This is a genomic window from Paraburkholderia sp. EG304, from assembly GCF_046543485.1.
GTDB classification, from domain to species: Bacteria; Pseudomonadota; Gammaproteobacteria; order Burkholderiales; family Burkholderiaceae; genus Paraburkholderia; species Paraburkholderia youngii.
Window position 1 is genome coordinate 112406 of record NZ_JBKGUA010000019.1, and the last position, 54731, is coordinate 167136.

At 64.1% G+C, this 54731-nt stretch carries 47 protein-coding genes (1 of these 47 cut by a window edge); 21 read left to right on the top strand and 26 right to left on the bottom strand.

From position 1 onward, the window contains the following. Positions 1–2865: the 5' portion of a DNA polymerase III subunit alpha gene (gene dnaE / locus ACLFKU_RS22775; protein WP_410850559.1), read on the bottom strand. The gene continues 705 nt to the left of window position 1, outside the view; the window shows 2865 of its 3570 coding nt (coding positions 1–2865); it begins with the start codon at positions 2863–2865; its stop codon lies off the left edge, out of view. Between the two features lie 304 nt (positions 2866–3169). Between dnaE and ACLFKU_RS22780 the strand changes: the two genes are divergently transcribed. Continuing rightward, positions 3170–4033: a sulfurtransferase gene (locus tag ACLFKU_RS22780; RefSeq protein ID WP_410850560.1), complete on the top strand. Its 864-nt coding sequence runs from the start codon at positions 3170–3172 to the stop codon at positions 4031–4033. Positions 4034–4085: 52 nt separating this feature from the next. Then, complete coding sequence (gene gluQRS, locus ACLFKU_RS22785; RefSeq protein WP_410850561.1) at positions 4086–4976, top strand: tRNA glutamyl-Q(34) synthetase GluQRS; 891 nt, start codon at positions 4086–4088, stop codon at positions 4974–4976. Between the two features lie 107 nt (positions 4977–5083). Here the strand turns inward: gluQRS and ACLFKU_RS22790 are convergent, their stop codons facing one another. From ACLFKU_RS22790 to purT, 6 genes are all read right to left on the bottom strand, one after another. Further along, positions 5084–6538, bottom strand: coding sequence for a DEAD/DEAH box helicase (locus tag ACLFKU_RS22790; protein ID WP_410850562.1), 1455 nt, complete (start codon positions 6536–6538; stop codon positions 5084–5086). Positions 6539–6877: 339 nt separating this feature from the next. Further along, a complete protein-coding gene (locus ACLFKU_RS22795; protein WP_410850563.1) occupies positions 6878–8314 on the bottom strand; it encodes an aldehyde dehydrogenase family protein in 1437 nt (478 codons plus the stop codon). Between the two features lie 45 nt (positions 8315–8359). Further along, positions 8360–10012 carry an acetolactate synthase large subunit gene (locus ACLFKU_RS22800; RefSeq protein WP_368586229.1) on the bottom strand — a complete coding sequence of 551 codons (1653 nt, stop codon included), beginning with the start codon at positions 10010–10012 and terminating at the stop codon, positions 8360–8362. A 239-nt stretch (positions 10013–10251) separates the two neighbouring features. Next, positions 10252–10635 carry an MliC family protein gene (locus ACLFKU_RS22805; RefSeq protein ID WP_410850564.1) on the bottom strand — a complete coding sequence of 128 codons (384 nt, stop codon included), beginning with the start codon at positions 10633–10635 and terminating at the stop codon, positions 10252–10254. Between the two features lie 104 nt (positions 10636–10739). Continuing rightward, positions 10740–10952: a DUF6726 family protein gene (locus tag ACLFKU_RS22810; protein ID WP_410850565.1), complete on the bottom strand. Its 213-nt coding sequence runs from the start codon at positions 10950–10952 to the stop codon at positions 10740–10742. A 78-nt stretch (positions 10953–11030) separates the two neighbouring features. Further along, positions 11031–12245 carry a formate-dependent phosphoribosylglycinamide formyltransferase gene (gene purT, locus ACLFKU_RS22815; protein ID WP_410850566.1) on the bottom strand — a complete coding sequence of 405 codons (1215 nt, stop codon included), beginning with the start codon at positions 12243–12245 and terminating at the stop codon, positions 11031–11033. Between the two features lie 260 nt (positions 12246–12505). Here purT and ACLFKU_RS22820 point away from each other — a divergent pair, with 260 nt between their 5' ends. Together ACLFKU_RS22820 and ACLFKU_RS22825 are read left to right on the top strand one after the other, a co-directional pair. After that, complete coding sequence (locus ACLFKU_RS22820) at positions 12506–13042, top strand: META domain-containing protein (RefSeq protein WP_410850567.1); 537 nt, start codon at positions 12506–12508, stop codon at positions 13040–13042. 113 nt (positions 13043–13155) lie between these two features. Next, the gene (locus ACLFKU_RS22825; RefSeq protein WP_410850568.1) at positions 13156–17187 is read left to right on the top strand and encodes a DNA translocase FtsK; all 4032 of its coding nucleotides are present in this window, start codon (positions 13156–13158) and stop codon (positions 17185–17187) included. Positions 17188–17269: 82 nt separating this feature from the next. On the opposite strand, the gene ACLFKU_RS22830 is transcribed toward ACLFKU_RS22825, so the two are convergent. After that, positions 17270–18589 (bottom strand): lactonase family protein, encoded by a 1320-nt coding sequence (locus tag ACLFKU_RS22830; RefSeq protein ID WP_410850569.1) that lies wholly within the window; start codon positions 18587–18589, stop codon positions 17270–17272. Between the two features lie 265 nt (positions 18590–18854). Here ACLFKU_RS22830 and ACLFKU_RS22835 point away from each other — a divergent pair, with 265 nt between their 5' ends. Then, on the top strand, positions 18855–19007 hold the full coding sequence (locus ACLFKU_RS22835; RefSeq protein WP_075296265.1) for a DUF3096 domain-containing protein: 153 nt from the start codon (positions 18855–18857) through the stop codon (positions 19005–19007). A 233-nt stretch (positions 19008–19240) separates the two neighbouring features. On the opposite strand, the gene ACLFKU_RS22840 is transcribed toward ACLFKU_RS22835, so the two are convergent. Beyond that, entirely contained in the window at positions 19241–19486 is a 246-nt protein-coding gene (locus ACLFKU_RS22840) for a hypothetical protein (RefSeq protein ID WP_013088852.1), read from the bottom strand. A gap of 35 nt (positions 19487–19521) precedes the next feature. On the opposite strand from ACLFKU_RS22840, the gene ACLFKU_RS22845 reads away from it, so the two are divergent. The 3 genes from ACLFKU_RS22845 (at position 19522) to ACLFKU_RS22855 (ending at position 23078) form a co-directional block, all read left to right on the top strand. Then, a complete protein-coding gene (locus ACLFKU_RS22845) occupies positions 19522–19662 on the top strand; it encodes a hypothetical protein (RefSeq protein ID WP_018431577.1) in 141 nt (46 codons plus the stop codon). A gap of 69 nt (positions 19663–19731) precedes the next feature. After that, positions 19732–21621, top strand: coding sequence for a glycoside hydrolase family 15 protein (locus ACLFKU_RS22850; RefSeq protein WP_368587382.1), 1890 nt, complete (start codon positions 19732–19734; stop codon positions 21619–21621). A gap of 179 nt (positions 21622–21800) precedes the next feature. Then, positions 21801–23078, top strand: a complete 1278-nt coding sequence (locus ACLFKU_RS22855; RefSeq protein ID WP_184227669.1) for a polyhydroxyalkanoate depolymerase — start codon at positions 21801–21803, stop codon at positions 23076–23078. A gap of 123 nt (positions 23079–23201) precedes the next feature. Here the strand turns inward: ACLFKU_RS22855 and ACLFKU_RS22860 are convergent, their stop codons facing one another. Further along, complete coding sequence (locus ACLFKU_RS22860; protein ID WP_042327581.1) at positions 23202–23834, bottom strand: TetR/AcrR family transcriptional regulator; 633 nt, start codon at positions 23832–23834, stop codon at positions 23202–23204. A gap of 241 nt (positions 23835–24075) precedes the next feature. On the opposite strand from ACLFKU_RS22860, the gene rsxB reads away from it, so the two are divergent. The 3 genes from rsxB to ACLFKU_RS22875 all read left to right on the top strand — a co-directional run bounded on the left by rsxB (position 24076) and on the right by ACLFKU_RS22875 (position 26250). Then, complete coding sequence (gene rsxB / locus ACLFKU_RS22865) at positions 24076–24981, top strand: electron transport complex subunit RsxB (protein ID WP_410850570.1); 906 nt, start codon at positions 24076–24078, stop codon at positions 24979–24981. Positions 24982–25024: 43 nt separating this feature from the next. Then, a complete protein-coding gene (gene nth / locus ACLFKU_RS22870; protein ID WP_368587380.1) occupies positions 25025–25669 on the top strand; it encodes an endonuclease III in 645 nt (214 codons plus the stop codon). A gap of 146 nt (positions 25670–25815) precedes the next feature. Then, positions 25816–26250 (top strand): DUF1841 family protein, encoded by a 435-nt coding sequence (locus tag ACLFKU_RS22875; protein ID WP_013088846.1) that lies wholly within the window; start codon positions 25816–25818, stop codon positions 26248–26250. A 100-nt stretch (positions 26251–26350) separates the two neighbouring features. Here ACLFKU_RS22875 and ACLFKU_RS22880 read toward each other — a convergent pair whose 3' ends face one another. Together ACLFKU_RS22880 and ACLFKU_RS22885 are read right to left on the bottom strand one after the other, a co-directional pair. Then, positions 26351–26731, bottom strand: a complete 381-nt coding sequence (locus tag ACLFKU_RS22880) for a c-type cytochrome (protein ID WP_368587379.1) — start codon at positions 26729–26731, stop codon at positions 26351–26353. A gap of 45 nt (positions 26732–26776) precedes the next feature. Further along, positions 26777–27145, bottom strand: coding sequence for a c-type cytochrome (locus ACLFKU_RS22885; RefSeq protein ID WP_013088844.1), 369 nt, complete (start codon positions 27143–27145; stop codon positions 26777–26779). A 315-nt stretch (positions 27146–27460) separates the two neighbouring features. Between ACLFKU_RS22885 and ACLFKU_RS22890 the strand changes: the two genes are divergently transcribed. From ACLFKU_RS22890 to ACLFKU_RS22910, 5 genes are all read left to right on the top strand, one after another. Continuing rightward, positions 27461–28303, top strand: coding sequence for an AAA family ATPase (locus ACLFKU_RS22890; RefSeq protein WP_176109203.1), 843 nt, complete (start codon positions 27461–27463; stop codon positions 28301–28303). A gap of 35 nt (positions 28304–28338) precedes the next feature. Further along, on the top strand, positions 28339–29514 hold the full coding sequence (locus ACLFKU_RS22895; RefSeq protein WP_410850571.1) for a vWA domain-containing protein: 1176 nt from the start codon (positions 28339–28341) through the stop codon (positions 29512–29514). A gap of 61 nt (positions 29515–29575) precedes the next feature. Continuing rightward, entirely contained in the window at positions 29576–30796 is a 1221-nt protein-coding gene (locus tag ACLFKU_RS22900) for a benzoate/H(+) symporter BenE family transporter (RefSeq protein WP_410850572.1), read from the top strand. Positions 30797–31020: 224 nt separating this feature from the next. After that, the gene (gene tal, locus ACLFKU_RS22905; RefSeq protein ID WP_410850573.1) at positions 31021–31974 is read left to right on the top strand and encodes a transaldolase; all 954 of its coding nucleotides are present in this window, start codon (positions 31021–31023) and stop codon (positions 31972–31974) included. Between the two features lie 223 nt (positions 31975–32197). Continuing rightward, entirely contained in the window at positions 32198–32617 is a 420-nt protein-coding gene (locus ACLFKU_RS22910; RefSeq protein ID WP_368587375.1) for a VOC family protein, read from the top strand. Between the two features lie 40 nt (positions 32618–32657). On the opposite strand, the gene ACLFKU_RS22915 is transcribed toward ACLFKU_RS22910, so the two are convergent. From ACLFKU_RS22915 to ACLFKU_RS22935, 5 genes are all read right to left on the bottom strand, one after another. Next, positions 32658–33782, bottom strand: coding sequence for an FUSC family protein (locus ACLFKU_RS22915; RefSeq protein WP_410850574.1), 1125 nt, complete (start codon positions 33780–33782; stop codon positions 32658–32660). A gap of 129 nt (positions 33783–33911) precedes the next feature. Beyond that, a complete protein-coding gene (gene mctP, locus ACLFKU_RS22920; RefSeq protein WP_410850575.1) occupies positions 33912–35462 on the bottom strand; it encodes a monocarboxylate uptake permease MctP in 1551 nt (516 codons plus the stop codon). Further along, the gene (locus ACLFKU_RS22925; RefSeq protein ID WP_176366947.1) at positions 35459–35701 is read right to left on the bottom strand and encodes a DUF3311 domain-containing protein; all 243 of its coding nucleotides are present in this window, start codon (positions 35699–35701) and stop codon (positions 35459–35461) included. Before ACLFKU_RS22925 ends, mctP begins: the two co-directional genes overlap by 4 nt. 296 nt (positions 35702–35997) lie before the next feature. After that, on the bottom strand, positions 35998–36933 hold the full coding sequence (locus ACLFKU_RS22930; protein ID WP_368587372.1) for a spermidine synthase: 936 nt from the start codon (positions 36931–36933) through the stop codon (positions 35998–36000). A 137-nt stretch (positions 36934–37070) separates the two neighbouring features. After that, positions 37071–39311 carry an NADP-dependent isocitrate dehydrogenase gene (locus ACLFKU_RS22935; RefSeq protein WP_410850576.1) on the bottom strand — a complete coding sequence of 747 codons (2241 nt, stop codon included), beginning with the start codon at positions 39309–39311 and terminating at the stop codon, positions 37071–37073. Positions 39312–39639: 328 nt separating this feature from the next. On the opposite strand from ACLFKU_RS22935, the gene ACLFKU_RS22940 reads away from it, so the two are divergent. The 4 genes from ACLFKU_RS22940 to ACLFKU_RS22955 all read left to right on the top strand — a co-directional run bounded on the left by ACLFKU_RS22940 (position 39640) and on the right by ACLFKU_RS22955 (position 42957). Beyond that, a complete protein-coding gene (locus tag ACLFKU_RS22940) occupies positions 39640–40467 on the top strand; it encodes an AraC family transcriptional regulator (RefSeq protein ID WP_368587370.1) in 828 nt (275 codons plus the stop codon). 81 nt (positions 40468–40548) lie between these two features. After that, a complete protein-coding gene (locus tag ACLFKU_RS22945; protein ID WP_018431592.1) occupies positions 40549–40950 on the top strand; it encodes a cupin domain-containing protein in 402 nt (133 codons plus the stop codon). Between the two features lie 8 nt (positions 40951–40958). Continuing rightward, positions 40959–41435, top strand: coding sequence for a GNAT family N-acetyltransferase (locus tag ACLFKU_RS22950; RefSeq protein WP_410850577.1), 477 nt, complete (start codon positions 40959–40961; stop codon positions 41433–41435). 406 nt (positions 41436–41841) lie between these two features. Next, positions 41842–42957 (top strand): succinylglutamate desuccinylase/aspartoacylase family protein, encoded by a 1116-nt coding sequence (locus tag ACLFKU_RS22955; RefSeq protein ID WP_410850578.1) that lies wholly within the window; start codon positions 41842–41844, stop codon positions 42955–42957. Positions 42958–43020: 63 nt separating this feature from the next. Here ACLFKU_RS22955 and ACLFKU_RS22960 read toward each other — a convergent pair whose 3' ends face one another. The 7 genes from ACLFKU_RS22960 to ACLFKU_RS22990 form a co-directional block, all read right to left on the bottom strand. Continuing rightward, entirely contained in the window at positions 43021–43497 is a 477-nt protein-coding gene (locus ACLFKU_RS22960) for a DNA-deoxyinosine glycosylase (RefSeq protein WP_410850579.1), read from the bottom strand. Further along, positions 43497–44216 (bottom strand): chorismate--pyruvate lyase family protein, encoded by a 720-nt coding sequence (locus tag ACLFKU_RS22965; protein WP_410850580.1) that lies wholly within the window; start codon positions 44214–44216, stop codon positions 43497–43499. Before ACLFKU_RS22965 ends, ACLFKU_RS22960 begins: the two co-directional genes overlap by 1 nt. 270 nt (positions 44217–44486) lie before the next feature. Then, positions 44487–45146, bottom strand: coding sequence for a gamma-mobile-trio protein GmtX (gene gmtX / locus ACLFKU_RS22970; protein ID WP_410850581.1), 660 nt, complete (start codon positions 45144–45146; stop codon positions 44487–44489). Continuing rightward, complete coding sequence (locus tag ACLFKU_RS22975) at positions 45143–47722, bottom strand: VPA1269 family protein (RefSeq protein WP_410850582.1); 2580 nt, start codon at positions 47720–47722, stop codon at positions 45143–45145. The genes gmtX and ACLFKU_RS22975 overlap by 4 nt, the downstream gene beginning before the upstream one ends. Before the next feature lie 30 nt (positions 47723–47752). Beyond that, positions 47753–49150 (bottom strand): gamma-mobile-trio recombinase GmtY, encoded by a 1398-nt coding sequence (gmtY, locus tag ACLFKU_RS22980; protein ID WP_410850583.1) that lies wholly within the window; start codon positions 49148–49150, stop codon positions 47753–47755. 424 nt (positions 49151–49574) lie between these two features. Next, positions 49575–49808, bottom strand: a complete 234-nt coding sequence (locus ACLFKU_RS22985; RefSeq protein WP_410850584.1) for a hypothetical protein — start codon at positions 49806–49808, stop codon at positions 49575–49577. Then, positions 49809–51593 (bottom strand): ATP-binding protein, encoded by a 1785-nt coding sequence (locus ACLFKU_RS22990; protein ID WP_410850585.1) that lies wholly within the window; start codon positions 51591–51593, stop codon positions 49809–49811. Between the two features lie 378 nt (positions 51594–51971). Here ACLFKU_RS22990 and ACLFKU_RS22995 point away from each other — a divergent pair, with 378 nt between their 5' ends. After that, the gene (locus ACLFKU_RS22995; protein ID WP_410850586.1) at positions 51972–52223 is read left to right on the top strand and encodes a hypothetical protein; all 252 of its coding nucleotides are present in this window, start codon (positions 51972–51974) and stop codon (positions 52221–52223) included. 200 nt (positions 52224–52423) lie between these two features. Here ACLFKU_RS22995 and ACLFKU_RS23000 read toward each other — a convergent pair whose 3' ends face one another. Both ACLFKU_RS23000 and ACLFKU_RS23005 read right to left on the bottom strand, forming a co-directional pair. Next, positions 52424–53050, bottom strand: a complete 627-nt coding sequence (locus ACLFKU_RS23000) for a tyrosine-type recombinase/integrase (RefSeq protein WP_410850587.1) — start codon at positions 53048–53050, stop codon at positions 52424–52426. A 397-nt stretch (positions 53051–53447) separates the two neighbouring features. Then, positions 53448–54683, bottom strand: a complete 1236-nt coding sequence (locus ACLFKU_RS23005) for an IS91 family transposase (RefSeq protein ID WP_410850590.1) — start codon at positions 54681–54683, stop codon at positions 53448–53450. Positions 54684–54731 lie beyond the last annotated feature (48 nt).

Here is a 54731-nt window from a genome sequence, read left to right on the forward strand (position 1 = left end):
CGCGGCCTTTTCTTCCTGCAGCTTGCGCTTTTCCGGCCACTCGGGTTCGTCGACGAGTTCGTGGCCTTGCGACGGCGCGTCGCCCATGTCGAACAGACCCGCCTGCAGCGCATTGGCCGCTGCCTGCTCGGCCGCTTCCATCGCCAGCGACACCGAGGCGATCAGCTGCGCGCGGTTCGGATGCAATGTGTCGAACGCGCCGGCGCGAATCAGCGCTTCGATAGTGCGTCGATTGACGATGCGCCGGTCGACGCGATTGCAGAAATCGAAGATGTCGATGAAGCGGCCGTCCTCGCGCGCGCGCAGGATTTCTTCGATCGCGTTCTGGCCGCTCCCCTTGATCGCGCCCAGACCATAGCGGATCGTGCGCGAGCGCTTGCCGTCGGCTTCGGCGACCGGCTCGAAGCGATACGCGGACAGGTTCACGTCCGGCGGCAGCACGGCCATCTTGTTCGCGAGACAGTCTTCGAACAGGATCTTGACCTTGTCCGTGTCGTCCATCGCGAGCGACATGTTGGCCGCCATGAATTCGGCCGGATGGTGCGCCTTCAGCCACGCGGTGTAGTAGGCGAGCAGCGCGTAGGCGGCCGCGTGCGACTTGTTGAAGCCGTAGCCCGCGAACTTCTCCATCAGGTCGAAGATTTCGTCGGACTTCTCGCGCGTGAGGCCGTTCCTGGCCGCGCCTTCCGCGAAAATCTCGCGGTGCTGGGCCATCTCCTCGGGCTTTTTCTTACCCATCGCGCGACGCAGCAGGTCGGCGCCGCCGAGCGAGTAGCCGCCAATGATCTGCGCCATCTGCATCACCTGCTCCTGGTAGACCATGATGCCGTAGGTCTCTTTCAGAACAGGTTCGACGCGCGGGTCGGGATATTCCACCACCTCGCGGCCGTGCTTACGCGCGCAGAAGCTCGGGATCAGGTCCATCGGACCCGGGCGGTACAACGCGACGAGCGCGATGATGTCTTCGAAGCGGTCGGGCTGCGCGTCCTTCAGCATGCCCTGCATGCCGCGGCTTTCCAGCTGGAACACGGCGACCGTGTTCGCTTTCTTCAGGATCGAGAACGACGCGGGGTCGTCGAGCGGCACCTGGCCTAGCGACCAGTCCTGCTTCGACGGATCGAGGCGGCGGATATAGCGCTCGGCCCAATCCAGAATGGTCAGCGTGGTCAGGCCCAGAAAGTCGAACTTCACGAGGCCGACCGCCTCGACGTCGTCCTTGTCGTACTGGCTGACGACGCCGCTGTCGTCGCCTTGGGTATAAAGCGGGCAGAAATCGGTCAGCTTGCCGGGCGCGATCAGCACGCCGCCCGCGTGCATACCGACGTTACGCGTCAAGCCCTCTACGCGCTGCGCGAGTTCGAGCAGCTGGTGCACTTCGTCTTCGTTGTCGAAGCGCTCCTGCAATAGCGGCTCTTCCTTCATCGCGTCGGCGATGGTCACGTGCTTGCCCGGCTTGAACGGGATCAGTTTCGCGACGCCGTCCGTGAACATGTAGCCGAGATCGAGCACGCGGCCGATGTCGCGCACGGCCGCCTTGGCCGCCATCGTGCCGAACGTCGCGATCTGCGACACCGCGTTCGCACCGTACTTTTCCTTCACGTACTGAATCACGCGATCGCGGCCGTGCTGGCAGAAGTCGATATCGAAGTCGGGCATCGACACCCGCTCCGGATTCAGGAAACGTTCGAACAGCAGGTTGTAGCGCAGCGGATCGAGATCGGTCACGCCGAGCGCATAGGCGACCAGCGAACCCGCGCCCGAACCGCGGCCAGGACCGACCGGCACGCCGTTGTTCTTCGCCCAGTTGATGAAGTCTGCAACGATCAGGAAGTAGCCCGGAAAGCCCATCTTGATGATCGTGCCGCACTCGAATTCGAGGCGCTGGTAGTACGTCGCGCGCTGCGCGTCGCGCTCGGCCTCGTCCGGATACAGCTGTTCGAGCCGCTTTTCGAGGCCTTCTTTCGACAGATGCACCAGGTAGTCGTCGAGCGACATGCCGTCGGGCGTCGGAAAGAGCGGCAGCTTCGGCTTGCCGAGTTCGAGCGTCAGATTGCAGCGCCTCGCGATCTGCACCGTGTTCGCGAGCGCCGAAGGAATGTCCGCGAACAGCGTGGCCATTTCCTGTTGCGTGCGGAAGTACTGCTCGGCCGTGAAGCGCTTCTGGCGACGCGGATTCGCAAGAATATCGCCTTCGGAAATACACACGCGCGCTTCGTGCGCGGTGAAGTCGTCCGGCGTCATGAACTGCATCGGGTGCGTCGCGACGACCGGCAGTTTCAGCGATGCCGCGAGCGCGACCGCCTGCTGCACGTACTGCTCGCCGCCAGGCTGACCGTAGCGCTGCAGCTCGATATAAAAGCCGCCCGGGAACACCTTCGCCCAATGCCGTGCATTGCGCTTCGCCGCCTCTTCGTTGCCCGCCGCGAGCGCAAGACCGATGTCGCCCTGCTGTGCGCCCGACAGCGCGAGCAACCCTTCGCCCAACCCGGTTTCGAGCCAGCCGGCTTCGATTTCCGCACGGCCGCGATACTGGTTTGTCAGCGAGGCCTTGCTGAGCAATTCGCAAAGGTTCAGGTAACCGCGGCGGTCTTTGACCAGCAGCAGCAGACGGGAAGGCTTGTCGCGGTCGTCCGGATTGGTGATCCAGACGTCGCAGCCGGCAATGGGTTTGACCCCTTTGCCACGTGCTTCCTTGTAGAAACGGACGAGGCCGAACGCGTTGCCGAGGTCGGTGAGCGCGAGCGCGCCCTGACCGTCTTTGGCCGCCGCCGCGACGATGTCGTCGAGACGCACGATGCCGTCGGCAATCGAGAATTCGGAGTGAACGCGGAGATGGACGAAGCGGGGATCTGACATGGGCGACATTGTAACCCCACCCTTCCGCAGATTTCAGGTCAAAACGGCGCGTTGGCCATCCGGCCAGGACGAGGTCGGCGAGAGCATTGTTTGCGCTAGCGCAACCCATTAGCCATTCGGCCAGGCCGGGGAAAATCCCCGGTTGAGGGATAATAGAGATTTCGCCTGTTTCGGCCTCGCCATTCAACTGGCAAATACGCGGCAAACGCACGCGAAACCGCGCGCCAAACCCCTGGTCTTATACGGGGGCGCAACAGCGGCGGCACGGCCCGCCGCCCTTTGCCACGCTGGCCATCTTTACCGCAGAACACACATGAGTATCGTCAACCTCGCCGCGTATCAATTCGCGACCATCGAAGACACCGCCGCCTGGCGCCCATTCGTCACCGAACGCTGCAATGCGCTCGGCCTGCGCGGCACAATCCTGCTCGCGCCGGAAGGCATCAACCTGTTCATCGCCGGCACGCGCGAGAACACCGACGCGTTCATCAACTACATCCGCCACGACGCGCTGTTCGAAGGCAAGTTCGCGAACCTGCAGTTCAAGGAAAGCCTGTCGGACAAGCAGCCGTTTACGCGCATGCTGGTCAAGCTCAAGCGCGAAATCATCACGATGAAAAAGCCGGCGATCCGCCCCGAGCTCGGCCGCGCGCCGTTCGTCGACGCGCCCACGCTGAAGACCTGGCTCGACCGCGGTCTCGACGACGAAGGCCGTCCGGTCGTGATACTCGACACGCGCAACGCGTTCGAAGTCGACGTCGGCACGTTCGACAACGCGCTCGACTATCGGATCACGAAGTTCAGCGAATTCCCCGAGGTGATCGAGAATAACCGCGCCGACCTCGAAGGCAAGACGGTCGTGTCGTTCTGCACGGGCGGCATCCGCTGCGAGAAGGCCGCGATCCATATGAAGGACGTCGGCATCGAGAACGTGTACCAACTCGAAGGCGGCATCCTCAAATACTTCGAGGAAGTGGGCGGCGCGCATTATCACGGCGACTGCTTCGTGTTCGACTATCGCACCGCGCTGAATCCGCAACTCGAACCGACCGCGACCGCGCAATGCTTCGGCTGCCGCGCGGTAGTCACGCCCGAGCAACAGCAATCGCCGATGTACGTCGCGGGCAAGACCTGCCCGGCGTGCCATCCGGACAGCAAGGCCGCGTGCGCCGCGTAATGACAGCCGGGGTGCCTCGCGGCGCGGGCGCCCCGCCTGACGTCCCCACGCCATGACCTATCGCGGACGCTTCGCACCCTCGCCGACCGGCCCGCTGCATTTCGGCTCGCTGGTGAGCGCGCTCGCGAGCTGGCTCGACGCGCGCGCGCAGCGCGGCGCGTGGCTGGTGCGTGTCGAAGATATCGACGGACCGCGCACGGTGCCCGGGGCCGCCGAGGACATCCTCGCGACCCTCGAACGCTTCGGCATGCGCGCCGACGAAACGCCGGTCTGGCAAAGCCAGCGTATCGCGCGCTATCAGCAGGCGCTTGAGCGGTTGAAATCGACCGGTCTCGTCTATCCGTGCGGCTGCACGCGCAAGGAAATCGCCGATTCGCTATTGCACGCGCACGCGCGCAACACCACGCTCGCCTACCCCGGCACCTGCCGCACCGGTCTGCACGGCAAGCCGGCGCGCGCGTGGCGCCTGCGCGTGCCCGACGGCGACGCGGCCGTGATCACGTTCGACGACCGCTGGCAGGGTCCGCAGACGCAAAACCTCGCGACCGAGGTCGGCGATTTCGTGCTGCGCCGCGCGGACGATCAATGGGCGTATCAGCTGGCGGTGGTGGTGGACGATGCCGACGCGGGCATCACGCACATCGTGCGCGGCGCGGATCTGATGGATTCGACGGCGCGGCAGATTTATCTGCAGCGTTGTCTGGGCGTGGCGACGCCCGAATATCTGCATGTGCCGGTCGTCACGAACGAGCACGGCGAGAAGCTGAGCAAACAGAACGGCGCGACCGCGCTCGATAGCGACAAGCCGCTCGAAGCATTAGGCGCGGCGGCACGGCATCTGGGACTGGAGCTGGGAAGCGAGCCGCGTGCGACGCTGGAGCAGTTCTACAGCGCCGCGACCGCGGCCTGGGCAAAACGGATGAACATTAGCGCATCGAGATGATGCCTATGCGTGGAGCCTGCTGCGTTCTCCGAAACATCAAAACGCGCGGCCCCACCGATTTTGCGCTCGGGGCGTTGCACCCCGAGCTCTGAATCCGACAGCCCGCCTTACGACGACGAGGGCGTCTTCCTCGGCATTCCGAAGCCACCGAGCAACGCGGCCAGTTGCCGCTTCGGCGCTGCCTTTTGCGGCGCGGCCGTCTCCTCGACCTTGTGCGCCGATGCCGGCGACGGCTCGTACGGCTTCAGGAAGAAATCGTCGATCGGTTGCGCGCGATGATGATGCGGACGGTCATACGAACCCGACGCCCCGCCCGTGCGGCGGCGGCTGCGCTCGTCGCGCGATTCGCTGCGCTCGCGGCGCAGCGAACGATCATCGTGATGATGGCGCACCGGCGCCTCGACGGTCAGGCGCTGCAGGTCGAGCGGGCGCTTGATCAGCTTCTCGATGTCGGCCAGTTGCTTGCGCTCGTTCGGGCTGCACAGCGACAGCGCGTCGCCCGATGCGCCCGCGCGGCCCGTCCGGCCGATCCGGTGCACGTAGTCTTCGGCGTTGAACGGCAGGTCGAAGTTGATCACCGCCGGCAGTTCGGCGATGTCGAGACCGCGCGCGGCGACATCGGTCGCGACCAGCGCCTCGACTTCGCCGCGCTTGAATGCGTCGAGCGCCTGCATGCGCTCGCTTTGCGAGCGGTCTCCGTGAATCGCCGTCGCGACCACTCCATCCCGTTCGAGGCTGCGCGCTAGCCGGCTCGCGCCGATCTTGCTGTTGCAGAACACGATCACCTGCTTCAGGCCGCGCTCGCGGATCAGTTGCACGACCGCGCCGGTCTTGTCGCCCTCGGCGACTTCGTAGACGATCTGCGTGACATTGGTCGCGGTCGAGTTGCTGCGCGCGACTTCGATGGTCTGCGGGTTGCGCAGATAGGTTGCGGCGAGCTTCTTGATTTCGCCCGAGAACGTCGCGGAGAAGAGCAGCGTCTGGCGCTCTTTCGGCAGCAGGTTCAGGATGCGCTGCAGGTCGGGCAGGAAGCCCATGTCGAGCATGCGGTCGGCTTCGTCGAGCACGAGCATCTGCACCTGGCCCAGATTCGCGGTTTTCTGTTGCACGTGATCGAGCAGACGGCCCGGCGTCGCGATCAGGATTTCGACGCCGCGGCGCAGCTGCTCCGACTGCGGATTCATATCGACGCCGCCGAACACGACCGCGCTACGCAGTGCCGTGTGCTTCGCATAGGCCTGCACGTTCGCGGCCACCTGGTCGGCGAGTTCGCGGGTCGGCGTGAGGATCAGCGCACGCACCGGATGGCGTGCCGGCGACGCGCTCGTATTGGCTTGCGGCAGCAGACGCTGGATGATCGGCAGCGAGAAGCTCGCGGTCTTGCCGGTGCCGGTCTGCGCGGCGCCCATCACGTCACGACCCGCCAGCACGACCGGGATCGCCTTCGCCTGGATCGGCGTTGGCGACGTGTAGCCCGATTCCTTGATGGCCTTCAGGATGTCGGGCGCGAGGCCGAATTGATCAAAAGTCTCGGTACTGGGCGTGACGGCTGTGTCGGACATGGTGGCTTTCGCTAAAAAGGCGCGTGGCGCGGATGCGCGCGGCAGCGGTCGGGGCCGCGGAGGGCATCAGGATGAAGGCGGAGCCACGTCGTTCCGCGCGAGACCCGTCTGAGTTCGGTTAATGCGGCCGGCTCCGGTTGGCGGAAACACCCGCCGAAAGCCCAGTATTGTAGCACTTCAGCAAAAACGCTCGCGAAGGCCGGCCGGCCGCTCGCGGCCGTTGCTCCGGTCGCAGCGTAGTGCGCACAGACGACAGTGGCATGACAGCCGCGCGCCTGGGCGGGCGGCGCGCGGCGTTCGTCAGCCGTCCCCCCGCCCTGCCCGCGTCAGATCGACCGCTCACCACGTCTCGCGCATCACCATCAGCCGCAGCTCGGTCATATCCTCGATCGCGTAGCGCACGCCTTCGCGCCCAAGACCCGAATCCTTGACGCCGCCATACGGCATGTTGTCGACGCGAAACGACGGCACGTCGTTGATCACGACGCCGCCCACTTCGAGCGCATCCCAGGCGCGATGCGCATGCGCGAGCGAATCGGTGAACACGCCGGCCTGCAGGCCGAAGTCGCTGTCGTTCACCTGCGCGAGCGCCGCTTCGAAATCGTTGAAGCGCTCGAGGATAGCGACCGGCCCGAACGCCTCCTTGCGATACAGATCGGTGTCGCGCTTCACGCCTTCGAGCAGCGTCGCCTCAAACATCGCGCCGTCCACCTTGCCGCCCGCGACGATCTGCGCGCCCGCCTGCACCGCCCCCTCCATCCAGCCGGCGAGCCGCTTCGCCTCCGATTCGGAGATCATCGGCCCGACGAAGGTCTTCTCGTTCTTCGGATCGCCCATCACCAGCGACTTCGTCTTCGCGATCAGCTTGTCGCGCAGCGCGTCGTAGACACTCGCATGCGCGAGAATGCGCTGCACGCCGATGCAGCTCTGCCCCGACTGATAGAACGCGCCGAACGCGAGCCGCTCGACCACGTAGTCGAGCTTGCCGCCCTGATCGCCGTCGACGATCGCCGCCGCGTTGCCGCCCAGCTCCAGAATCACCTTCTTCTTGCCGGCTTTGCGCTTCAGCTCCCAGCCGACCGCCGGCGACCCGGTGAACGACAGCAGCTTGAAGCGTTCGTCGGTCGTAAACAGGTCGGCGCCGTCGCGGTGCGCGGGCAAAATCGAGAACGCACCCTTCGGCAGATCGGTTTCCGCGAGAATTTCGCCCATGATCAGCGCGCCGACCGGCGTGCGGCTGGCCGGCTTCAGCACGAATGGCACGCCCGCCGCGATCGCCGGCGCGACCTTGTGCGCGGTCAGGTTCAACGGAAAATTGAACGGCGAGATAAACGAGCACGGCCCGATCGGCACGCGCTTCACGTACGCGTGGTAACCGTTCGCGCGCGGCGAAATCTGCAGATTGATGATCTCGCCGTCGATGCGCACGCTCTCCTCGGCGGCGACCTTGAACGTATCGATCAGGCGCGTGACTTCGCCCTTCGAATCGTTGATCGGTTTGCCCGCCTCGATGCACAGCGCGAGCGCCAGTTCGTCGTAGCGCTCCCGAAAGCGCTTCACGCAGTGTTCGAGCACTGCCTGGCGCTTGAACGGCGGGTACGTGCGCATTGCGGGCATCGCATCGACCGCGAGGCCGATCGCCTTGTCGATCGCGGCCGCGTCGGCCATCGCGACGCGGGTGGCGACTTCGCCGCTGAATTTGTCGGTGACTTCGAGGTCGGTGTTCGCGGCCACCGGCTCATTCGCGAGGTAGTACGGATAGGTCTTTTGCAACATGTCGCGTTCTCCTTGAATCGAATCAAAGCGTCGATGCACAGAGCCTCAAAGCCGCGCGGACAGCCGCTTGATCTCGCGATTGAGCACGCGTTCGTTGTCCGAATAGTCGATCGGCACGTCGATCACGTGCACGCCGGGCGTCACGAAGCACTCGCGCAACAGCGGCGCGAACTGTTCGGCGGCCTCGACCCGATGCCCCTGAGCACCATAGCTCTGCGCGTAGGCGACGAAATCCGGGTTCGCAAGCGTCATGCCGTAGTCCGGGAAGTTCATGTTCTCCTGCTTCCAGCGGATCATGCCGAACGCGTCGTCGCGCAGGATCAGGATCACCAGGTCGAGCTTCATGCGTACCGCCGTTTCGAGCTCCTGCGAGTTCATCATGAAGCCGCCGTCGCCGCACACGGCGATCACCTTGCGCTCCGGATGTACGATCTTGCTCGCGATCGCCGACGGCAGCCCCGCGCCCATCGACGCCAGCGCGTTGTCGAGCAGCAGCGAATTCGGTTCGTGCGCGCGGTAGTAGCGCGCGAACCAGATCTTGTACATGCCGTTATCCAGACACACGATGCCGTCGACCGGCGTGGTCTCGTACACGTCGTTGACGATCCGCACCGGGTACATCGGGAAGCGGTCGTCGTGCTGGCCCTTCACCAGATGGGCCTCGAAGTGCTCCTTGATCTCCTTGAAGCGCGTGAAGTCCCAATGCTCCTGACGCGTCTTCAGGCTCTCCTTGAGCTGCCACACCGCATTCGCGATATCGCCGACCACTTCGATCTGCGGGAAATACACCGGATCGACTTCGGCGCCGAGGAAGTTCACGTGGATCACGGTCTTCTCGCCCGCCTCGCCGCTGCGCATGAAAAACGGCGGCTTTTCGATCACGTCGTGACCGACGTTGATGATGCAATCCGCGTGCTCGATCGCGCGATGCACGAAGTCACCGTCGGAGAGCGTCGCGTTGCCGAGCCACATCGGATGCGATTCGTCGATCACACCCTTGCCCATCTGCGTCGTGAAAAACGGAATGCCGATCTGGTCGACGAACTCGCGCAGCATCTTCGTCGTGGTCTTACGGTTGCCGCCCGCGCCGATCATCAGGAGCGGATGTTTCGCGGCGGTGATCGCCTCGACCGCGCGCGCGACCGCCTTCTCCTCGGCGACCGGACGGCGGCTGTAGCTCTTCGGAATCGGCTTGCCGTCGCCCTCCTCGTGCGCGACGTCCTCGGGCAATTCGAGGTGCGCGGCGCCCGGACGCTCCTCCTCGGCGCGGCGCACCGCCTCGCGCACCGCCGCCGGAATATTGCCGATCGACACGATCTGCCGCGTGTACTTGGTGAGCGGCTCCATCATCCGCACCACGTCGACGATCTGGAAGTGCCCCTGCTTGCTCGACTTGATCGGCTTCTGGCCGGTGACCATCAGCATCGGCATGCCGCCCAGCTGCGCGTACGCGGCCGCGGTCACGAAGTTGGTCGCGCCGGGGCCGAGCGTCGCCAGACAAACTCCGGTGCGACCGGTGAGCCGCCCGTAGGTGGCGGCCATGAAGCCGGCCGCCTGCTCGTGACGCGTGAGGATCAGACGGATTTTCGAGCGGCGCAGCGACTCGAGCAGATCGAGATTTTCTTCACCGGGGATGCCGAACACATACTCGACACCTTCGGCTTCCAGCGATTTGACGAACAGGTCCGATGCTTTCATTGATGGTCTCGCTTGATGACTCGGGGGACGGACAATCGAAGACGACGACGACGGCTGCGCGCGAAACACCGTATCGCGCGCGCGGCATGGCAAACGGCATGGCGAACGCCATGCTGGACAGCTTACTACTCGAACGGAAACGATGCGCGCGAGGGACAGGAGGCCGGACGCGGGAAGAAGCAGGCGGAGGCAGAGATCGAAGCCGCCACACGACGTGCAGGTATGCGCCGATCAATGAATCAGCGAATCACCGTGACGCAGTCGGAGAGAATCGGCGGCGCGTTCTCGCCGCTCGTCAGGTCGTATAGATTGGCGCGCGGACCCTTGGTCCACCACGTATAGCTGCCGGCCTGATACTTCACGCCGGACGCCGAGACCGTGCTGACGAACAGCATCGAGGTGCCTTTCACCGGCAGCACGGCGAAGCTCTGGCCGTTCTGCGCGTTCCAGTAGGTGACCTGCAGGATCTTGCCGGTCGCGCACGTGTATTTGCGCGTCTGGTGGTTCTTGCCTTCGATATGCTTGAACTGCAACGGCGCGGCCGAGGCGCCGCCGGAAGATGCCGCCAGCCAGGCCACCATCGATGCTGCCGCCGTGAGGAATGCAACACGCCATGTCTTCATCGAACACCTCGATTGTTGCGGGGGATCAGGCAAGGAAGGCATACCGGCCGCCACGCCGGTCACAGACGGGTTACTGGCGGGTTACAGGGCAGCTCAACGACGTTTCAAGGATCGATCACGTTGGCACACGCATCGGTCGGCGCGGCGGCGACGTGCCCGACTACCGGCACGATCTTCAGTCCCGCCGAAGCGACCCGGCACGGCGCCGCCGCGAGCCCGCAGCCGCTGATACCGGCACACAGCGCGAACGCCACGCCGAGTGCGCCGACCCGGCGAAGCGCGCCACGCCACGGATTGCTGCGCGATTCAAGCGCCATACGATCCTCTGCTCCGATCTCTTTGCTGCGCTAAGCCAGAAACGAATGCGGCCTGCGCCGCGCGTCACCGCCTGACGGTTACTTCGCCGATACCGGCCGAACCGCCGCCGCTGCCTGCTTCGCACGCGAGCGCGCTTCGTCGATATTCTCGCCGGTCGCGAGCGCGACACCCATGCGGCGTTTGACGAAGCTCTCCGGCTTGCCGAACAGGCGCAGGTCCGAGTTGGGCACCGCGAGTGCCGCCGCGACGCCTTCGAACGCGATGCCGGCTTCGTCACGTCCACCGTAGATCACCGCCGACGCACCCGGCGCACGCAACGACGTATCGACCGGCAGGCCGAGGATCGCGCGCGCATGCAGTTCGAACTCCGAGAAGCGCTGCGAGCACAGCGTGACGAGCCCCGTGTCGTGCGGACGCGGGCTGACTTCCGAAAACCATACGTCGTCGCCGCGCACGAAAAGTTCCACGCCAAACAGGCCGCGGCCGCCGAGCGCCGCCGTCACCTTGTGCGCGATCTCGCGCGAACGCTCGAGCGCGAGCGGGCTCATCGGCTGCGGCTGCCACGATTCGACATAGTCGCCCGCGACCTGCACGTGGCCGATCGGGTCGCAGAAATACGTGCTGACCGCGCCGCTCGCCGGGTCGATCGCGCGCACGGTGAGCTGCGTGATTTCATATTCGAAGTCGATGAAACCCTCGACGATCACGCGCCCGAAATTCACGCGGCCGCCCGCCATCGCGTACTGCCACGCAGGTTCGACGTCGGCGTCGCTGCGCAATACCGACTGCCCCTTGCCCGACGACGACATCACCGGCTTCACGACGCACGGATAGCCGACCTTCGCGATGCCCGCGCGCAGCTCGTCGAGCGAATCGGCGAATGCGTACGGCGAGGTCGCGAGGCCGAGCTCCTCGGCGGCGAGGCGGCGGATGCCTTCGCGGTTCATCGTCAGCTGGGTGGCGCGGGCGGTCGGGATCACCTCGGCGAGCGCCTCGGTTTCGATCGCGGCGAGCTCGTCGGTGGCGATCGCCTCGATTTCAGGGACGATCAGATGCGGGCGCTCCTGCTCGACCAGCGCGCGCAGCGCGGCGCGGTCGGTCATGTCGATCACGTGCGCGCGATGCGCGACCTGATGGCCCGGCGCGTTCGGGTAACGGTCGACGGCGATCACTTCGACGCCCAGCCGTTGCAGCGCGATGATCACTTCCTTGCCGAGCTCGCCGGCGCCGAGCAGCATCACGCGCGTCGCGGATTCAGAAAGGGGGGTGCCGATCCGTTGGCCGATCTGCATGGGAACTCCAGATAAAAAGTCGGGATGAGGGTGGGATTGGATAGACCGCGATGTTAACATGCGGCCCCCTTGCTGCGCGGCGCTCAGGGTGCGTTCAGGGTGCGCTCTGGGCGCCGTTCGCGAAGCCGTGGCGGTCGGGCGCAAGCGTGCCGCCGCGTCGACGTTCGCAGCCGCGGTCGCGTCACCGCGCGCATCGCTCGCGCTCGACAAGCTTAGTACGTTACCCTTACGCCTTCGCCAGTTTGAACAGGAACGACGCCATGCTCATTTGCTCCCGCCCGCGACGTCTTGCGCGCATCACTCCGTGCCTGCGCACGGCCGTCGCCGCGTTGAGCATCGCCGCGCTGCTCGGTGCCTGCGCGATCCCGAAGCATCCGGATTCGTCGGCGCCGCCGCCCGATCCGTTCAACCCCGCCGCCGTGCAACTGCTCGACGACAGCAGCTGGGTGCTGAGCTCGTGGAAGAACGCCGACGGCACGGTGCGCGAGGTGCCGTCGAAGGATCAGGAGCCGCTCACGCTCACGTTGTCGACCGAAGCCGGCCGACGCCATGCGAGCGGCTTTTCGGGCTGCAACCGTTTCATGGGTTCGTACATGCTGAAGGACGGCAAGCTGAGCTTCGGCACCCTCGCCGGCACGCGCAAGGCCTGCGTGTCGCCGGGCGGCGACATCGAAAAGCCGTTCCTCGAAGCGCTCGAGCGCATCGCGCGCACCGGCGTGCAGATGCGCGCGCCACAGCAGATGCAGCTGATCCTCGACAACGGCGACACGCTGATGTTCGATCGCAGCGACAAATGATGCGAGTTTGCGCCGCGTTCGAGACTCGCGCCGGCCTTCGAAGCCGCGCGCTGCGCCGTTTAAACTCGACGGGTTGCGCTTCTCGCGCGCTCCGTCATTCGTAGATGTCTGGTATGCACACGGTAGTTTTCGGCTGGTTCGGCGGGTCGGCCGTCTGGTTCATTCCTCTTTTGTGGCGCCTCGTGAAGTCGATGCTGCCGGGCGGCGCGGGTCTGCGCGGCCCCGGCACGATCCGGCTTTGGCTCGGCTTCGTCTGCGTGCTGATCGCGAGTTGCACGCTCGAGGGCTCGCTGATCGGCATCGCCGGCGTCAACGGTTTCGGTCATGCGCTGGCCGCGGGGCTTGGGCATCTGGTCGGCCATATCGCTACGCCGCTCGCCGCGCTCGCGCTGCTCCTGATCAGCCTGCCATGGCTCATCGACTTCCACTGGAGCGACGTCGCCGCGTGGGCCGACGGCGCGTTCGGCCTTGGTCTGTCGCGCGGACTCGCGAAACGCGACGAGGATGCGCGCCGCCACCGCACCGTCGAAGACAGCGCGTCGTCGCATGTTTCGCCCGCAACCAACACGATGGCGCCGCGCAACAGCAAGGGTCGCTACGCGCGGCCGACGGTGTGGCGTCCGCCCGCGAGCGGGCGCGGCGCGGGCGCCGCCGCTGCGGGCGGTGCCGCGGCTGGCATCGCGGGTAGCAAGGAAGCTGCCGCCCGTGGCGCCGGCGCAAGCTGGCGCGCCGATGCGTCCGCTGGCTCGGCGCGTGGGCCGGCCAGGCAGATCGAGCCGGCGTTGCGCACCGGGTCGAGCGCGCCGCCGCGTCCGGCCGCGTCGATCGCAACGCAGGCGGCGCCGGTGGACAAAGCTCCGGACCGGTCCGCGGCACCATTCGTGCCGACCGAGCCGGTCGCGCCGGCCGGCTGGCTGCGCACGACAGAACCGCGCGCGGCGACGGCGGCGGCGGGATCGCTGGGTGCATCCGCCGCAGCGGGCATGTCGGTTCGTGACGGCGCTGCGCAGGCCGGCCGGCGCTCGGTCGGCGAACAGCGCGTGGCCGCGCCGTTCGGCTCCAGCGCCGCGCTGGCGGCGTCGGCCGCCAATGCGTCCGGCGTGTCGGCGCGAGCGGCACAGGCGATGGCGGGCCGGTCCGCCGCGTCGGGCGCTGGGATCGGCATGACGGCGGGATCCATGAATGCTTCGGGCCGCGGCAGCCGTCCGTCGTCGCTGCCACGGCCGGCAGACGGTAGCGCGCCGCTCAATCGCGGCGCGACTCCGCGTCAGCCGTTCCCGGCGGCTCAGCGCGCCAACGGCGTCACATTGCCATCGACCGTGCGCCGCCCTACACCGAACTTCACGCGAACGATGGCGAACGCGTCGATAGTCGCGCCGCCGGCGAGCGTCGAGGAGACGCTGCGCAGCATCGCGGAAAACACCGCGCGCTGGACCGACATGGCCGGCGTGAGCCTCGCGCGCAGCCGTGGCGCCGAAGGCGCAAAGGTTGGCGATGTGGAGCGGGTGTCGACGACGTTCGATGTGCCGCCGGCGCCGCATGACGTGCTGCCCGTCGAAAACAGCGAGACGGTCTCGCCGGCGCAGTCGCAGCAACAAGCGGCACCTGCGGAGTTGCCGGCTGAACAAGAGGTGGTCGAGTCCGACACGTCGGTCGAGAGCGCCAACGAAGCGGTTGCGCAATGGCCGACCGAACCACCGGTCATTCATCCGCCGCTTACGGCTGCGGCTGTCGAATCCACGATTGCAGAGCCCGTGTCTGTCGCAGAGACGCCGGCCGATCCCGTGTCCGCGGACACTGTTACCGGCATGCCCGCGGTTGTCGAGCCGTCGGCATCCGCTTCGGCTGAGCCTGCCGCCGCGGAACCTGCTGCTAGCGCGCCGCAACATGAGCCGGCGACGGCGACGCCGTTCCAGCGCTTTGCAGCCAGCTTGCAGGACGACGCTACGCACGAAGACGTACCGGCGATCGAAGACGATCCGACACAGACGGCGACAGACAACAGCGTCCCGTCATCGCAGGGTGAAGAATCCGAGCGAACAGTCGAACCTGCGGCCGCCGACTCCGCGACACCGCAGCAAGCCCTGGCGCCTGTCGCCGAAATCGTCATCGACAAAACGCTCGTACCGTGGGAGAGCAAGCTCGGCCCCACCGCGGCTCAACGCGCGGCCGCGCCAGCGGAATCACCGCAGGCCGAGACCGCCGCACCGTCGAGCGCAAGCGTGCCGCCGTGGTCCGGCGCGCCGTCACCGGAGATCCCGAGCGAATGCGCGCAGCCCGATGAGCCCGCAACGCCGCCGACGCACCCGACGTCGCGCGCCCCTGCCCTGCCCGCTGCGACCGAACCCGCGAACGAGCCGACGAACGACTCGCCGTCGTCGACCTCGACGAGTGCGCCGAACCTCGCAACGCCGGCAATCGCACCGGCCGTCGTCTCGAACGTCGTCCGTTTCCCGGGCTTTGCGGCGCCGGCGACCAGCATCGAGCCTTCGATCGGCGCAAACGCAACGCCTGCCACGAACACACCGGCAGCCGAACCGTCGCCCACTCCCGCGCCCGCACCGCAACCGCAGGCCCAACCCGCCAGCGAGCCCGCCGCCCGCGCGCCGCTGCGCGGCCATATGCCGGTCAACGGCTTCGAGTTCCATGCGCCGGCCGCCTCGATGGTCGAACTGCCGACGCTCGATCTGCTCGCCCCCGCCGACGCCGACGTCGAACCGATCTCGGACGACAAGCTCCGCGAAACCGGCCAGCTGATCGAGCAGCGTCTGCAGGAATTCAAGGTGCCGGTGACGGTGGTCGGCGCATCGGCCGGTCCGGTCATCACGCGCTTCGAAGTCGAACCGGCGCTCGGCGTGCGCGGCAGCCAGATCGTCGGTCTGATGAAGGACCTGTCGCGCGGTCTCGGCCTCACGTCGATCCGCGTGGTCGAAACGATTCCCGGCAAGACCTGCATGGGCCTCGAACTGCCGAACGCGAAGCGGCAGACGATCCGGCTCTCCGAAATCCTCGAAGCGAGCGTCTACCAGAACTCGCACTCGCAACTGACGCTCGCGATGGGCAAGGACATCACCGGCCATCCGGTCGTCGCCGATCTCGCGAAGGCGCCGCACATGCTGGTGGCCGGCACGACCGGTTCGGGCAAGTCGGTCGCGATCAACGCGATGATCTGCTCGCTGCTGTTCAAGGCGACGCCCGAGGAAGTGCGCCTGATCATGATCGACCCGAAGATGCTCGAGCTTTCGGTCTACGAAGGGATTCCGCATCTGCTCGCGCCGGTCGTCACCGACATGAAGCTCGCGGCCAATGCGCTGAACTGGTGCGTCGGCGAAATGGAGAAGCGCTACCGGCTGATGTCGGCAGTCGGCGTGCGCAATCTCGCCGGCTTCAACCAGAAGATCCGCGACACCGAGGCGAAGGGCAAGAAGCTCGGCAACCCGTTCTCGCTGACGCCCGATGCACCCGAGCCGCTCGCGCCTCTGCCGCTGATCGTCGTCGTCATCGACGAGCTGGCCGACCTGATGATGGTCGCTGGCAAGAAGATCGAGGAACTGATCGCGCGGCTCGCGCAGAAGGCGCGCGCGGCCGGCATCCACCTGATTCTCGCGACGCAGCGGCCGTCTGTCGACGTGATCACCGGTCTGATCAAGGCGAACATTCCGACGCGCGTCGCGTTCCAGGTGTCGTCGAAGATCGACTCGCGCACGATTCTCGATCAGATGGGCGCCGAGTCGCTGCTCGGCCAGGGCGACATGCTGTTTCTGCCGCCGGGCACGGGCTACCCGCAGCGCGTGCACGGCGCGTTCGTCGCCGACGAGGAGGTGCATGCGATCGTCGAGTATCTGAAGCAGTTCGGCGAGCCGCAATACGAGGAAGGCATTCTCGACGGACCGGCCACCGATGGCGGCGCGGCCCAGGACCTGTTCGGCGAAGCGCCGGATGCGGAAGCCGATCCGCTGTACGACGAAGCGGTCGCGTTCGTCGTGCGCACGCGGCGCGCGTCGATCTCATCGGTGCAGCGGCAATTGCGCATCGGCTATAACCGCGCGGCGCGGCTCGTCGAGCAGATGGAGACGGCCGGGCTCGTGTCGGCGATGAGCATCAACGGCAGCCGCGAGGTGCTGGCGCCGGGGCCGGCGGAATGAACGCGCGCTGAACCGCAATGAAAAACGGACAGCCTCACGACGTGAGCTGTCCGTTTTTTTCTTTACCCGCGCGTGCCGTGCGTTACGACGGCGACACCAGCTTGAAATCCACCGGCGCGCCGAGCTCGAAATGCTGCTTCGGATTTGGATCGAGCAGCCCCGTCTGCTGATCGCGCTTGAACACGTAGACCGCGTCGCTCAACTGATTGCCGACGATCAGCCAGTTGCCGGTCGGATCGATGGTGAACTCGCGCGGCGATTTGCCGAGGCTCGACTGCCGCCCGATCTGCTTCAGACGCCCATTGGCGGGATCGACCGAGAAGATCACGATCTCGTTCGCGTCGCCGCGATTGGACGCATACACGAAGCGTCCGTCCGGTGACATATGGATCGCCGCCGCGGCCACCTGCCCCTTGAAGCCGGGCTCGCTCAATGGCAACGTCTGCACGAGCTTCAGTCTGCCGTCGTCGTAGTCGAACGTGCTGACGGTCGCCGCGAGTTCGCTCGTCAGATATGCGTGCCTGCCGTTCGCGCTGAAGATCAGATGGCGTGGACCCGTGCCGGCTTTCTGCTGCGCGTAGCCCCAGTCCGTCACGACGAACGGGCCCGCGCCGGCGCTGCTCTGCGGCGCGTAACGGTACGAGTACAGCTTGTCGGCGCCGAGATCCTGCGCGAACAGATAGTGGCCGTCAGGCGAGAACACGGTCGAATGCACGTGCGAGTTGTCCTGCCGCCCTTTCACCGGCCCGCCACCCTCGTGATGCACGGTCTGCACCGAGGCGCCCACCTGGCCGTTCGCCTGCAGCGGAAACACCGCGAAGCTGCCGCCCGGGTCGGGCGCGACGGAATAGTTCGCGGTCAGCAGATATTTGCCGTCCGGCGAGATGCTCAGATAGCACGGGTCATTGCCATCGGACGACACCTTGTTCAGAAACGTCAGCTGGCCGCGCGCGGCATCGAAGCCGAACGCGCTGATGTTGCCGCGCTGCGTGGCCGGGCCATTGTCGCCGGGCAGTTCGTTGACCGAATAGACGAAGCGGCGGTCGCGGCTCACGACCAGGAACGACGGATTGACCGTCTGCGCGACCGACACCTGGGTCGCCGCGCCGGTCTTCGTGTCAAAGCGAAAGACGTAGATGCCCTCGCTCCTGCCGCTGGTGTAAGTGCCGACCAGCATCGTATAGACGCCGTCCGCGGGGACCGGGCCAGAGTCTTGCGCATACGCGTGCGAAGCAAGCATCGAAACCATGAGCAGGAAACCTTTTATCATCGAACGGGCGACGCGGTCCGCGCCACGCGGACCCGAACCGCGTACGGCAACACTGGCAAGAACAGAAGTAAAAGCGGAAGTCGGAACTGGGCGCGCGGCAACACACCCGGCGGCACGGCGACGGTGAAGCATGAGACCTCCTCGACATCGGTTGTCTGTACGGGCTCGCGTACGAGCCGGGGTACGAGCGGTTATAACGGTGTCTGGTCTGCCGCGCCGCCAATCGAGCGTCGTTCCGCGTTTTATTGTCGAAGTCAGTATAAGAGCGTTAGGTCGGATCATGCAGTGAATCCACCGCTGACGTGCGGGCTGCGCCAGCGGCTTTGGTCCCGCAAGCCGGGGCGTTTTTCAAGCGTTTTCTCAATCGCGCATCACGCGTGTCAACTACGGAGTCTCCATGAACGTCACTCTCAGCCTGGGCCCGCTCGTTTCGCTGATCGCCGGCATTCTGATTCTGATCATGCCGCGCCTGTTGAACTACATCGTCGCGCTTTACCTGATCATCATCGGCGTCATCGGGATCTTCGGCGTGGGCTCGTCGCATCTGTAAGCGACAGGCGACGCGATACCGGGCGCGGTATTTGCGCCCGGTGTCGGGATCAATTTGCGAAAAAAGAGGGTTCGCGCGGTGCCAGCGGCACTCGCACGCATGAAAGCGCGGCCTACGTCATGCGGTTGACACAGGCGGAAAGCGGGCATCGCGCCACGCGAACAATCGACGTGACGTGGCGCGAAGGTGCGGATACGCGAACAACCCGCGCTACGAACGCCCGGCGCCGCGGCTCAACCGTTCGCCAGCTGTTCGAGGCGCAAGCGCCCCTGCAACGACAGCGCGCCGACCGCATAATGATCGGCATTCTGCTGATAGCGCCGGAAGCAGGCCCGTTCGACCAGGAAGGACGCGGCAGCCAGCATGCCATTGCGGCTCAGGCCGAGCCGCCCATGATCGAGTGGCAGCATGGAGTCGCCGGCAAGCTGGCTGGCGGCCGAGAGAATCGTGATGCAATCGGATTTCGAAGGGTTCAGCATGGCTTTCGTCCTCGGAAACGGCGTCTGCATGCGCCATGAGCAAGGCCGATTCGCAGTCCGGCAGGTCACCGGACATCGGCATGAACTTTGATTTTATGCATGGATTTGACAATTTTCCAACCCGCGTTTTGCCGCACTATGCGGTGAACCAAACACTGCCGATCGTGGTCCGGTAATTAACTCCCACTCGAAGCGCGGCTACTGTCGCCGTCCGTAATAACGACTCGTTTTTCGACACGCTTTCCATGCCTGCACACCTCGAAGACTACGCACTCATCGGCGACGGCCATACCGCCGCGCTCATCTCCCGCGACGGTTCCGTCGACTGGCTCTGCTGGCCGCGCTTCGACTCGGGCGCCTGCTTCGCCGCGCTGCTCGGCACGCCCGACAACGGCCGCTGGCAGATCGCCCCCGCCACCCAGGGCGAGCACGGCGCGTGGACCATCACGCGGCGCTATCGCGGTGAAACGCTGATCCTCGAAACCGACTTCGAAACACCCGACGGCGCGGTCACGCTGATCGATTTCATGCCGCCCGGCAACGGCTGGTCCGAGCTGATCCGCATCGTCGTCGGCAAGCGCGGCACCGTGCGCATGAAGATGGAACTCGTGCTGCGCTTCGACTACGGCTTCTCGATTCCGTGGGTCGACAAGCTCAAGCACGACAGCGGCATCAAGGCGATCGTCGGCCCCGACAACGCGGTGCTGCGCACGCCGGTCGAACTGCACGGCGAAGATATGAAGACCGTCGCGGAATTCACGGTGACCGAGGGCGAGCGCGTGCCGTTCTCGCTCGCGTATGCGGCGTCGCATCTGCGCATTCCTCCCGCGCGCGACCCGCACACGTCGCTCGCGCGCACTGAGAACCACTGGCTCGAATGGGCGGCGCGCGGCACCGTCGAAGGACGCTGGGCCGAGCCGATCCGCCGTTCGCTGATCACACTGCGCGCGCTCGCCTACGAGCCGACCGGCGGCATCGTCGCGGCGCCTACCACGTCGCTGCCGGAGAAGCTGGGCGGCACGCGCAACTGGGACTATCGATACTGCTGGCTGCGCGACGCGACCATCACGCTGCTCGCGATGATGCGCGGCGGCTACTACGACGAAGCGCGCGCCTGGCGCAGCTGGCTCGGCCGAGTGATGGCGGGCGCGCCGGACCAGTTGCAGATCATGTACGGCATCGCCGGCGAGCGACGCCTGCCCGAATCCGAAATCGACTGGCTGCCCGGCTACGAGGGCGCGAAACCGGTGCGCATCGGCAACAACGCGGTCGGGCAGCGTCAGCTCGACGTCTACGGCGAAGTGATGAACGCGCTGCATCTCGCGCGCGTGGGCGGCCTGCAGGCGGACGTCACCGCGTGGAGCGTGCAGCGCGCGATGCTCGAGCATCTGACCACGATCTGGCGCGAACCCGACGAAGGCATCTGGGAGACTCGCGGCGGCCGCGAGCATTTCACCTTTTCGAAGGTGATGGCGTGGGTCGCGTTCGACCGCGCGATCCGCTCGGCCGAAATGTTCAAGCTCGACGGCCCGCTCGACGAATGGCGCGCGACGCGCGACACGATCCACGCCGAGGTCTGCGAGAAGGCGTGGAATCCGAAGCTGAACGCGTTCTCGCAGTACTACGGCAGCGACCAGCTCGACGCGAGCGTGCTGCTGATGCCGCTGGTCGCCTTCCTGCCGCCGCAGGACCCGCGCATCAAGGGCACCGTCGAGGCAATCGAGCGGGACCTGATGCATGGCGGCTTCGTGATGCGCTACCGCACCAACGAATACGATGACGGCCTGCCGCCCGGAGAAGGCACCTTTCTTGCGTGTTCGTTCTGGATGGTGGATAACCTCGCGCTGCAGGGGCGCGTGCAGGAAGCGATCGAGATGTACGAGCGGCTGCTCGCGCTGTGCAACGACGTCGGCCTGCTGTCCGAGGAGTACGATCCGGCCGAAAAACGTCTGGTCGGCAATTTTCCGCAGGCGTTCTCGCACGTGGCGCTCGTGCACACCGGCCTGAACCTGATGAAGCACGAGCAGGAGATGGCGCAGGCGACCGGCCATCCGGCACATAACGGCATGCGCTCGATGGAGCTTGAGGCTCAGGCAAGCCCTGATAGCGGCGGAGCAGCATCGCCACTAGCATGACGCCGTGACAGCTTGCGTACACTGAATGCGAGAATTGTTGCATTGCACAAGATTGCTTTGTTCGATATTATCGATCCGACTGTCGGCCAACAACAATGTGCCCACAACCACAATGGCCCGCCGCAACGCTTCACGCGTGTTTGCGAAGCCCAATGCGAACCGCTTAAAACGGAGCAAACATGCTCTATCAACTGCACGAATTCAGCCGGGCGATCTTGAGCCCCCTCACCGCCTGGGCCCAGGCCGCATCGAAATCATTTGCGAATCCGGCCAGTCCGTTAGCCTACGTGCCGGGCGCCACGCGCCTGTCCGCCGGCTACGAACTGCTTTACCGGCTCGGCAAGGATTATGAAAAGCCCGAGTTCAACATTCATCAGATCGTTAAAGACGGACATAACATTCCGATCGTCGAGCAGACGATCATCGAAAAGCCGTTCTGCCGTCTGATGCGCTTCAAGCGCTTCGCGGACGACAGCGAAGCCGTCAGCCAGTTGAAAGACGAACCGGTCGTGCTGGTCTGCGCACCGTTGTCAGGACACCACGCCACGCTGCTGCGCGACACCGTGCGCACGTTGCTGCAAGACCACAAGGTCTACATCACCGACTGGATCGACGCGCGCATGGTGCCACTCGAGGCCGGCTGGTTCGGTCTGAACGACTACATCGCGTATATCCAGGAATTCATTCGCCATATCGGCGCGAAGAATCTGCACGTGATCTCGGTGTGCCAGCCGACCGTGCCGGTGCTCGCCGCCATTTCGCTGATGGCGAGCCGCGGCGAGGACACGCCGCGCACGATGACGATGATGGGCGGCCCGATCGACGCGCGCAAAAGCCCGACCTCGGTCAATTCGCTCGCCACGCAGCATTCGTACGAATGGTTCGAGAACAACGTGATCTTCACGGTGCCGCCGAACTATCCAGGTACGGGCCGCAAGGTCTATCCGGGCTTCCTGCAGCACACCGGCTTCGTCGCGATGAATCCGGAGCGTCACGCGGCATCGCACTGGGATTTCTACCAGAGCCTGCTGCGCGGCGACGAGGACGACGCCGAAGCGCACCGCCGCTTCTACGACGAGTACAACGCGGTGCTCGACATGGATGCCGACTATTACCTCGACACGATCCGCGTCGTGTTCCAGGAATTCCGTCTTGCCGAGGGCACGTGGGTCGTCAACGGCGAACCGGTACGGCCGCAAGACATCACGACGACCGCGCTGTTTACGATCGAAGGCGAACTCGACGACATTTCCGGCGACGGCCAGACCTACGCGGCGCACGACCTGTGCAGCGGCATTGCGGCGAAGAACAAGCGTCACTTCACCGCGGAGAAATGCGGCCACTACGGCATTTTCTCGGGCCGCCGCTGGCGCACGATCATTTACCCGCAATTGCGCGACTTCATTCTCGAGCACAACAAGACCGCAAAAACGGCTAAAGAAAAAGTCGAAGCCTGAGCATTAAACTTGCAATAGCATATAAAAAGCCAACGGTCTCCTTCGAGGCCGTTGGCTTTTTTATCGCGCTTTATTCGTGATACTGATGTTTGGCCGCGGCAATGATCACCGCCGCACGGGCCGTTACTTTCTCAACAGGTACGCGAGCAGCAGTTCGGTATTCATCTGAATCACCTCGCTGCGTTCGGCGGCGCTGCTGAAATCGCGCCCGAGCGTCGCTTCGAGCGTGAAGCGGTTCGACACGATGTAGTAACCCATGCCCGAAAGCGTCACGTAAAAACGCAATGGGTCGACGTTCGTGCGAAACAACCCCGCGCGTTGCCCGCGTTCGAGGATGCCGCCGAGCGTGGCGACGATCGGCGAAATCATTTCGCGTATGCGCGTCGATTTCTGCATGTAGCGTGCTTCATGCAGATTCTCGTTGTTGATGAGCCTCAATAACTCGGGATGATCGCGGTAGTAGTCCCACACGAAATGCGCGAGACGCGTAACCGCCTCGACGGGCGCGACTCCGTTGAGTTCGAGCGTGCGTTCCGCTTCATTGAGTGCGCTGAACGCGTGCTCGAGTACCGCGGTGAATAGCTGCTCCTTGCTACCGAAGTAGTAATAGAGCATTCGTTCATTGGTTTCGGCGCGGCGAGCGATCTGATCGACTCGTGCGCCGAACAGTCCTCCATTTGCAAACTCTTCCGCCGCCGCAAGCAAAATGCGGCGCCTCGTGCCTTCAGGATCTCTTTTGATTTTCGGCTGATTCATGGTGGCATCGTCTTCGTGAGCCGCGTTATCCGGATCGCGCCGCCGGCCTCTCCTCGAGCCTCTTTTTTGGCGGCGTTTAGCGGGCGCGTCGTGGTTGGGAAACACACCCTTTTCTGCGGTCTTTCGAATGAAGCGCTTCGATTATGGCACATGGATTGCGAATGGCAATCCGGGAAATCGGCGATAATGTGCTATTTAGTTCAGGTCGTGCGATCGCACGGCAAACCCCCGCGCCGTAACCGTGACAGACGTCAAAACACTCGCGGATCGCATCGAAGATCTGCTCCCCCAAACGCAATGCACGAAGTGCGGTTATCCCGCATGCCGTCCGTATGCCGAAGCCGTCGCCAGTGGCGAGGCGAACTATAACCAGTGCCCGCCCGGCGGTGCCGAGGGGATCGCGCGCCTCGCCGCGCTGCTCGGCAAGCCGGTGATTCCGCTCAATTCCGCCAATGGCGTCGAACGTCCGCGCCCCTTGGCGGTTATCGACGAACAGGTGTGCATCGGCTGCACGCTATGCATGCAGGCGTGTCCGGTCGACGCGATAGTTGGCGCACCGAAACAGATGCACACCGTGATCCCCGAGCTCTGCACCGGCTGCGACCTGTGCGTGCCGCCCTGCCCGGTCGACTGCATCGCGATGCTGCCCGTGACCGGCGAGGCCACCGGCTGGGATGCATGGAGCCAGAGCGAGGCAGACGCGGCGCGGGCGCATCATAACCGCCACGAGAGCCGTCTCGCGCGCGAGCGCGACGCCGCTGAAGCGCGTGCTGCGGCGCGGCGAGCCGCGAGTGCGAGCGCGCCGGGGGCGGCGGCGTCGGGCGCGGCTCCAGCGAGCGGCGCGACAACGCCGTCCGAGGCCCCCGCCGCCCCGAGTGCGGACGACGCCGAAGCGAAGAAACGCGCGATCATCCAGGCCGCGCTCGAACGCGCGCGCAAGAAGAAAGAAGAGATGGCCGCGAAAGGCCAGGGACCGCTGAACACCGAGAACGTCAGCGCCGACGTGCAGGCGCAGATCGACGCCGCCGAAGCGCGCCGCCGCCGTCTCGGTCTTGCCAGCGGCGACGACACACACGGCTCGGAGCCGTCGTCGAACGAGTCCGATGATTCAAAGCCGCCGTCCGGCTCGCCGCCGAGCGCGCGCTGACCGCCCCCGGCGCAACCTTCCCACCCACACGGACCCGCTCCGCATGAACGCGAACAAACGCCGCGCGATCTACGAAACGCTTCAGAGCCTGAATCCGCACCCGACCACCGAGCTCGAGTACACGACGCCGTTCGAGCTGCTGATCGCGGTGCTGCTGTCGGCACAAGCAACCGACGTGTCGGTCAACAAGGCGATGCGCAGGATGTTCCCGGTCGCGAACACGCCGCAGAAGGTGTTGGAACTCGGTGAGGAAGGTGTCGCGAGCTATATCAAGACGATCGGCCTGTATCGCACGAAGGCGAAGAACGTGATCGCGACCTGCCGCATCCTGCTCGACCAGTACGGCGGCGAGGTGCCCGAGGATCGCGAGGCCCTCGAAGGGCTGCCGGGTGTCGGCCGCAAAACGGCCAACGTGATCCTGAACACCGCGTTCGGCCATCCGACCATCGCGGTCGACACGCACATTTTCCGCGTCGCGAACCGCACCGGCCTCGCGCCCGGCAAGGACGTGCGCGCGGTCGAAGCGGCCCTCGAAAAATTCACGCCCGCCGAATTCAGGAAGGATGCGCACCACTGGCTGATCCTGCATGGACGGTACGTGTGCAAGGCGCGCCGGCCGGAATGCTGGCATTGCGTGATCGAGCCGCTGTGCGAGTTCCGGCCGAAGACTCCGCCGCCCGATCTTTAACGGCGGCCCACTCGAAACCGCAGACCGCGCAGCGCGCCTGCAGCCCGAACGGCCGCCGCGTAAAATGATGCTTTACACGCGGTGCGCACTGCGTACACACGCCGTCGCGCTCCGCGCACGCCCCACTCCCACGCACCGGTTCCACGATGTTCAATCCCAGCCGCGACGAAGTTCGCCTCTTTTTCACCGACACCTGGCGCAAACAGCGCCAAGGCGAGATTCTGACGCCGCTCGAGGCGATCGCCGCCGATTGGATCGTCGAGCATCCCGAGTATCACGCCGACCTCGCCGACGCCCCCGCTGCCCAGGCGCAGGACTATTCGCCGGAGCGCGGCCAGACCAATCCGTTCCTGCACCTGTCGATGCATCTGGCGATCTCTGAACAACTGTCGATCGACCAGCCGCCCGGCATTCGCGCCGCCCATGAGCGGCTCGCCGCACGCCTCGGCTCGACGCACGAGGCGCAGCACGCGATCATGGACTGCCTCGGCGAAACCATCTGGGAAGCGCAGCGCACCGGCACGCCGCCGGACACGGACGCGTATTTGCAGCGTATCGAACGGCGCGCGACGCGCGACTGAAGCAGCTGGAAACCCCGGCTCGATGGCCTCAAAGCAAAACACCCCGCCAAGGCGGGGTGTTTTGCTTTTGAAGCCGCGGCGCGAAACCCGCGCCCTACGCTTACTTCTTCTGCACGAGGTCGCCTTCCAGCGATTCGACGTAAGCGGCGATGTCCTTCATGTCGCCTAGCGACAGGCTCTGCACCTGTGCCTGCATGATCGGGTTGTTGCGGCCGAGGTGCGGATTGCCGGTGCCCATCTGGTACTGACGCAGCGCCCAGTACACATAGTCGGAGTGCTGACCGGCCAGCTTCGGATACTCCGGGCTCACCGGCTTGTTCAGGCCGGGACCGTGGCAGGCCGCGCAGTTATGACTGTCGGCGAGCACCTTGCCGTTGCCCGCGTCAGCCGCGTGCGCGACGTTCGCCATGGCCAGACCGATTACCGCCGCCGCGCCGACGGCCTTGAATACCGTGTGGAGTGCCTGTTGGGGCTTGATCATGAAATCTCCTATCCCGCGAATTGGATGTACTGTGACCGACGCCGATCACTTGTCGGGATTGTTTTTCGAAGCGGCAGTTTGCGCTGCGTAGTAGGCGGCAATGTCGGCAATGTCCTGATCCGACAGCGAGGTCGCGATCGCGTGCATCGTGTCGAAATGGCGGTCGCCCTTCTTGTAGGCGCGCAGCGCGATCTCGAGGTAGGCCTGATTTTGCCCGCCGAGCTTCGGCACGCGGAAAACCTCTGGATAAGCCGTGCGGTATTCAGGGATGCCGTGGCAGCCGATACACATCGCGACCTTGTCCTGGCCCGCCTTGGCGTTGCCTACGACATCCGCTGCCTGCGCACTGACCGCGTACCCCGCGAGCACCGACAGCGCTGCGATCACGACGTGTTTGCCGACGAATTTATTCATAGATGTAACCTGGCTTGAGGGGAAACGGGTGCCCACAAAGGCAGCGGTCCGGCCGTTCTTCTTATAAGGTGGCCACGCAGGCCAAAAAAATCGGGCCCATTGTACCGCGACGCCGCGCCGAACGTCCACAACGCGCGGGAGCCGCGCAACGCCCGTCTGGACGGGCCGCGCGCCCTGCTCGCGGCGGCTTCACGATGACGCCACAGCGGCACCAGCGCGTCTACCCGGCGCGGCTCACACCATACGTGAGCCGGTTTCAGGCCAACAGGCCTTCTGACTTATACTGGGTTTTTTCCCGCACAAGAGCATCTCGCCATGCGTTTCGAAGGCTCATCGCAGTACGTCGCCACCGACGACCTCAAGCTCGCGGTCAACGCCGCGATGACGCTCAAGCGTCCGCTCCTGATCAAGGGCGAGCCCGGCACCGGAAAGACCATGCTCGCCGAGGAAGTCGCCGCCGCGCTCGGCATGCCGCTTTTGCAATGGCACATCAAGTCGACCACCAAGGCCCAGCAGGGCCTGTACGAATACGACGCGGTGTCGCGTCTGCGCGATTCGCAGCTCGGCGACGAACGCGTGAAGGACATCCGCAACTACATTGTCAAGGGCGTGCTGTGGCAGGCGTTCGAATCGGACGAGCAGAGCGTGCTGCTGATCGACGAGATCGACAAGGCCGACATCGAATTCCCGAACGACCTGCTGCGCGAACTCGACCGCATGGAGTTCTACGTGTACGAGACGCGCGAGTTGGTGCGCGCGAAGCATCGCCCGCTCGTGATCATCACGTCGAACAACGAGAAGGAACTGCCCGACGCGTTCCTGCGCCGCTGCTTCTTTCACTACATCAAGTTTCCGGACGCGACGACGATGCAGCAGATCGTCGACGTGCACTACCCCGGCATCAAGAAGGATCTGCTCGCCGCCGCGCTGCAGAGCTTCTTCGAGCTGCGCAACGTCGCCGGGCTGAAGAAGAAGCCGTCCACCTCCGAACTGCTCGACTGGCTCAAGCTGCTGCTCGCCGAAGACATTCCGCCCGAAGCGCTGCGCTCGGCCGACCACAAGCAGATCGTGCCGCCGCTGCACGGCGCGCTGCTGAAGAACGAACAGGACGTGGGCCTGTTCGAGCGGCTGCTGTTCATGAACCGCAACAACCGTTGAGCGGGCACCGTGCCGCACGACATCCAGGCCCTAGCATGCTGATCGACTTCTTCTACTCGCTGCGCGCCGCCAAACTGCCGGTCTCGGTGAAGGAATACCTGACACTGCTCGAAGCGCTGAAGGCCAACGTGATCGCGCCGTCGCTCGACGAGTTCTACTACTTGTCGCGCATCACGCTCGTGAAAGACGAGCAGTACTTCGACAAGTTCGACCAGGCGTTCGGCGCCTTTTTCAACGGTGTCGCGGCGAGCTCGGAGCTCGCGTTCGAGATTCCGCTCGACTGGCTGAAGAAGCAGCTGCAACGCGATCTGTCGCCCGAGGAGAAAGCGCAGATCGAAGCGATGGGCGGCATCGACAAGCTGATGGAGCGTCTGAAGGAACTGTTCGACGAGCAGAAGGAGCGCCACGAGGGCGGCAACAAATGGATCGGCACGGGTGGCACGTCGCCGTTCGGCAACGGCGGCTATAACCCCGAGGGGGTGCGCATCGGCGGCGACGCGGCCGGCAATCGCACCGCCGTCAAGGTCTGGGAAGCGCGCGCGTACCGCGACTACGACGACCAGGTCGAAATCGGCACACGCAACATCAAGGTGGCGCTGCGACGCTTGCGCCGCTTCGCCCGCGAGGGCGCCGCGGAAGAACTCGATCTGCCCGACACGATCCGCAGCACCGCCGCGAACGCCGGTTGGCTCGATCTGAAGATGGTGCCCGAGCGGCACAACAACGTGAAGGTGCTGATGCTGCTCGACGTCGGCGGCTCGATGGACGATCACGTGAAGCGCACCGAGGAGCTGTTCTCCGCCGCGAAGGCCGAGTTCAAGCACCTCGAGTTCTACTACTTCCACAACTGCGTGTACGACTTCCTGTGGAAGAACAACCGCCGCCGCCACGCCGAGCGCACGCCGACGTGGGACGTGCTGCACAGGTTCACGCCGGACTACAAGCTGATCTTCGTCGGCGACGCGACGATGAGCCCGTACGAAGTGTTGCAGCCGGGCGGCTCGGTCGAGTACAACAACGCCGAGGCCGGCGCCGTATGGCTGCGCCGGCTCGCCGATCACTTCCCGCACTTCGCGTGGCTGAACCCCGAACCGGAAGCACTGTGGCCGTATCGGCAGTCGGTCAGCGCGATACGCGAAGTGCTGGGCCACCGCATGTATCCGCTGACGCTCGCGGGCCTGGAGACGGCCATGCGGGTGCTGAGCAAGTAACGCCCGTCGTTCCGGAACCCGCGTCCCGACGCTTCAACTTCCACAACAACAAAGCCTTCGCATGAGTTCGTCCCCGTCGCCCCAGCTGTCCCCCGCCGCCGCGCCGCAGAGGCGCTTCAATCCGCTCGCCGATACGTCGCTGTCGACGATCGTCGCGGGCTTCGTCGCGGCGATGACCGGCTACACGAGCTCGCTCGTGCTGATGTTCCAGGCGGGCCAGGCCGCGCATCTGAGCGACGCGCAGATTTCGTCGTGGATCTGGGCGCTGTCGATCGGCATGGGCCTCTGTACGATCGGCCTGTCGCTGCGCTTTCGCGCGCCGATCGTGATCGCGTGGTCGACGCCGGGCGCGGCGCTCCTGGTGTCGTCGCTGCCGCATGTCGAGTATGCGCAGGCCATCGGCGCGTTCATCTTCTGCGCGGCGCTGCTGACGCTGGTCAGCGTCACCGGCTGGTTCGACGCGCTGATGAAGCGGATTCCGTCCGGCCTCGCGGCGGCGCTGCTCGCGGGCATCCTGTTCGAAATCGGCATCGAGATTTTCCGCGCCGCGCAGTACCAGACCGCGCTCGTGCTGACGATGTTCTTCACCTACCTGATCGTCAAACGGTTTGCGCCGCGTTACGCGATTCCGAGCACGCTCGTGGTCGGCACGGCAGCCGCCGGCGGCCTCGGGCTGCTCGACTTCAGCCACTTTCACGTCGCGCTCGCGCATCCGGTGCTGACGATGCCGTCGTTTTCGGTGGCGGCGTGCGTGAGCATCGGCATTCCGCTGTTCGTGGTCGCGATGGCCTCGCAGAACGTGCCGGGCATCGCGGTGCTGCGCGCCGACGGCTATACGACCCCGTCCGCGCCGCTGATCGCGACGACCGGCGTCGCGTCGCTGCTGCTCGCGCCGTTCGGCTCGCACGGCATCAATCTTGCGGCGATCACAGCGGCGATCTGCACCGGCCCGGAAGCGCACGAAAACCCCGCGCGGCGCTACACGGCGGCGGTATGGGGCGGCATTTTTTATCTGCTCGCGGGCGTGTTCGGCGCGACGATCGCCGCGCTGTTCGCGGCGTTTCCGAAGGAGCTGGTCGTCTCTGTCGCGGCGCTCGCGCTGTTCGGCTCGATCATGAGCGGCCTCGCCAATGCGATGCACGATACGCGGCAGCGCGAGGCGGCGCTCGTCACGTTCATGGTGACCGCCTCGGGGCTCACGCTGCTGTCGATCGGCTCGGCGTTCTGGGGGCTCGTCGCCGGCGTGATCACGCAAGTCGTGCTGAACGCGCGCCGCGTGTGAACGGAACAGCGCGCCCGGCTGTCCGTACCCGGTGTTCATGCCGTCCTCGGCGATCCGCCATAGAATAGATGTATCCGGCAGCGTTTCCCGGCGCCATCGCGGGACGCGCTGCGGCTTGACCCGCGGCCGCCGGCGCCGGCTGATTGCTGTGTTTTGTCCAGCCGGCGCGGTGGCATCCTCATTTCTCCTGAACCACGGCGCACATGCGCCCTGAAGGCCCGAACATGACAACCGCACTCGACCAACTCAAGCAATACACCACCGTGGTGGCCGACACTGGCGACTTCCAGCAGCTCGCGCAGTACAAGCCGCGCGATGCGACCACTAATCCGTCGCTGATTCTGAAGGCCGTGCAGAAAGACGACTACCGGCCGCTGCTCGAAAAGACCGTGAAGGCGCATGCGTCGAAGCCGGTCGGTGCGATCATCGACCAGTTGCTGATCGCGTTCGGCACCGAAATCCTGAAGATCATCCCCGGGCGGGTGTCGACCGAAGTCGACGCGCGCCTGTCGTTCGACATCGAAGGTTCGATCAAGAAAGCCCATGAACTGATCGCGCTGTACAAGGAGCACGGCATCGAACGCGACCGCGTGCTGATCAAGCTCGCATCGACGTGGGAAGGCGTGCGCGCGGCCGAGGTGCTGCAGAAGGAAGGCATCAGCTGCAACATGACGCTGCTGTTCTCGCTCCCGCAGGCTGCCGCCTGCGCGGAAGCCGGCGCGCAGCTGATCTCGCCGTTCGTCGGCCGCATCTGCGACTGGTACAAGAAGAGCGCCGGCAGCGCGTGGGACGAAGCGAAAGACGGCGGCGCCAACGATCCGGGCGTCAAGTCGGTGCGCCGCATCTATGCGTACTACAAGAAGTTCGGCTACAAGACCGAGGTGATGGGCGCGAGCTTCCGCACGACCTCGCAGATCCTGGAACTGGCCGGCTGCGATCTGCTGACAATCAGCCCGGACCTGCTGCAAAAACTGCACGACAGCACCGACAAGATCGAGCGCAAGCTGTCGCCGGAGGCATCGCACCAAGCGGACATCGAGCGCGTGCCGGTCGACGAAAAGTCGTTCCGCTTCCTCGTCAACGACGACGCGATGGCGACCGAGAAGCTCGCCGAAGGCATCCGCACGTTCGCCGCGGACGCAATCAAGCTGGAAAAGCTGATCGACACGCTGCGCTGAGGTGCCGCAGGCGACGGCCGTGGCGGGCTGAGTGACGCCACGTTCACGCTCGCCGCGCTGCGCCCGCTCCGCTCGAAAGCCATCCATGACAGGCGGCGCTGAACCTCACGGCTCAGCGCCGCTCCCCGTTTACGCCGCGACTACAATCGACTGCACGCCCCTCCCCGCCCGAGCTGGCGAGGACCGACGGCGCCCGCCCAACGCCTGACCCAAGGAGACGATCATGTACGTTCAGCCCTACGTGTTCTTCAACGGCCGTTGCCAGGAAGCGCTCGACTACTACACCGACAAACTCGGCGCCCAGGTGACCTTCAAGATGCTGTTCAAGGACGCGCCACCCGATGCGCAAAACCCGCCGCGCCCCGAGCTCGCCGACAAGATCATGCACGCGAACGTGCAGCTGGGCTCGAGCACGTGGATGGCTTCCGACGGCAACTGCGATCCGGCGGCCGGCCCGTTCAATGGCTTCAGCCTGTCGCTGACCGTCGAAGACAGCGCGTCGGCGGAAAAATGCTTCAACGCGCTCGCCGATGGCGGCCAGGTCGTGATGCCGTTCCAGCCAACGTTCTGGAGCAAGGGCTTCGGTATGGTGGTGGATCGCTTCGGCATGATGTGGATGGTCACGCTGCCGCCGCAGGCTTGAGGCTTCGCGGCCGAGCCTTTGCGTTCGACCGCTCGACCACCTACCCGCCACGCGTCGCCCGCTCGTGCCGCTCGATGTTCCAGTTCGGCTCGGTCTCCAGCAATAGCGCACGCAGCCGGTCCACCTGCTCCGCGAGCCGCTGACCGAGCCAGTACGGCCCTTGCCAGTCGGGCGGCAACGCGGTGGTCACGTCGCCATGCCCCTTCGCGAGCGGCGCCGCGGCCGGAATGCCGAAGCGCGACGGACGGCCGAAGCGCAGCCCGCGCGCGGTGGACAACAGGATCGCGCGCACGGCCCGCACCTCGGCGCCGCACTGCGCTGCATAGGCGCTGCGCGCGGCGGCGGCGGCGTTCATCAGCGGCCCGGTGGCCAGCAGTTCGAGCGAGCTGAGCACCGAGCGATGCAGTCGCTGGATCTCCTCGAGCCTCGACTGCGGCACGTCGATTTCCTTTGCGACCGACGGCATCAACGAGCGCAGTTGCACGAGCCGCTTGTTGATTCGCAGAAAGCGCTTGACCTGCTCTTCTTCGGTGATCGTCTCGCCGTCGAGCAGGCGCGCGTAGATGCCGGCGCATTCGCGCAGATTGGCGGCCAGCCCGTAGCGCCACGAATACGTTGCGTGCAGCGGAAACGCGAACGAAAACGCCAGCGCGATCACGATGCCGATCAGCACGTTCAGCGTGCGCCACAGGCCGACATCGATCAGGTTGTCGCCGTGGCCCGCGACGATGCACATCGTGATCGCGGTCAGAAGCCCGATATAGCCGGACGAGCCGATCGCGAACCACGCGCAGATCGACGCGATGATCGCCTCCAGCACATAGGTGAGCGGCAGCGAGCCGATGAAGTTCTGCTGCACGATCAGCAACAGGCCGATCGACGCACCGAGCAGCGTACCGGCCGCGCGTTCGGCCGCCTTCTTGCGGATATTGCCGTGATGCTGCAAGCCGCCGATCACCACCAGCAGCGTCACCGACGACCAGATGCCGTGCGGGATATCGATTCCGGTCGTCGCCAGAATCGACACCAGCATCGCGAGGCCGACGCGCAGGCTATGCAGCACCTTCGCGTGGCGGTACCGGTAATACGGCGACGTGACCGCGCGCACCATCCGGCTCAGCGCCGCGCGGCGGGGGATCACAGTGGGAGTATCGGCAGCAGCCATGGTGGGGCGCGGCAAACGCGTGAAAGGACGGTTCCGCTATCCTGCCCTGGAGTACCCCGCAAACACAAACGCCCGCCGACTCGCGTCGGCGGGCGTTGCGTGTTTCAGACCGTAACGTTGCAGCCGGAATCAGCCTTCGACGACGTCCAGGTAGTCTTCCGGACGGGTGCGGTCCTCGGCGCGCTGCATGCCCACCGCGCGCACGATCAGGCTCACGACCACCGACACCACGAGGTTCACGATCAGCGACCACACCGCCGCATAGCCCGGAATCGCCATGCCGAACAGATGGATCGTGAAGATCGAGCCCGCGAGGTTCAACGAAATCGCCATCCACGTACCGGTCGCGATGCCTGCCCCCCAGCCGAGCAGCAGACCCCGATAGTCGAGCACCCGCGTGTAGAGACCGAGCACGATGGCCGGCAGCGTCTGGATGATCCAGATCCCGCCGAGCAGCTGCAGCTGGATCGCGTAGGTCAGCGGCAGACCCAGAATGAACGCAACCGCGCCGACCTTGACGATCAGCGACACCAGCTTCGCGACATTGGTCTCCTGCTCGTGCGTCATGTTGCGGTTGATGAACTCCTTGTGCACGTTGCGCGTGTACAGGTTCGCCGCCGCGATCGACATGATCGCCGCCGGCACCAGCGCGCCGATACCGATCGCCGCGAACGCGACGCCGACGAACCACGACGGGAAGAAGTGCAGGAACAGCGCCGGCACCGCGAAGTTCGGGCCGAAGGCCTTGAAGTACGGCGCAAACTCGGGCATGTCCTTCACGCCGGCCGCGAGCGCCATGAAGCCGAGCAGCGCGAGCAGGCCCAGCACCAGCGAATACGCCGGCAGCAACGCCATATTGCGGCGGATCGTGTTGCCCGACTTCGACGACAGCACCGCGGTAATCGAGTGCGGGTACAGGAACAGCGCGAGCGCCGAACCCACCGCGAGCGTCGCGTACGCGCTATAGCCGTTCAGGCTCGACACGTCCGGCGACTTCAGCAGCAGCTTGGCCGGCGGCACCGCGCCGAAGATATGGCCGAAGCCGCCGAGCTGCGGCGGAATCACGATGATCGCGGCGAAGATCGTCACGTAGATCAGAATGTCCTTGACGACCGCGATCATTGCCGGCGCGCGCAGGCCCGACGTGTACGTGTACGCCGCGAGGATCGCGAACGCGATGATCAGCGGCAGATCGCCGACGAAGCCGGTGGTGTCGAAACCGAGCGCGCCGATCACCACTTCGATACCGACCAGCTGCAGCGCGATGTACGGCATCGTCGCGACGATGCCGGTCACGGCGACCGCGAGCGCGAGCATGCGGCTGCCGTAGCGGGCCGACACGAAGTCCGCCGACGTCACGTAGCCGTGGCGCTTCGCGATGCTCCACAGCTTCGGGAACACGACGAACGCGAACGGATAGATCAGGATCGTGTACGGCAGCGCGAAGAAGCCGGTTGCGCCCGCGCCGAACACGAGCGCCGGCACCGCGATGAAGGTGTACGCGGTGTACAGGTCGCCGCCGAGCAGGAACCACGTGACGATCGTGCCGAAGCGCCGGCCGCCGAGACCCCACTCTTCGAGATGCGCGAGATCGCCGCGCCGCCAGTGGGCCGCGACGAAACCGAGAATCGTGACGCCGATGAAAAACAGAACGAAGACGAAAGTTGCAATGGGGTTCATCGTTGTGCGCCCCCGTTCGGGCGACCCGTATAGCGGGACTTGGTCTTCACATAGACGAACGCGGTGATGACCGCGCTGATCAGCACCCACAGCAGCTGGTACCAGTAGAAGAACGGGAAATCGAACAGCTGCGGCTCGATCCGGTTGTAGGACGGCACCCAGATCATCGCGATCCACGGTAGCAGCAATAGCCAGAGCCAGTGCTTGCTGGCTTTCTTCACGTCGGCGTCGTGAGCCATGACGTCTCCTGTTTTTTCCTATTTTGAATTTATCTGCCCGTGGTCGACGGGAGGAGGAACTCAGCGGGTGGTCGTCCCGCGGTCCGCCACGGGCTCCCCGAAAGCCTCGAAAGAGTATAGGAGTGGCGAACGCCCGGTCAAGCCGGGGCGACCCCGAGGCACATTGGCGTCCAACGATGCAGACTGGATGACGCCGCAGCATCGACGTGAAAAAAATACCGGAAGCAAAACGGCCGTGCCGACTGATACACCGGCACGGCCGTCTGGTTTTCCGTTCACAGACGGGAATTCAGCGCTCAGATCGCAAACGATGCGCCCGTCTGCCCCGTCGATTCGCGCAGGCCCTTGATCCACTTGCGCGCCGGCAAGCCGAGCTCGGCCTCGATCAGCTTCGCGCGCGCGTCGAGCGCGGCGAACGGTACGTCGAGCGCGGGGCCCGAGAACGCGATCGCGATGCGGTTGCCGTCGTGCACTTCGGGCAGCGCGACGACGCGGCCGTCGAAGGCTTCGTTCAGGCGCTTCATGTTGCGCACGAAGCTCGGGTGATCGCCGAACAGATTCACCGTGACGATGCCCGCGTCGGTCAGACACGCGCGCGCCGCGCGGTAAAAGCCGACGCTGTCGAGCACCGGGCCGCGCGCGGTCGCGTCGTAGACGTCGATCTGCAGCGCGCCGATGGTGCCGTGGTTCGCGCTCTCGTTGACGAAGTCCCACGCGTCGGTTTCGTGCACGGTCAGGCGCGCATCGTCGGGCGGCAGTTCGAACATCGTGCGCGCGGCCACCACGACCGCCGGATTCAGCTCGACGGCCTCGACCTTCGCGCTCTTCAGGAAGCGATGCGCGAACTTGGTCAGCGCCGCCGCGCCGAGCCCGAGCTGCACGATGCGCTTCGGCGTTTCGAGGAACAGCAGCCAGGCCATCATCTGCTGCGCGTATTCGAGTTCGATGTGATCGGGCTTGCGCAGGCGCATCGCGCCTTGCACCCATTCCGTGCCGAAATGCAGGTAGCGCACGCCGCCCTCTTCGGAGAACGTCACCGGTGCGAAGCGCGGCTTGCGCGGCGCTTCGATTTGCGGCGCGTCGTGAAGCTCATGATCGACGGCGCGGTTCGCGTTGCGCGCGGTTTTTGGCGCCTGTCTGGGCGCCATTTTCTGCTTACCGCCGATGGCTTCGGCGTCCCGGTTACGGAAAGCGCGCGCCTCGGCCGAAGCGCGCTTGATCAGTTTCGTCATGTGTGGATGTCGCGCCGCGGGCGCATGATTTTTGGTCGACCGAGAGCATAGCATTCGCGGCGCGCACGATCGCTCCGAGCCGCCCGCCGGCGGCCCGTGCGCACATCAGCACATCAGCTCACTTCACACCCATCACGTCACTCGACGCGTACCGCCTTGAGCGCCTCGTTCAGCGTGCGGCTCGGCCGCATCACCTCTTCGAGCTTGTTGAAGTCTGGCTTGTAGTAGCCGCCGATGTCCGCCGGCGCGCCCTGCACCGACGCGAGCTCCGCCACGATCACCTGCTCGTTGGCGGTCAGCTGTGTCGCGAGCGGCGCGAACTGCGCGGCGAGCGCGGCATCGTCCGTTTGCGCGGCCAGCTCCTGCGCCCAGTACATCGCCAGATAGAACTGGCTGCCGCGATTGTCGAGCTCGCCCGTCTTCGGGCTCGGGCTGCGGTTGTTGTCGAGCAGCTTGCCGGTTGCGGTGTCGAGCGTCTTCGCGAGGATCTTCGCCCGGTTGTTGCCGGTCTTGATGCCCAGCTCTTCGAGCGACACCGCGAGCGCGAGGAATTCGCCGAGCGAGTCCCAGCGCAGATGGTTCTCTTCGACGAGCTGCTTCACGTGCTTCGGCGCCGAACCGCCCGCGCCGGTCTCGTACATGCCGCCGCCCGCCATCAACGGCACGATCGACAGCATCTTTGCGCTCGTGCCCAGCTCCATGATCGGGAACAGGTCGGTCAGATAATCGCGCAGGATGTTGCCGGTGACCGAGATCGTATCGAGCCCGCGCACGACGCGCTCGAGCGTGTAACGCATCGCGCGCACCTGCGACATGATCTGGATGTCGAGGCCGGTGGTGTCGTAATCCTTCAGGTAAGCCTCGACCTTCTTGATCAGCTCGGCTTCGTGCGGACGATACGGATCGAGCCAGAACACGGCAGGCGTGCGCGAATTGCGCACGCGCGTGACCGCGAGCTTGACCCAGTCGCGGATCGCCGCGTCTTTCACTTCGCACATGCGCCAGATGTCGCCCTGCTCGACGTTCTGCGTGAGCAGCACCTCGCCGCTCGCGAGATCGACGATGCGCGCCTCGCCGTCTTCCGGCACTTCGAAGGTCTTGTCGTGCGAGCCGTATTCTTCCGCCTTCTGCGCCATCAGGCCGACGTTCGGCACCGTGCCCATCGTGACCGGATCGAACGCGCCGTTGGTCTTGCAGAAGTTGATGATCTCCTGGTAGATGCGCGCGAAGGTGCTCTCCGGGATCACCGCCTTGGTGTCTTTCGGACGGCCGTCGGCGCCCCACATCTTGCCGCCGGCGCGAATCATCGCCGGCATCGACGCATCGACGATCACGTCGTTCGGCGCGTGCAGGTTCGAGATACCCTTCGCCGAATCGACCATCGCCAGTTCCGGACGATGCTCGTGGCACGCGTGCAGGTCGCGGATCACTTCCTCGCGCTGCGATTCCGGCAGCGTCTCGATCTTCTCGTACAGATTGACGAGGCCGTTGTTGACGTTCACGCCGAGTTCGTCGAACAGCTTGCCATGCTTCGCGAACGCGTCCTTGTAGAACACCTTCACCGCGTGGCCGAAGACGATCGGATGCGAGATCTTCATCATCGTCGCCTTCACGTGCAGTGACAGCATCATGCCGGTCTTGCGCGCGTCTTCCATCTGGTCTTCATAGAACGCGAGCAGCGCCTTTTTGCTCATGAACATGCTGTCGATGATCTCGCCGTCCTCTAGCGCGACCTTCGGCTTCAGCACGATCGTCTTGCCGTCCTTGGTGACGAGTTCCATCTTCACGTCGCGCGCGCGATCGAGCGTCATCGACTTTTCGCCGTGATAGAAGTCGCCGTGCCGCATGGTGGCGACGTGCGTGCGCGACGCCATGCTCCATTCGGTCATGCTGTGCGGATGCTTGCGCGCGTAGTTCTTCACCGCGGCCGGCGCGCGACGGTCCGAGTTGCCCTCGCGCAGCACCGGGTTGACCGCGCTGCCGAGACACTTCGAGTAGCGCTGACGGATCGCCTTCTCGGCGTCGGTCTTCGGATCTTCCGGATAGTCGGGCACCTTGTAGCCCTTCGCCTGCAGCTCCTTGATCGCGCTCGTCAGTTGCGGCACCGATGCGCTGATGTTGGGCAGCTTGATGATGTTAGTGTCGGGCAACGAGGTCAGGCGACCCAGTTCAGCGAGGTTGTCGGGCACCCGCTGCGCTTCGGTCAGAAACTCGGGGAACTCACCGAGGATGCGGCCCGCGACCGAGATGTCGCTGGTCTCGACCTCGATGCCGGCCGGCCTGGTGAAGGTCCGGATGATCGGCAGGAACGCGGCGGTCGCGAGCAGCGGGGCCTCGTCGGTGAGGGTGTAGATGATGGTCGGTTGCTGGGTCGTCATTGCTAGGCTCTGGGCGGGCGGTTGAGAGGCATCTCGCGCGTGATACCGGCAGGATGCGCAAGCGTCGATCAGGAAAACGACAACACGAGGACACAAACGCTGTGCGCGGCGGATGGCGACGCGGGGCCCTGGAACCCCAAAGCGGAACGATTAAGCGAACACGGCGGACTGCGTCGCGCAGCGGGTCGCACGTCTTGATTCTGCCTCATTTTTGGGCTGACGGAAAAGCGGGCGGACCGGACCTCCCGTGCGTCGCACGCCCACATCGATACAATGAGCTGATGTACGGGAATTCCCGCAGATCTGCCAATCGAAGCCGGAGAGCGTCATGGACGGCGATACCAGCAAAGCCCAATCCGACTGGATTTCCCGTTCGGAAACCAGCGGCGGAGTCGAACGCATCGAAGCCTTTTTCCACGGCAATGCATACTCGCTGCATCGGCACGACACCTACGCTATCGGCCTGACGCTCGCCGGCGTTCAGTGCTTTCACTACCGGCGCGGCTTGCGCACCAGCCTGCCCGGACAGACGATGGTGCTGCATCCCGACGAAGCGCACGACGGTCAGGCCGGCACGCAGGAGGGATTCCGTTATCAGATGATTTACGTGCAGCCAGCCGCCATCCAGGAGGTCCTCGGCGGCCGGCCGCTGCCATTCGTCGAAGGCGGAGTCACGAACGATCCACGGCTGTTCGAAGCGACGAAGACAGCACTGCGCCAGATGCGCGGCGACGCGGAGCCGCTCGAGCGCGACGACGCGCTCGCCGGTCTCGCGCTCGCGCTGGATAGCGTGTCGGACGCCCGAGCTGCGCGCAGGTCCGCGGATTTCGCGGCAGCGCAGCGGGCACGGGAATATCTTCATGCATCGAGCAGCCGCGTCGTCACGCTGGATGAACTTGCCGCCGTCAGCGGACAGGACCGCTGGAGCCTGTCGCGCGATTTTCGAACCTTTTACGGCACCAGCCCCTATCACTACCTGGTCATGCGCCGGCTCGAAGCGGCGCGCGCGATGATGCTGCGCGGCGTTTCCCTCGTGGACACGGCGGCAGCGGCCGGCTTCGCCGACCAGAGCCACATGACCCGGCATTTTCGTCACGCATACGGGATCCCGCCCGCGCGTTGGCTCGCGATGACGAGCGATCGTCGCGCCGGCTAGCACAAACTTGCACGATCGTTCAAGACACTCGCCGGCGGCCAGCCTAAGCTCTGTTCCAGATATCCCCCGAATGGAGCCACCATGCACAGCGATTCCCAGCCGACACCCGAGCAACGCGGCCAGTACAAGACGATCAATCTGCTCGACAAGATCCGTCAGATCGACGACCACTGGCAGCCGCGCGTCGTTGCCGAAATGAACGACTATCAGTTCAAGGTCGTAAAGATAGAGGGTGATTTCGTCTGGCACCGGCATGCCGACACCGACGAGACCTTCATCGTTCTCGAAGGCCGCTTGCGCATCGACTTTCGCGACCGCTCGATCGAACTGCTTGCCGGTGAAATGGCGGTGGTTCCAAAAGGAGTCGAGCACAAGCCGTATGCCGGCTCCGAAGTGAAGCTGCTGCTGATCGAACCGCGTGGCGTCGTGAACACCGGCGATACGACCAACGAAAGAACGGCCGAAAACGACGTATGGATTTGAGAGCCGCCATGCAAACGCCGCCGCCGATCGTTCGCGAAGCCGTTTTCCCCGCCGATACGCGCAAGCTCGTCGCCGTGATCCGCGAGTATGTCCAGTGGCTGGACCTGGATCTGTCGTACCGTGGATTCGATGCCGAAATGGACGCGTTCGAAGCGGTTTACACGTTGCCATCCGGCATGTTCTTCGTCGCCGATGCCGGCGGCGAACTCGCCGGTTGCGCGGGGCTGCTGCGCCATAGCGCCGGGACCGCCGAAATCAAGCGCCTCTTCGTTCGCGACGCATTCAGAGGGATGCGTCTCGGGGAAACGCTGGTGAACTCGGTGATCGGGAAGGCAAAATCGTTGGGCTTCTCGAAGCTGGTCCTCGACTCGGTGCCGAAAACCGCTTTCGCGCAGCGCATCTACGAGCGATTGGGGTTCGTAGAAATCGCGCCCTTCTACGCAAATCCGGTCGAGGGCACGAGGTTTCTTGCACTCGAGCTTTGACGGCGCGGCGCGCGCGGCGCGGCGTCGCTCATCTTGAACCTTCTCACCGCGCGCCTAAGTTGAATATACATCTACTGCTTCCAGCGGCCGCTCCGATTCCGCTTTCGAATTTCGCTTAACGCGGAAACGCCCGCTCTTCTTGAATGCGTGTCGCTCGTCCTCAGCAAAAACCCTAGTTCCGCCACCCTCTTCAATTCGCTATCTTGTCTATACAACCAAGCTAATGAAACAGCCTAGTTGAATGTGCTGCGCGACACGGGCTTCCTGAAGTCCGCGTGCGGCGCAGGTTCCGCGTTCACGGGCGGTGACCTGAGCGATTCGAAGGGCGCGCTCGGCGTACGGCAGCTGACAGGCACTGGCGTGGAGGATTCTCCGCCCCTACGCCGTCCGGAAGATTCACACCATCATGCAAACACAAACCCATCCGTTGATTTCCCCGTCGCTCGGCACCGAGCGGTACCTGACGAGCTTCCACTACGGCCCGACGGGCGGACAGAAGATCTACATCCAGTCGTCGTTGCATGCCGACGAGTTGCCGGGGATGCTGGTCGCGTGGGAACTGCGCAAACGCGTCGCCGCCCTCGAGACGGCGGGCAGATTGCGCGGCGAAATCGTCATCGTGCCGGTACCCAATCCGATCGGCCTCAACCAGCGGGTGCTCGGGCACATGGTTGGCCGTTTCGAAAGCGGCACCGCGGCAAACTTCAATCGCAACTTTCATAATCTGGCCGAGCTCGTGATGCCGCGCATCGAGCCTCACCTGACCGGCGACGCGCAGCAAAATCTGCGCGCCGTGCGCGCCGCCATGCGCGAGGCGCTCGCCGAGCAAACGCCGACCACCGAACTCGAATCGCAGCGCCTCGCGCTGCAGCGCCTGTCATACGATGCCGATGTCGTGCTCGACCTGCACTGCGACTTCGAAGCGGCGATGCATCTGTTCACGAATCCCGACACGTGGCCCGACGTCGAGCCACTCGCGCGCTATCTCGACGCGAAAACTTCGCTGCTCGCGCTCAATTCGATCGGCAATCCGTTCGACGAGATTCACAGCTTCAGCTGGTCGGAGCTGCGTGCGCGCTACGGCGAGCGCTATCCGATTCCGAACGGCTCGATCTCGGTGACGATCGAGCTGCGCGGCCAGGCGGACGTGAGCTACGCGTTCGCCGAGCGCGACGCGAACGCGATCGTCGAATACCTGACGTTGCGCGGCGTCATCGACGGCACACCCGCGCCGTTGCCGGAGCTCGCGTTCGAGGCTACGCCTTTCTCCGGCAGCGAGCCGCTCGTCGCACCGATCTCGGGTGTGCTCGTGTTCCGCGCGCCGCTCGGTGTCTGGGCCGAGCCCGGCGAGGCGATCGCCGACATCGTCGATCCGCTGACCGGCCGCGTCGTCACGATCACGAACTCGGTTGCCGGCGTGCTCTATGCGCGGCAACGCACGCGCTTCGCCACCGCGGGGCTGGAGGTTGCGTGTGTCGCTGGAGCCGAGCCTATTCGGAGCGGCTCGCTGCTGCCGAACTGAGCCGGTCGCGTGAAGCGGCCCGGCGCACCGGCGATGCTTGGCCCGCGTCCGGAATGAATGCCGTCAGGAAAGAATCTCCCGCCAACACGAGAGCTTCTGTTCGAATGAAAGCGTCGCATTCGCGGGGCTCGACGACGGCAATACGAGTGTTCGATAGCCTGCCGCACCGATGACCGGCGCGAACCGCCCCGCCGTTTTCCCATTGAAGCAAACCTTATCCAGCAACGGCGCATGCTCGCGCAACGACTCGAAGTCGTTCGGCTGCGCATGGCGGATCGCCGAGTCGAGACTGCCTTGACGGTGGCATGCATCGAGCACATCCCAGATGCCGATGCGATGTGCGAGCACGCGCGCGAGACGCTCGTCATACGGCAACTCGTGCAGCGCGGGTTCGTCGAGCACCGCGCCGAGCAGGCGCCAGAACTGGTTGCGCGGATGCGCGTAATACTGCGCCGCGGCCAGTGACGCTTCACCGGGAAAGCTGCCGAGTATCAGCGTGCGCGTGTCGGCCGCGACGACCGGTGGAAAACCGCGCAACATCAGCGGCTCCGATCGTCCGACGCGCGCGGCGCGGCATGCGCGCGCGACGCGGTGTGATCGAGCGGACGGCCGTGGTCGCGTATCCGCTCGTGCGCGACATGCGCGCCTGAAACGGGCTCGGTTGCAGCGCCGCCCGAGGGCCCCGCCTGCTCCAGCCGGGCCAGATGCTCCCACAGTGCCGGCAAGATGCATTCGGTCACCATCAAAGGCGCGCCATGGCGCTCGAACACCGAGCGCCGTGCGACCAGCGCATGCGGCGCATCGACGGCGCCGCCGCCGATCTCACGCGCCGCCAGCCGATACAACGGATGCCGTTGTCCCACCCTGCGGCTCACCAGCGACGAACGCGCGACGCTGCTATCGCTATACAGCAACTCGGCGAGCGGCCGCGTGCGCAGCCGCCGCGTGGCCTGCCAGATGCCGACGCTCGCGGCGCGCGGCGTCACGCTATGCGCGGCGACGAACGCCACACCATCGACCGACAGCACCACTTCGCGCACCCACACGGGCGCGCGCGGCGTGAGTCCGAGCGCGGCGGCTTCGTCGGGCCACGGCAGCGCGACCGCTTCGCGCGTCACGCGCACCGCGACCGCGCCGAGCACGCGCAGATGCGCGGTCAGTGAACCGCCGCGGGTCAGCCAGTCTTTCTGGGCAGCGCTGAAAGTGGGCAAAGGCGCGACGCGCCAGTGGGTGTCTGCGGGATCGAAACGGATAGGCATGGTGTCGGATTATAGCGGCGCGCTCCGACGGCATTTTTCGTGGCAACGCTTGCGCTGATCGCGCGCGCCGCTCCAGACAGAAGCCGGCGCAAACCGACGGCAAAAAAAATGCGCTGCCTCGGGACTTCTACCCTAACCATACATAGTTTATAAACCGACGAGCCAGAAGCCTTGTCGCATAAGGCGCTAGTGCATGGAACATTGCGATGTATAAATGCATCGCTACGATCAGGCGCCGACGGCTACGTCGGTGCTTTTTGTTTGCGCCGGTCAGTCGCCTAGCACCTTGCGAATTGCACGCGTGAAGCCCACTTCAAATACCGTTCGTCCACGCTCATTCACAATCTCGCCGTGGCTACCTTCCCGCAGACCACGCTGTTCAAGATAGTCGACGGAAACCGCCTTCTGCAGTGCCTCGCGCTCCGAAGGCGTAAGCTGGGCGGCCATAGCGAACACGGCCACCGATTGCGGACGCGATTCAGCGACACCGGCACCGAGCGGACGCCATTCCACGCTCACGTGCGTGTTGTTTTTTAGGACGTTGATTTGCGCCTTGAGCTTGTCGCGTTCGGCAACGATGGCTTGCATGATGGAACGAATCGCTGGGTCTTCGATTCGCATTAGGTACTCGTGGCTCGCCGGCATCCTTCGTAGCTTAGGTACGGGTGGCCCAGCGTATGTTGCCCAAGCTTCTATCATTGCGCGGTAATCGGCGGACTGGGCATTGTAGAGGGCGCGCCCCTTCATGATGCCCTCGGCTTCGGCCAGACGGCCAATGGCCGCCAGCGAGAAGTCACGGGAGCCGACTTGGTGTTGCTTGCGGCAGACCTCGTGCATCCTCGTCAAGTTTGAGCGCCGGTTAGAGCGGCCGCCCTTTTTGAGTAGCGACTCCAGCACCTCGTCCGGATGGATGTCGGTCTTGCCATTCATACTTTACCTCCCCCGAGGGCCTCACGCCCGGCTGGATACATAGGACCGCGCTTTGTCGTGGGCAGCAACGAGAGAAGGTTGGCACCGAAGTGTTGGCTGAGTGTCACGCCCGCGTCCATCAACTGAATAAGTTCTCGTTTCCCCAGCGCTGGATTTGCCGGGTTCATCTGCTGGGCCAGACGCCGCATAAACGCATTACCAGCTAGCAATTGCTCTTGTTCGCTCAAGAGCATAAACACAGGCGGCAGATCCTCTCGGTAAAGGACCGCGTCGAGCAGTTGGCTACGGCGAAACACCGCCTTTCCCGATTCGAGGTCAGGATAAACCTCAGCATCTTCGCAAACACCGGCAAGCTGGAGCAACTCCGACTGCGAATGCTCGAAGGCGACATGCACGTCGCCCATCTCGCCGGCGGCCACCATCCGGTTTCCATCGCCCTTCGGGGTTTCAAGCACTGTCTTGCAACGTTCGATAAGACGCCAGCAGGCTACAAGGTCCTCAGCGAGGTCGCTAAATAGCTTCATTGAGCGTTCCCACACCCGCTCGGCTTGACGGTAAGTGGTCAGCCCAGCGAATGGCTGGCCTGCATCTTCCGCATCGATTTTCTGTTTCTTCAGTCGCTGAAGTTCGTCTTCACGGACTAAGCAGGCATTTCGGGCTTCGTCGAAGTGGTACGCGACGGTGTTGAAGTGAGCGACCAAAGCCGGCAAATAGTGTGGTTCGGTCACAAACCAGCGGCAACGCACGCAGTTTCGGCTACCGCCCGGAACAGGTCCATATTTGGGACTTGAAGCTGAGCCAAGGTCAGGCCCACCGTTGTAACAGCCGCCCACCGCCCCGTTGTCTTCAATCTCGCTGGTGTTGCCACCTACCAAACATAGACCGTGGTGCATAGGCATCCAGCCGACTGGATTGCGCGCCGCTGGATGCAGCGGGATGGCGGCGGCGACGCTGGTAACGCTGTTGCAGATCGCGTTTTGCAGGAGCTGATCGTGCTCTGTGTCGAGCAGAAAGTTCTGGATGCTCTTTTCGTTGTTCCCCTTCAACCGCTCAGCCGCGTCAAGGAGCACTTCGTGCACGTGCGACGCGCCGGGCTTCACATAGTACAAGGTCATCAGTAGTCGGCTATGACCGACGAGTTTCTGCAGGACGGGAAATGGTACCTGGCCTTCGAGCGCCAGCGCGGTGATGAGAGAAACGCGTAGACTGTGCAGAGGGAAGAGCGTTGTGGGATATCCTGTCCGGTCTTCCGCGGGGCGCAGGAACACAATCGGTGAGCCGTTGCGGTGAGTTTCGTGCCTCTCAGCCAGCCTTAGCTGCAGGGCAGCAAGCAGCTTGAACCAAGGATTGTCAATTGAGTTGTCCGGCATGGGCAGGTTCCGCTCTCCCTCTCGGACTTCCGGCATTCTGAACAGAAAGCAGGTGTCTGGATAGCTAGCAAGTTGCATCTCACTCTTTAGCTTCATGTGGCGACCGTCCAATTCTGCCCAGGCGGTGCGAGACGAGATAGGGTTGTACTTTTCCTGCCAGTTACGCAGCTTCTCCAGCCAGTGGAAGACGTCCTGGTGCACCGGCCCGCCAAGCGACCACGGCAATACATAACCCATCTCGGGCCCAGACCTAGCGATGTCCGCGGTCTTGTTTGTGTTGATATACAGTAGCGTTGAGACGACATCGCCATCAACGAGCGGGTCGCTGCGCCGGAACACACCCTGCTGCAGAGGTCGACGTTCGCTGCCCTGCGCAAGCCTATTCGAATTCAACGTCCAGTTTCCTGCGACGTAGCGCCAAGTATCCGCCTCCCCTGAATCGAGCATGCGCACCTGAAACGTACGGAGGGGCAAGATGAGTTTCACGACCAGCGCCACCCAACGGACGGGGCTCCACATTTCCAGGCGCGTACCGTTGCTCGTTTGGCGCTTACGCCAAACGCAATCTGGGTCGTCTTCATCAATCAGTTCTTCGGACACATCGAACCAATCGGGTCCGCTTCGTCCGCGCTGACCGATATCAGCTCCCAGCGCACTCTGCGCCCAATGCCAGTCGCGGAAGTGCTGTCCCGCAGCGAGCATCTGTCGCAGTTCCTCAATGTAACCGTATGGAAGAGGAGAATGCACGCTCTCGTCGCGTCGTGGAAGGCCACTCTTGGACATTCGAGGTACGGGATTGCGGAAGGCTGGCAAGATCACTGCTTGCCCATCGTCGCCAGCGTCGCTGAACCGATGCAGCAGCACAAAGTGCAGAAACTCATGGACGTGATTGTTGTACTCGACGCCAGTGCGCGAGTCTGGGCAAGACGTCCGGTAGAAGCCGGGCAAAGCGGTCGCGCGCGCGAAGAACGTCGCTGGGTCGAGGGGCAACTTCTGCTGAACAAGATACCGTTCAAAGAACGCCCTTAATGCTTGTAGCCGTGCGACGATACCGCGCGTTTCGCCTTGTAGCCAGTCGATCGCCAGGAGACGCCACACGGCGAGCTGCGGATACTCCAGATCAACCCAAAGGAGCATGCTATCCGCTTCGCGTCTTACTCCCTTGTATTTGCCACCAGCAATGGCGGCGACTTCGGCCCTGGTCATTATTTTTCTCTCTTCTGCCACGCGAATCCCCTAGTTGTTGAGTTCGCTGCTGGAAAGCGCCAGTCTCCACTCTGATTGCGGTCCTATATATTTTTCTCGCAATCGCTGCGCGGCTGCTTCCAGCGCCGCCAAAGCCTCTCGGTTGTTCGCCTGCGTATAGACCTCCTGGCTCTCCATTGAAGCGTGATGCATGAAGCGGCGGATGAGAGCCTTATCGACCCCCGCCTTCCGAAGACGCCGACCATAGGCGTGCCGGTGACCATGCGGCGTTGTGCCAAGTGACTTGCTAACCGCGAGACCGACACGCTTACAGGCTGCGGCGTGCGCTTTGTTGTATTGGGTGAGCGTATACATGGCGCCAACGGGACTTCGATGCAGGTTGATGAAGGCGAAGGGGCTATCTCGCTCGACGCGCGCGACTTGTTCCAGATAGCGGTGCCAAAATTGCGAAAACCATTCGCCATACTCCGGCAGGAACCAGTACGCCCGTTTGTAATACGCCGCGTCGTGGGTACCCCCTTTCCAACCGGCGTGCCGTCGGTCCATCAGGTCTGTACGAGGTACTAGGCCGAACTGATGGATGAGGTACTCCGCGCGATTGCCTTTACGTAGCCTTCCTAGTTCGTCGCGCCAATCGGCAGGCGCAGCGCCATATCTGGGGTGGTGGATGTGAACCGTGGCTTGTCGCGGTTCGGCGAGATCGGGAAACACATCGTGGATGTAGAGATGGAACGGCTCCGACTCGCGGAAACCCGCGCCGTGCAGGAGCAATGTGATAAGCATGCCGCGATAGTCATAGCGCCCGTTCACACAGAATCCGCGGAACAACAGTTCCTCAAAGCGTTCCTCAGGAAAGGCCGGTGGTTGGCTGTTCCCGACCTTTGGCGGGCGTCGACCTCGCACTCGGTGTCCAAGCTCGCCAAGCCGTGTCGCCCCCCAAGTGTGGCCTAGAAAGGCCTTGCCGCGTCGGTACTGGTAAGCGGCTTCGTCGATCTGCCGGTCGAACGCTCCGCCGGCGTACCGCAGGTTCACCTTGGACGCCTCGGGCCGCATCTCGCCAAGCCAATCGAAGAAGTCAGAGAGGTATGTGATGATGTGCGACGCATCTTGTGCCGAGCGCGGTGCCCAGCACAAGTTGGTCGGATCGAGACCAGTCTCCCGGTCGAAAGTCCCCGTGTAGAGCCTCTGCGCGAAATTCCGGAACAGGCGGTACGTGTCACGCTCCACCGGGTTAGTCTGCATGTACTCGAGAAACATCCGAACCGAGCGCGTTACCTTTCGCATCCACTGCAAGCTCCGGTCGTGGTACCGGGACATCAAATAGTCAAGGAGCGGTTCGAGAACCCCGGCAGGCGTTAGGAGGGCGGGAACTTCTACGCAGACGCCAGTGGTATCGGTGTACACCCTGCAACGTATCGCCACGAACATTCAGAGTCCCCGGTCTCGCAGAAGGCTCATTGCTTGGTTGAAATTTAGACGATACAGATACATGGCGAGGTCTATAGCGCCGCCGCCTTCGTTAGTACGGGTGTCAAAAAACTTTGAGCCGCAGAGTAGAAGTTCAAACTCTCGATCGCCCACTCGGGCATGCCACCGTTCAGTGCCCTTCGCCTTTACGGGCTGAAAAGTGATATCGAGTTTTGCGTGGGTCGCTAGCGCTTTTAAGGCCTCGACCGCACTGATGCGCCGCAAACGCGCGAGTTCTTGGGGCAAGTGGCGGACCAAAACGAATCCCCTCGGTGGGCCAAAAGAGATTTGTCCAGCTTAACGCCAACCCACTTTCGAATTGCGCGCAATAAGTCGGACGAATGCGACCCCGGTCCGCGGCTTCCTAGACCAGTTGATTCTGATGCTACCCCTGATTTTCCGCCTCAACAACAATCAACGCATCCATAGACAACACGACCAGCAGTTCGATCACATCGAAAAACGGGTATTCGTATTTCGCGGTTGATGCCGACCGTCTTTGTTGCGTTGCGGAAATCGAGCGCGCTAACAGTGCGTTGCGCGCCAGACGCATTTCGACCCGTTCCCGCCGATCGAATTCGAGCGGCCGGGATGGCGGTTTTCCGGGTACTGCGGCCATTCATCTAGTCAGATCGGACGACGGGGATGATCGCAGGACATCCGCGAGGTCTTCGAGCGACAGCGGCTTGACAAGGTGGAAGTCGAATCCGTCGTCCTCCGCCTCGGGTACCCCTGCTGCCGCGGTATGGCCTGTCAGCGCCACCAGCCGGGTCAGCGCGCACCGTTCGCGTTCGCGAAGCAAACGGGCCAGTTCGTGGCCATCCATGCCGGGCATACTGATGTCGATCAGCGCCACGTCCGGCGTGAACGAATCAACGATTGACAGCGCTTCGGGACCGCTTAGCGCCTGCTTCACTTCGTGCCCTTCCAGGGCAAGCAGCATGCTGAGCGCCTCGGTGGCATCCTCGTTGTCATCAACGAGCAGGATGCGAGCGGGCGATATCACGCGCGGTGTGGCAACGGTGATCCCGGCCGTGCTCCTGCTGCAGACGATGGGTAGCCGGATGGTTACCACAGTACCCTCACCAGGCCCCGGGCTTTCAATCGCGATCTCACCGTTGTGCGCGTTCACCAGATACTTCACGACGGTAAGGCCGACGCCCAGACCGCCTTCTGCGCGCTTTCTGGCAGCGGCCGACTGGGTGAACATGTCGAACACATGCGGCAGCAGGACCGGCGCAATGCCGACGCCGGTGTCCTGGACCGTGATGACCGCCTCACGCGGCGTCGAATCGTGCTCCGGAATCGTCGCGGAGTCTGGCGCCTCGACCGACAGCGTAATCATGCCGTCGGCAGGCGTGTACTTCACCGCGTTCGACAAGACGTTCGAGAGGACCTGGGTCAGCCGGGCATGATCGGCAAACACGGTCACCGGATAGGGTGGAAGGACCGTGTGCAACTGGTGGCGGCGCCGGTCAGCATCGACTCTCACTGCAGCCAGTGCGTCCTTTACGATGTCCGCAAGCAGACTGTATGAGGGCCGGACCGATAGCTTGCCATGCCGAATACGGGATGCGTCGAGTAGGTCGCTCACGATGCGCTTCAGTTGCCGCACCTGACGCTCGGCGACCGCGAGCGCGGCCAGCGCCGGCGGATTCTCGCCGATGAACTGTCGCGCAGCGGTAAGCGCGCTGTCAATCGGGCCAATGGGATTGCGCAGTTCATGACCCACGGTCGCGATGAATTCGTCCTTGTGTGATTCATCGCTCGCCAGGGCGTCCCTCGCCGCCTCGGCTTCCGCGGCGCGAGCTTCTGCGACCGCCCTGTTTCGCGTAATAACCAACGCCGCACAGGCGAAATTCGCGAGACTGCTCAGGATTCGGCGGTGTTCGTCGTCGAAGCGGCGCTCTGCATCATGCGACATCACCCACAGCGCGCCCCACGGCTCAGGGGTACCTGGAATCGGCACAACCAGTTCCTCAACGATCTCCGGTATCGCGCTCCCCAGACAGGCGAAGTGGCGCTGCGGGAAAGCGAACAGCTGCGCGGCACCCAGTGCGAGCGTGACCCCGGAGGGGCTGTCGTCACGGGAAATCATCTTACCCACGAACTCCGCGCAGCGGCCTGAGAGCGCGGCCCAGCAGAATGCAGGTTCGTGTTCACCGTCGCTTTCGAGCCGGCTGATGCCGGCGCTACCGGCGTCGCACAGCGTAAGGGCGATCTCGGACAGTACCTGCAGCACGGTACTGTCCGGCGCGGCGAGCGCCTGCGCGAGTCGATGTAGGGCGTTATTTTCCGCTGCAAAGTCAGGCGACCGGGCGGGACGCCCTGCGAGTTCGTCTGTGATGAGCGCCCCTGCTCGCCGGACGCGGCCGACCACGGGCGACTCGGACGATTCGATCATGATGCACCCCGGAATTTCATTGGCCACGCAGCGTGGGGAAAAATGACCGACTGACTGAATTTTAGCGCCTGCTCCGGGGCCCGGGTCAACGTCGGCGACAATCAGCGGCGATCAGGTCTCAGGCTTAAAAACGCCATCTGGTCAAGGCAGTGGCTTCCAACATGCTCACCGGTCCTTGGCGTATCGCTTCTTTCCGGTCTGCGGAGCATGGTGTCGAACCTCTCTGAACAGAACAGCCGCTTTCGAAGAGAACAACCGCTTGCGATCGACCGGTGGTCTCGCGGCGGCCATGCAGAACCGGACAGGGGTTCTGGCTTTGCATAACAGACGATGGGTACTTATCCTTTTTATTCCATGACAAAATGTCCCGAGACTGCAATGACCATGGCGAATGTCTGTCGATATGTGGTTGTGACGAAAGAAAGATACGATCGGGATGCGTGGCGATCGGAGTTCTTCGTCGGCGTCGAAGACCCAGACCCCGCCGCCGCTCTCTTCCATGAGGGTGACTGCAGTCCGCAGTTTGAAACCGCCGACGCCGCTGCGAGCGCGGCGCTTCGGCGCGGCATCGAATTCGCGAGGTCGTTGCCCGACCCGATCGTAGTTGGACTACTGACGCTTCACAGCTAGAGCCGATCTTTGCTCGCACCAGCGTTGCGCGCCACCGACGACACGGTACGCCCATGGTCGCTATGCGCCGTCGGCTTAAGCCGTTCAACGCGCGAAAGGCCGTTGTCCAGTGTCAAAGCGGTCGCCCAAATGTCCGATTACCGGCAGAAGCGAACGACACTTGATGGCCGGCAAGCGTCCGCTCACCGGCCTCAAGGCAATCAGACTTCAGTTTGCTCTGCCATCTCAAGGGCATCGTCGACTTCAATCCCGAGGTACCGCACGGTACTCTCGAGCTTCGTATGGCCCAACAACAACTGAACTGCACGGAGATTTTTGGTGCGTCGATAGATCAGCGAAGCCTTCGTGCGGCGCATCGTATGTGTACCGTACGCTGCGTCATCGAGTCCGATTGATGCGACCCAGCGATGAACGATGCGGGCGTACTGACGCGTCGACAAGTGCGGCGACGCATGTAGGCGACTTGGAAAAAGATAGTCAGCCGGCTTCAGTCGTTGCGCAGCGATCCAGGCCTCCACGCTCTGCCGCGTTTGCTCCGTGATCTCAAACTGCACGGGTCGTTGCGTCTTTTGTTGCATGAAAGTTGCCCGCGAGACCACGTGGGTTCCCGCGCAAATGTCCTGCACTTGCAGCCTAGTCAGATCGCACGCTCGCAGTTTGCTATCGATCGCTAGGTTGAACAACGCCAGCTCGCGAACATTGCTCGACATCTGAAGTCTCGTGCGGATCGCCCAGATTTCACGAAGCTTCAATGGTGGCTTCTGACCGGTAAGCCTGCCTTTGTTCCACGGCGGCGGCCGGCCACTTGAAGAATTAAGCGTTTCCATATCAACCTCCTCTTCAACGAAGGGAGATCGATTGTGTGCTTTCGGGCGGACGCTGTTCGTTAAGCGTTGTTCGACGCCTGCCCATGTCTGCTGCCGCGTGAGTAAGCGACGGCGTATGCGGGCAGGCGTTGGACAACGCTCGAGGGAGGAAACCGCGGGGTGTACCGAGGCGGTTATGGGGATTGAAGTGATCGCGTGGCCCGGCTGATCACGCGTTGTTCGGACGAAGCCGAGGCTGGCCTGATGCCGATGAAGTTGCGATGCCGTCGCACAGCGCATTGGTCGCGACTGCCGACAGGCGGCAACTTCTGCCTGGCGAGATGCACACAAACGTCTCCTGCTGGCGCTCGTTGCCGAGGAGCCGACAGTCGGACTGAAGATACCTGGTCATTCTGGTTCACGCATCACCTCTGCAACCAGGTGGCGCGCGAATCGGGTGGCTACGCGGCAGGATATCGACGATGACCATCGGTGCGCCGCAATGCCGGCAGACAAATGTCGGTGCCGTTGTCTGGGCTGACGCGTCTTCACTGGCGGCAATGGTTGCCGGAGCGTGCAACAGCGCGCGTATCGTCGCCAGGTTCTGCCGGCGCACCGGGTTGGCGAGCAGACCGTAATGGCGGATGCGGTGGAAGCCCCCGGGCAGCACATGCAGCAGGAAGCGTCGCATGAATTCCTGGGGCGCAAGCGTCATCGTCTTGTGGCGTGTGCGGCCGCTGGCCCGATAGTCCTTCCAGCGGAAGGTCACGCCGCGCTCGTCGAACGTGACGAGGCGCTGGTTGGAGATGGCCACGCGATGCGTATAGCGCGACAGATACGCGAGTACTGCCTCAGGACCAGCGAACGGGCGCTTCGCATACACCACCCATTCGCAGGCGCGCAGTGGCGCAAGCCACCGGGTAAAGACCGCGGGATCGGCAAGTGCAGCGTACTCGCCAAAGAAGCGTAGCTGGCCCCGGCGACAGGCATGGGTGAGTTCTTCCAGGAAGCGCCGCCGGAACAGCCTCGAGAGCACACGTACTGGCAGGAAGAAGCCGGGCCGGCATGCGACCCACCGTTCACCGTCAGGCGCGAGGCCTCCTCCGGGAACGATGCCATGTACGTGAGGATGGTGCGTCAGCGCCGAACCCCACGTATGCAGCACCAGCGTGGCGCCAATCCGCGCGCCCAGATGCTTCGGATCGGCGGCGATGGTACGCAGGGTTTCGGCGGCAACGTCGAACAGCAGCCCGTAGATGATCGACTTGTTGTACCAGGCGATCGCGCTGATCGCCGCAGGCAGCGTGAAGACCACGTGGTAATACCCGACCGGTAGCAGATCGGCCTGACGTGCCTCGAGCCACCGGTGCGCGGCGCTCCCTTGGCACTTCGGACAATGGCGGTTACGGCAGGAGTTGTAGGCCACCTCGATCTGTTCGCAGCCACAACAGCGCAACACGTGCCCACCCAGCGCCGCGCTGCGGCACTGTTCGATCGCCGACATGACCTTCAGCTGTCCCAGGCTCAGCTGTACGGTCTGTCGCCACGCGGGCCCATGCGCGCGGAAGACGTCCGCTGCGGATTTCGGCGAACGTGACCGCCGATTTCGGGAACGTGACCGATTCGGCGGGGTTGGGCGTTGCGCGGTGTCGATTGTAGATTTCCTTGTCAGTTCTGGTCGAGTTCCGGCTCCAGGACGTTG

Excerpts from the sequence above, each read along its gene's own strand:
- ACLFKU_RS22780 (WP_410850560.1), top strand. The coding sequence starts at position 3,170 with ATGAGTATCGTCAACCTCGCCGCGTATCAATTCGCGACCATCGAAGAC.
- gluQRS (WP_410850561.1), top strand. The coding sequence starts at position 4,086 with ATGACCTATCGCGGACGCTTCGCACCCTCGCCGACCGGCCCGCTGCAT.
- ACLFKU_RS22790 (WP_410850562.1), bottom strand. The coding sequence starts at position 6,538 with ATGTCCGACACAGCCGTCACGCCCAGTACCGAGACTTTTGATCAATTC.
- ACLFKU_RS22795 (WP_410850563.1), bottom strand. The coding sequence starts at position 8,314 with ATGTTGCAAAAGACCTATCCGTACTACCTCGCGAATGAGCCGGTGGCC.
- ACLFKU_RS22800 (WP_368586229.1), bottom strand. The coding sequence starts at position 10,012 with ATGAAAGCATCGGACCTGTTCGTCAAATCGCTGGAAGCCGAAGGTGTC.
- ACLFKU_RS22805 (WP_410850564.1), bottom strand. The coding sequence starts at position 10,635 with ATGAAGACATGGCGTGTTGCATTCCTCACGGCGGCAGCATCGATGGTG.
- ACLFKU_RS22810 (WP_410850565.1), bottom strand. The coding sequence starts at position 10,952 with ATGGCGCTTGAATCGCGCAGCAATCCGTGGCGTGGCGCGCTTCGCCGG.
- purT (WP_410850566.1), bottom strand. The coding sequence starts at position 12,245 with ATGCAGATCGGCCAACGGATCGGCACCCCCCTTTCTGAATCCGCGACG.
- ACLFKU_RS22820 (WP_410850567.1), top strand. The coding sequence starts at position 12,506 with ATGCTCATTTGCTCCCGCCCGCGACGTCTTGCGCGCATCACTCCGTGC.
- ACLFKU_RS22825 (WP_410850568.1), top strand. The coding sequence starts at position 13,156 with ATGCACACGGTAGTTTTCGGCTGGTTCGGCGGGTCGGCCGTCTGGTTC.
- ACLFKU_RS22830 (WP_410850569.1), bottom strand. The coding sequence starts at position 18,589 with ATGCTTCACCGTCGCCGTGCCGCCGGGTGTGTTGCCGCGCGCCCAGTT.
- ACLFKU_RS22835 (WP_075296265.1), top strand. The coding sequence starts at position 18,855 with ATGAACGTCACTCTCAGCCTGGGCCCGCTCGTTTCGCTGATCGCCGGC.
- ACLFKU_RS22840 (WP_013088852.1), bottom strand. The coding sequence starts at position 19,486 with ATGCTGAACCCTTCGAAATCCGATTGCATCACGATTCTCTCGGCCGCC.
- ACLFKU_RS22845 (WP_018431577.1), top strand. The coding sequence starts at position 19,522 with ATGAGCAAGGCCGATTCGCAGTCCGGCAGGTCACCGGACATCGGCATG.
- ACLFKU_RS22850 (WP_368587382.1), top strand. The coding sequence starts at position 19,732 with ATGCCTGCACACCTCGAAGACTACGCACTCATCGGCGACGGCCATACC.
- ACLFKU_RS22855 (WP_184227669.1), top strand. The coding sequence starts at position 21,801 with ATGCTCTATCAACTGCACGAATTCAGCCGGGCGATCTTGAGCCCCCTC.
- ACLFKU_RS22860 (WP_042327581.1), bottom strand. The coding sequence starts at position 23,834 with ATGAATCAGCCGAAAATCAAAAGAGATCCTGAAGGCACGAGGCGCCGC.
- nth (WP_368587380.1), top strand. The coding sequence starts at position 25,025 with ATGAACGCGAACAAACGCCGCGCGATCTACGAAACGCTTCAGAGCCTG.
- ACLFKU_RS22875 (WP_013088846.1), top strand. The coding sequence starts at position 25,816 with ATGTTCAATCCCAGCCGCGACGAAGTTCGCCTCTTTTTCACCGACACC.
- ACLFKU_RS22880 (WP_368587379.1), bottom strand. The coding sequence starts at position 26,731 with ATGATCAAGCCCCAACAGGCACTCCACACGGTATTCAAGGCCGTCGGC.
- ACLFKU_RS22885 (WP_013088844.1), bottom strand. The coding sequence starts at position 27,145 with ATGAATAAATTCGTCGGCAAACACGTCGTGATCGCAGCGCTGTCGGTG.
- ACLFKU_RS22890 (WP_176109203.1), top strand. The coding sequence starts at position 27,461 with ATGCGTTTCGAAGGCTCATCGCAGTACGTCGCCACCGACGACCTCAAG.
- ACLFKU_RS22895 (WP_410850571.1), top strand. The coding sequence starts at position 28,339 with ATGCTGATCGACTTCTTCTACTCGCTGCGCGCCGCCAAACTGCCGGTC.
- ACLFKU_RS22900 (WP_410850572.1), top strand. The coding sequence starts at position 29,576 with ATGAGTTCGTCCCCGTCGCCCCAGCTGTCCCCCGCCGCCGCGCCGCAG.
- tal (WP_410850573.1), top strand. The coding sequence starts at position 31,021 with ATGACAACCGCACTCGACCAACTCAAGCAATACACCACCGTGGTGGCC.
- ACLFKU_RS22910 (WP_368587375.1), top strand. The coding sequence starts at position 32,198 with ATGTACGTTCAGCCCTACGTGTTCTTCAACGGCCGTTGCCAGGAAGCG.
- ACLFKU_RS22915 (WP_410850574.1), bottom strand. The coding sequence starts at position 33,782 with ATGGCTGCTGCCGATACTCCCACTGTGATCCCCCGCCGCGCGGCGCTG.
- mctP (WP_410850575.1), bottom strand. The coding sequence starts at position 35,462 with ATGAACCCCATTGCAACTTTCGTCTTCGTTCTGTTTTTCATCGGCGTC.
- ACLFKU_RS22925 (WP_176366947.1), bottom strand. The coding sequence starts at position 35,701 with ATGGCTCACGACGCCGACGTGAAGAAAGCCAGCAAGCACTGGCTCTGG.
- ACLFKU_RS22930 (WP_368587372.1), bottom strand. The coding sequence starts at position 36,933 with ATGACGAAACTGATCAAGCGCGCTTCGGCCGAGGCGCGCGCTTTCCGT.
- ACLFKU_RS22935 (WP_410850576.1), bottom strand. The coding sequence starts at position 39,311 with ATGACGACCCAGCAACCGACCATCATCTACACCCTCACCGACGAGGCC.
- ACLFKU_RS22940 (WP_368587370.1), top strand. The coding sequence starts at position 39,640 with ATGGACGGCGATACCAGCAAAGCCCAATCCGACTGGATTTCCCGTTCG.
- ACLFKU_RS22945 (WP_018431592.1), top strand. The coding sequence starts at position 40,549 with ATGCACAGCGATTCCCAGCCGACACCCGAGCAACGCGGCCAGTACAAG.
- ACLFKU_RS22950 (WP_410850577.1), top strand. The coding sequence starts at position 40,959 with ATGCAAACGCCGCCGCCGATCGTTCGCGAAGCCGTTTTCCCCGCCGAT.
- ACLFKU_RS22955 (WP_410850578.1), top strand. The coding sequence starts at position 41,842 with ATGCAAACACAAACCCATCCGTTGATTTCCCCGTCGCTCGGCACCGAG.
- ACLFKU_RS22960 (WP_410850579.1), bottom strand. The coding sequence starts at position 43,497 with ATGTTGCGCGGTTTTCCACCGGTCGTCGCGGCCGACACGCGCACGCTG.
- ACLFKU_RS22965 (WP_410850580.1), bottom strand. The coding sequence starts at position 44,216 with ATGCCTATCCGTTTCGATCCCGCAGACACCCACTGGCGCGTCGCGCCT.
- gmtX (WP_410850581.1), bottom strand. The coding sequence starts at position 45,146 with ATGAATGGCAAGACCGACATCCATCCGGACGAGGTGCTGGAGTCGCTA.
- ACLFKU_RS22975 (WP_410850582.1), bottom strand. The coding sequence starts at position 47,722 with ATGACCAGGGCCGAAGTCGCCGCCATTGCTGGTGGCAAATACAAGGGA.
- gmtY (WP_410850583.1), bottom strand. The coding sequence starts at position 49,150 with ATGTTCGTGGCGATACGTTGCAGGGTGTACACCGATACCACTGGCGTC.
- ACLFKU_RS22985 (WP_410850584.1), bottom strand. The coding sequence starts at position 49,808 with ATGGCCGCAGTACCCGGAAAACCGCCATCCCGGCCGCTCGAATTCGAT.
- ACLFKU_RS22990 (WP_410850585.1), bottom strand. The coding sequence starts at position 51,593 with ATGATCGAATCGTCCGAGTCGCCCGTGGTCGGCCGCGTCCGGCGAGCA.
- ACLFKU_RS22995 (WP_410850586.1), top strand. The coding sequence starts at position 51,972 with ATGACCATGGCGAATGTCTGTCGATATGTGGTTGTGACGAAAGAAAGA.
- ACLFKU_RS23000 (WP_410850587.1), bottom strand. The coding sequence starts at position 53,050 with ATGGAAACGCTTAATTCTTCAAGTGGCCGGCCGCCGCCGTGGAACAAA.